At 64.2% G+C, this 55,969-nt stretch carries 58 protein-coding genes (1 of these 58 cut by a window edge); 30 read left to right on the top strand and 28 right to left on the bottom strand.

Features of this window, described 5'->3' with window-relative positions; genetic code table 11:
• Positions 1-573, top strand: the 3' portion of a protein-coding gene (locus tag CH281_RS01320) for a TetR/AcrR family transcriptional regulator (RefSeq protein ID WP_228139367.1). It extends 105 nt beyond the left edge of the window; the window shows 573 of its 678 coding nt (coding positions 106-678); its start codon lies off the left edge, out of view; it ends in the stop codon at positions 571-573.
• A gap of 2 nt (positions 574-575) precedes the next feature.
• On the opposite strand, the gene CH281_RS26710 is transcribed toward CH281_RS01320, so the two are convergent.
• A complete protein-coding gene (locus CH281_RS26710; RefSeq protein ID WP_179274074.1) occupies positions 576-743 on the bottom strand; it encodes a hypothetical protein in 168 nt (55 codons plus the stop codon).
• Positions 744-815: 72 nt separating this feature from the next.
• Between CH281_RS26710 and CH281_RS01315 the strand changes: the two genes are divergently transcribed.
• Together CH281_RS01315 and CH281_RS01310 are read left to right on the top strand one after the other, a co-directional pair.
• Complete coding sequence (locus tag CH281_RS01315; protein ID WP_176456693.1) at positions 816-1,361, top strand: type 1 glutamine amidotransferase domain-containing protein; 546 nt, start codon at positions 816-818, stop codon at positions 1,359-1,361.
• A 16-nt stretch (positions 1,362-1,377) separates the two neighbouring features.
• Positions 1,378-2,367 (top strand): iron-siderophore ABC transporter substrate-binding protein, encoded by a 990-nt coding sequence (locus tag CH281_RS01310; protein ID WP_094692628.1) that lies wholly within the window; start codon positions 1,378-1,380, stop codon positions 2,365-2,367.
• 70 nt (positions 2,368-2,437) lie between these two features.
• Here the strand turns inward: CH281_RS01310 and CH281_RS01305 are convergent, their stop codons facing one another.
• Complete coding sequence (locus tag CH281_RS01305) at positions 2,438-2,899, bottom strand: PPOX class F420-dependent oxidoreductase (protein ID WP_032399593.1); 462 nt, start codon at positions 2,897-2,899, stop codon at positions 2,438-2,440.
• A gap of 32 nt (positions 2,900-2,931) precedes the next feature.
• Between CH281_RS01305 and CH281_RS01300 the strand changes: the two genes are divergently transcribed.
• Positions 2,932-3,789 (top strand): PPK2 family polyphosphate kinase, encoded by an 858-nt coding sequence (locus CH281_RS01300; RefSeq protein ID WP_032365178.1) that lies wholly within the window; start codon positions 2,932-2,934, stop codon positions 3,787-3,789.
• 79 nt (positions 3,790-3,868) lie between these two features.
• Here the strand turns inward: CH281_RS01300 and CH281_RS01295 are convergent, their stop codons facing one another.
• The 4 genes from CH281_RS01295 to aceA all read right to left on the bottom strand — a co-directional run bounded on the left by CH281_RS01295 (position 3,869) and on the right by aceA (position 7,702).
• Entirely contained in the window at positions 3,869-4,909 is a 1,041-nt protein-coding gene (locus CH281_RS01295) for an NAD(P)-dependent alcohol dehydrogenase (protein ID WP_027498401.1), read from the bottom strand.
• Between the two features lie 96 nt (positions 4,910-5,005).
• Positions 5,006-5,287, bottom strand: a complete 282-nt coding sequence (locus tag CH281_RS01290) for a hypothetical protein (RefSeq protein WP_205914000.1) — start codon at positions 5,285-5,287, stop codon at positions 5,006-5,008.
• 85 nt (positions 5,288-5,372) lie between these two features.
• Positions 5,373-6,248 carry a 3-hydroxybutyryl-CoA dehydrogenase gene (locus CH281_RS01285; RefSeq protein ID WP_082519141.1) on the bottom strand — a complete coding sequence of 292 codons (876 nt, stop codon included), beginning with the start codon at positions 6,246-6,248 and terminating at the stop codon, positions 5,373-5,375.
• Between the two features lie 164 nt (positions 6,249-6,412).
• Entirely contained in the window at positions 6,413-7,702 is a 1,290-nt protein-coding gene (aceA, locus tag CH281_RS01280) for an isocitrate lyase (RefSeq protein ID WP_027498404.1), read from the bottom strand.
• A gap of 532 nt (positions 7,703-8,234) precedes the next feature.
• Between aceA and CH281_RS01275 the strand changes: the two genes are divergently transcribed.
• Entirely contained in the window at positions 8,235-9,149 is a 915-nt protein-coding gene (locus tag CH281_RS01275) for a DUF559 domain-containing protein (RefSeq protein ID WP_143544749.1), read from the top strand.
• An 85-nt stretch (positions 9,150-9,234) separates the two neighbouring features.
• Here the strand turns inward: CH281_RS01275 and CH281_RS01270 are convergent, their stop codons facing one another.
• A complete protein-coding gene (locus CH281_RS01270) occupies positions 9,235-9,639 on the bottom strand; it encodes an SPW repeat domain-containing protein (protein ID WP_032381228.1) in 405 nt (134 codons plus the stop codon).
• A 148-nt stretch (positions 9,640-9,787) separates the two neighbouring features.
• Between CH281_RS01270 and ramB the strand changes: the two genes are divergently transcribed.
• A complete protein-coding gene (gene ramB / locus CH281_RS01265) occupies positions 9,788-11,200 on the top strand; it encodes an acetate metabolism transcriptional regulator RamB (RefSeq protein WP_027498407.1) in 1,413 nt (470 codons plus the stop codon).
• Between the two features lie 17 nt (positions 11,201-11,217).
• The gene (locus CH281_RS01260) at positions 11,218-11,991 is read left to right on the top strand and encodes an LLM class flavin-dependent oxidoreductase (RefSeq protein WP_057472712.1); all 774 of its coding nucleotides are present in this window, start codon (positions 11,218-11,220) and stop codon (positions 11,989-11,991) included.
• Between the two features lie 26 nt (positions 11,992-12,017).
• Here CH281_RS01260 and CH281_RS01255 read toward each other — a convergent pair whose 3' ends face one another.
• Positions 12,018-13,013 carry an MBL fold metallo-hydrolase gene (locus CH281_RS01255; protein WP_256983311.1) on the bottom strand — a complete coding sequence of 332 codons (996 nt, stop codon included), beginning with the start codon at positions 13,011-13,013 and terminating at the stop codon, positions 12,018-12,020.
• Positions 13,014-13,022: 9 nt separating this feature from the next.
• A complete protein-coding gene (gene mqo, locus CH281_RS01250) occupies positions 13,023-14,345 on the bottom strand; it encodes a malate dehydrogenase (quinone) (RefSeq protein ID WP_094692624.1) in 1,323 nt (440 codons plus the stop codon).
• Between the two features lie 70 nt (positions 14,346-14,415).
• Between mqo and CH281_RS01245 the strand changes: the two genes are divergently transcribed.
• From CH281_RS01245 to CH281_RS01235, 3 genes are all read left to right on the top strand, one after another.
• Positions 14,416-15,078, top strand: a complete 663-nt coding sequence (locus CH281_RS01245) for a TetR family transcriptional regulator (protein WP_179274073.1) — start codon at positions 14,416-14,418, stop codon at positions 15,076-15,078.
• Positions 15,079-15,173: 95 nt separating this feature from the next.
• Positions 15,174-16,613, top strand: coding sequence for a gamma-aminobutyraldehyde dehydrogenase (locus tag CH281_RS01240; protein ID WP_094652000.1), 1,440 nt, complete (start codon positions 15,174-15,176; stop codon positions 16,611-16,613).
• Positions 16,610-18,547 (top strand): primary-amine oxidase, encoded by a 1,938-nt coding sequence (locus CH281_RS01235; protein WP_032365170.1) that lies wholly within the window; start codon positions 16,610-16,612, stop codon positions 18,545-18,547. Before CH281_RS01240 ends, CH281_RS01235 begins: the two co-directional genes overlap by 4 nt.
• A gap of 128 nt (positions 18,548-18,675) precedes the next feature.
• Here the strand turns inward: CH281_RS01235 and CH281_RS01230 are convergent, their stop codons facing one another.
• The 3 genes from CH281_RS01230 to CH281_RS01220 all read right to left on the bottom strand — a co-directional run bounded on the left by CH281_RS01230 (position 18,676) and on the right by CH281_RS01220 (position 20,058).
• Positions 18,676-19,104, bottom strand: coding sequence for a hypothetical protein (locus CH281_RS01230; RefSeq protein WP_037219569.1), 429 nt, complete (start codon positions 19,102-19,104; stop codon positions 18,676-18,678).
• A 223-nt stretch (positions 19,105-19,327) separates the two neighbouring features.
• A complete protein-coding gene (locus CH281_RS01225) occupies positions 19,328-19,849 on the bottom strand; it encodes a hypothetical protein (RefSeq protein WP_057472710.1) in 522 nt (173 codons plus the stop codon).
• Positions 19,846-20,058, bottom strand: coding sequence for a helix-turn-helix transcriptional regulator (locus CH281_RS01220; protein ID WP_027498412.1), 213 nt, complete (start codon positions 20,056-20,058; stop codon positions 19,846-19,848). Before CH281_RS01220 ends, CH281_RS01225 begins: the two co-directional genes overlap by 4 nt.
• A gap of 181 nt (positions 20,059-20,239) precedes the next feature.
• On the opposite strand from CH281_RS01220, the gene urtA reads away from it, so the two are divergent.
• From urtA to CH281_RS01190, 6 genes are all read left to right on the top strand, one after another.
• A complete protein-coding gene (gene urtA, locus CH281_RS01215; protein ID WP_032369802.1) occupies positions 20,240-21,517 on the top strand; it encodes an urea ABC transporter substrate-binding protein in 1,278 nt (425 codons plus the stop codon).
• A 72-nt stretch (positions 21,518-21,589) separates the two neighbouring features.
• Entirely contained in the window at positions 21,590-22,474 is an 885-nt protein-coding gene (gene urtB, locus CH281_RS01210; protein ID WP_027498414.1) for an urea ABC transporter permease subunit UrtB, read from the top strand.
• The gene (gene urtC / locus CH281_RS01205; RefSeq protein ID WP_027498415.1) at positions 22,471-23,562 is read left to right on the top strand and encodes an urea ABC transporter permease subunit UrtC; all 1,092 of its coding nucleotides are present in this window, start codon (positions 22,471-22,473) and stop codon (positions 23,560-23,562) included. The genes urtB and urtC overlap by 4 nt, the downstream gene beginning before the upstream one ends.
• On the top strand, positions 23,559-24,389 hold the full coding sequence (gene urtD, locus CH281_RS01200) for an urea ABC transporter ATP-binding protein UrtD (protein ID WP_027498416.1): 831 nt from the start codon (positions 23,559-23,561) through the stop codon (positions 24,387-24,389). Before urtC ends, urtD begins: the two co-directional genes overlap by 4 nt.
• A complete protein-coding gene (gene urtE / locus CH281_RS01195) occupies positions 24,382-25,074 on the top strand; it encodes an urea ABC transporter ATP-binding subunit UrtE (protein WP_032373723.1) in 693 nt (230 codons plus the stop codon). The genes urtD and urtE overlap by 8 nt, the downstream gene beginning before the upstream one ends.
• Before the next feature lie 11 nt (positions 25,075-25,085).
• Positions 25,086-25,754 (top strand): GntR family transcriptional regulator, encoded by a 669-nt coding sequence (locus tag CH281_RS01190; protein WP_094692620.1) that lies wholly within the window; start codon positions 25,086-25,088, stop codon positions 25,752-25,754.
• A 4-nt stretch (positions 25,755-25,758) separates the two neighbouring features.
• Here CH281_RS01190 and CH281_RS01185 read toward each other — a convergent pair whose 3' ends face one another.
• Positions 25,759-26,688: an ABC transporter substrate-binding protein gene (locus CH281_RS01185; RefSeq protein WP_094692618.1), complete on the bottom strand. Its 930-nt coding sequence runs from the start codon at positions 26,686-26,688 to the stop codon at positions 25,759-25,761.
• A gap of 108 nt (positions 26,689-26,796) precedes the next feature.
• On the opposite strand from CH281_RS01185, the gene CH281_RS01180 reads away from it, so the two are divergent.
• The 3 genes from CH281_RS01180 to CH281_RS01170 all read left to right on the top strand — a co-directional run bounded on the left by CH281_RS01180 (position 26,797) and on the right by CH281_RS01170 (position 29,285).
• Positions 26,797-27,357, top strand: coding sequence for a carboxymuconolactone decarboxylase family protein (locus CH281_RS01180; RefSeq protein WP_027498420.1), 561 nt, complete (start codon positions 26,797-26,799; stop codon positions 27,355-27,357).
• A complete protein-coding gene (locus CH281_RS01175) occupies positions 27,354-28,118 on the top strand; it encodes a class I SAM-dependent methyltransferase (RefSeq protein ID WP_256983310.1) in 765 nt (254 codons plus the stop codon). The genes CH281_RS01180 and CH281_RS01175 overlap by 4 nt, the downstream gene beginning before the upstream one ends.
• 117 nt (positions 28,119-28,235) lie before the next feature.
• The gene (locus CH281_RS01170) at positions 28,236-29,285 is read left to right on the top strand and encodes a M48 family metallopeptidase (protein ID WP_032365161.1); all 1,050 of its coding nucleotides are present in this window, start codon (positions 28,236-28,238) and stop codon (positions 29,283-29,285) included.
• A gap of 89 nt (positions 29,286-29,374) precedes the next feature.
• Here CH281_RS01170 and lpdA read toward each other — a convergent pair whose 3' ends face one another.
• Positions 29,375-30,790, bottom strand: a complete 1,416-nt coding sequence (lpdA, locus tag CH281_RS01165) for a dihydrolipoyl dehydrogenase (RefSeq protein ID WP_032365160.1) — start codon at positions 30,788-30,790, stop codon at positions 29,375-29,377.
• 114 nt (positions 30,791-30,904) lie between these two features.
• Here lpdA and CH281_RS01160 point away from each other — a divergent pair, with 114 nt between their 5' ends.
• Positions 30,905-32,974 (top strand): prolyl oligopeptidase family serine peptidase, encoded by a 2,070-nt coding sequence (locus CH281_RS01160; protein ID WP_094692616.1) that lies wholly within the window; start codon positions 30,905-30,907, stop codon positions 32,972-32,974.
• A 2-nt stretch (positions 32,975-32,976) separates the two neighbouring features.
• On the opposite strand, the gene CH281_RS01155 is transcribed toward CH281_RS01160, so the two are convergent.
• The 3 genes from CH281_RS01155 to ppk2 form a co-directional block, all read right to left on the bottom strand.
• Positions 32,977-33,993, bottom strand: coding sequence for an alpha/beta hydrolase (locus CH281_RS01155; protein WP_094692614.1), 1,017 nt, complete (start codon positions 33,991-33,993; stop codon positions 32,977-32,979).
• A 127-nt stretch (positions 33,994-34,120) separates the two neighbouring features.
• Positions 34,121-34,954 (bottom strand): alpha/beta hydrolase family protein, encoded by an 834-nt coding sequence (locus tag CH281_RS01150; protein WP_027498426.1) that lies wholly within the window; start codon positions 34,952-34,954, stop codon positions 34,121-34,123.
• A gap of 1,085 nt (positions 34,955-36,039) precedes the next feature.
• Positions 36,040-36,984 carry a polyphosphate kinase 2 gene (gene ppk2 / locus CH281_RS01145; RefSeq protein WP_045840630.1) on the bottom strand — a complete coding sequence of 315 codons (945 nt, stop codon included), beginning with the start codon at positions 36,982-36,984 and terminating at the stop codon, positions 36,040-36,042.
• A gap of 281 nt (positions 36,985-37,265) precedes the next feature.
• Between ppk2 and CH281_RS01140 the strand changes: the two genes are divergently transcribed.
• Positions 37,266-37,472 (top strand): PspC domain-containing protein, encoded by a 207-nt coding sequence (locus tag CH281_RS01140; protein ID WP_027498428.1) that lies wholly within the window; start codon positions 37,266-37,268, stop codon positions 37,470-37,472.
• 80 nt (positions 37,473-37,552) lie between these two features.
• On the opposite strand, the gene CH281_RS26705 is transcribed toward CH281_RS01140, so the two are convergent.
• Positions 37,553-37,708, bottom strand: a complete 156-nt coding sequence (locus CH281_RS26705; protein WP_155288427.1) for a hypothetical protein — start codon at positions 37,706-37,708, stop codon at positions 37,553-37,555.
• Positions 37,709-37,870: 162 nt separating this feature from the next.
• On the bottom strand, positions 37,871-39,283 hold the full coding sequence (locus tag CH281_RS01135) for a glucose-6-phosphate dehydrogenase (RefSeq protein WP_032390714.1): 1,413 nt from the start codon (positions 39,281-39,283) through the stop codon (positions 37,871-37,873).
• Between the two features lie 49 nt (positions 39,284-39,332).
• Here CH281_RS01135 and CH281_RS01130 point away from each other — a divergent pair, with 49 nt between their 5' ends.
• Positions 39,333-39,935 carry a hypothetical protein gene (locus tag CH281_RS01130; protein WP_032365157.1) on the top strand — a complete coding sequence of 201 codons (603 nt, stop codon included), beginning with the start codon at positions 39,333-39,335 and terminating at the stop codon, positions 39,933-39,935.
• A gap of 28 nt (positions 39,936-39,963) precedes the next feature.
• Here the strand turns inward: CH281_RS01130 and CH281_RS01125 are convergent, their stop codons facing one another.
• Positions 39,964-40,536, bottom strand: coding sequence for an isochorismatase family protein (locus tag CH281_RS01125; RefSeq protein ID WP_032365156.1), 573 nt, complete (start codon positions 40,534-40,536; stop codon positions 39,964-39,966).
• 21 nt (positions 40,537-40,557) lie between these two features.
• Here CH281_RS01125 and CH281_RS01120 point away from each other — a divergent pair, with 21 nt between their 5' ends.
• On the top strand, positions 40,558-41,364 hold the full coding sequence (locus tag CH281_RS01120) for an MOSC domain-containing protein (protein ID WP_094692611.1): 807 nt from the start codon (positions 40,558-40,560) through the stop codon (positions 41,362-41,364).
• Here the strand turns inward: CH281_RS01120 and CH281_RS01115 are convergent.
• Genes CH281_RS01115 through aspA form a run of 4 tightly spaced genes read right to left on the bottom strand, consistent with a single transcriptional unit; the run spans position 41,329 to position 45,498 of the window.
• On the bottom strand, positions 41,329-41,649 hold the full coding sequence (locus CH281_RS01115) for a hypothetical protein (RefSeq protein ID WP_057472701.1): 321 nt from the start codon (positions 41,647-41,649) through the stop codon (positions 41,329-41,331). The genes CH281_RS01120 and CH281_RS01115 overlap by 36 nt on opposite strands.
• A gap of 58 nt (positions 41,650-41,707) precedes the next feature.
• Positions 41,708-42,628 (bottom strand): asparaginase, encoded by a 921-nt coding sequence (locus CH281_RS01110; RefSeq protein ID WP_057472700.1) that lies wholly within the window; start codon positions 42,626-42,628, stop codon positions 41,708-41,710.
• Positions 42,621-44,054 carry an amino acid permease gene (locus tag CH281_RS01105; protein ID WP_027498435.1) on the bottom strand — a complete coding sequence of 478 codons (1,434 nt, stop codon included), beginning with the start codon at positions 44,052-44,054 and terminating at the stop codon, positions 42,621-42,623. The genes CH281_RS01110 and CH281_RS01105 overlap by 8 nt, the downstream gene beginning before the upstream one ends.
• A gap of 4 nt (positions 44,055-44,058) precedes the next feature.
• A complete protein-coding gene (aspA, locus tag CH281_RS01100; RefSeq protein ID WP_027498436.1) occupies positions 44,059-45,498 on the bottom strand; it encodes an aspartate ammonia-lyase in 1,440 nt (479 codons plus the stop codon).
• A gap of 102 nt (positions 45,499-45,600) precedes the next feature.
• Between aspA and CH281_RS01095 the strand changes: the two genes are divergently transcribed.
• Positions 45,601-46,305, top strand: a complete 705-nt coding sequence (locus CH281_RS01095; RefSeq protein WP_094692609.1) for a FadR/GntR family transcriptional regulator — start codon at positions 45,601-45,603, stop codon at positions 46,303-46,305.
• A gap of 22 nt (positions 46,306-46,327) precedes the next feature.
• Positions 46,328-47,743 carry an argininosuccinate synthase gene (gene argG / locus CH281_RS01090; protein WP_032369815.1) on the top strand — a complete coding sequence of 472 codons (1,416 nt, stop codon included), beginning with the start codon at positions 46,328-46,330 and terminating at the stop codon, positions 47,741-47,743.
• Positions 47,744-47,811: 68 nt separating this feature from the next.
• Here argG and ligD read toward each other — a convergent pair whose 3' ends face one another.
• Both ligD and CH281_RS01080 read right to left on the bottom strand, forming a co-directional pair.
• The gene (gene ligD / locus CH281_RS01085) at positions 47,812-48,759 is read right to left on the bottom strand and encodes a non-homologous end-joining DNA ligase (RefSeq protein ID WP_094692607.1); all 948 of its coding nucleotides are present in this window, start codon (positions 48,757-48,759) and stop codon (positions 47,812-47,814) included.
• A gap of 72 nt (positions 48,760-48,831) precedes the next feature.
• A complete protein-coding gene (locus CH281_RS01080; RefSeq protein ID WP_051365423.1) occupies positions 48,832-50,298 on the bottom strand; it encodes a helix-turn-helix domain-containing protein in 1,467 nt (488 codons plus the stop codon).
• A gap of 150 nt (positions 50,299-50,448) precedes the next feature.
• On the opposite strand from CH281_RS01080, the gene CH281_RS01075 reads away from it, so the two are divergent.
• The 4 genes from CH281_RS01075 to CH281_RS01060 are packed head-to-tail and all read left to right on the top strand — an operon-like array spanning position 50,449 to position 53,674.
• Positions 50,449-51,492, top strand: a complete 1,044-nt coding sequence (locus CH281_RS01075; protein WP_032365152.1) for an amidohydrolase family protein — start codon at positions 50,449-50,451, stop codon at positions 51,490-51,492.
• Between the two features lies 1 nt (position 51,493).
• On the top strand, positions 51,494-52,273 hold the full coding sequence (locus CH281_RS01070) for an iron-sulfur cluster assembly protein (protein WP_052062957.1): 780 nt from the start codon (positions 51,494-51,496) through the stop codon (positions 52,271-52,273).
• 5 nt (positions 52,274-52,278) lie between these two features.
• Positions 52,279-53,304 carry an NAD(P)-dependent alcohol dehydrogenase gene (locus CH281_RS01065; protein ID WP_027498442.1) on the top strand — a complete coding sequence of 342 codons (1,026 nt, stop codon included), beginning with the start codon at positions 52,279-52,281 and terminating at the stop codon, positions 53,302-53,304.
• A 46-nt stretch (positions 53,305-53,350) separates the two neighbouring features.
• Positions 53,351-53,674: a putative quinol monooxygenase gene (locus CH281_RS01060; protein WP_032365151.1), complete on the top strand. Its 324-nt coding sequence runs from the start codon at positions 53,351-53,353 to the stop codon at positions 53,672-53,674.
• On the opposite strand, the gene CH281_RS01055 is transcribed toward CH281_RS01060, so the two are convergent.
• On the bottom strand, positions 53,671-54,573 hold the full coding sequence (locus CH281_RS01055) for an alpha/beta fold hydrolase (RefSeq protein ID WP_094692605.1): 903 nt from the start codon (positions 54,571-54,573) through the stop codon (positions 53,671-53,673). The genes CH281_RS01060 and CH281_RS01055 overlap by 4 nt on opposite strands.
• A 30-nt stretch (positions 54,574-54,603) precedes the next feature.
• Positions 54,604-55,392, bottom strand: coding sequence for an RsiV family protein (locus tag CH281_RS01050; RefSeq protein WP_094692603.1), 789 nt, complete (start codon positions 55,390-55,392; stop codon positions 54,604-54,606).
• Positions 55,393-55,484: 92 nt separating this feature from the next.
• Between CH281_RS01050 and CH281_RS01045 the strand changes: the two genes are divergently transcribed.
• Positions 55,485-55,838, top strand: coding sequence for a VOC family protein (locus tag CH281_RS01045; RefSeq protein WP_094692601.1), 354 nt, complete (start codon positions 55,485-55,487; stop codon positions 55,836-55,838).
• The last annotated feature ends 131 nt before the right edge of the window (positions 55,839-55,969 follow it).

Below are 55,969 nucleotides of genomic sequence, written 5' to 3'. Positions count from 1 at the left end.
GAGATCGGGATGGACGAGATCGCGTCGGAGATCGGTATCTCGAAGACGGTGCTCTATCGGTATTTCACCGACAAGAACGATCTGACCAGCGCGACGATGTCCCGGTACGTCGAAACCACCCTCGCGCCGCGCATCTACTCCGCGATCTCCCACGAGCTCGACGAGTACGAGCTGACCCGGGTGGTGGTGACCGCCTACGTCGAGACGGTGGCCACCGATCCCGAGGTGTACCTCTACGTGATGGCCAACAACGCCGGCAACAACCGGGACGTGGTGGCCGAGTCCGAGCGCATGATCGCCGAACTCCTCTCCACCGTGTTGGGTGAGCGGCTGCGCCAACGTGAGATGGATTCGGGCGGCTCGGTGCCGTGGGCGTTCGCCATCGTCGGCGCAGTCCAGTTGGCCACGCACTGGTGGATCTCGAACAAGTCCATGTCCGCCGACGACCTGATCGACTACCTCTGCATGATGATGTGGGGCGGCATCCACGGCGTGGCCATGGCCGACGGCTCACCGGCCAAGTTCAAGTCGCAGCCGCATCCTCTGGTGGACGACGAGCCGGGTAAGTCCTAGCGCTAGTCGTATTCGTCGTCGAGCGGAACTTCGGTGCGTTGTTCGATGACGTCCGTGGCGTCGGCCTCGACGGGGAGATCGCCCGCATCCGGCTCGTCCGGTTCGTCCGCGATCGGCAGATTCTGCTCGACGCGATCCTCGGTCGGAGATTCGATCGGTGATTCGCTCATGTGTCCATTCGTACCACTGCCGCGCACACGGTTCTCGTTTGAAAGTCGATCGCGCCGGTAATCCGAACGAGCATGAGCAACGAAACATTGTCCGGACGCCGCATTGCCGTTCTCGCCACCGACGGTGTCGAGCAGGTCGAGTTGGTGCAGCCCCGTGAAGCCGTCGAAAATGCCGGTGGCACAGTCACATTGGTGTCGCTCGATCATGGCGACATCCAAGCCATGAACAGCGACGTGAACGCAGGCGACACGTTCAGTGTCGACAAGATCGCGGGCGAGGTATCGGTCGACGACTTCGACGCATTGATCCTGCCCGGCGGCACCACGAATCCCGATCAATTGCGCGTGGATGCGGACGCAGTGGAGTTCGTGCGTGCGTTCGTTCAGGCGCGCAAACCGGTCGGAGTCATCTGCCACGGCGCGTGGACGTTGGCCGAAGCAGACGTACTGAAAGGCCGCACGCTGACGTCCTACCCGAGCATTCGGACCGACCTTCGTAACGCCGGTGCCACCGTCGTCGACGAGGAAGTGGTCGTGGACGGCAATCTGGTGTCGAGCCGCAACCCCGACGACCTGCCTGCCTTCTGCGCGAAGATCGTGGAGCACTTCCGCGCTTGATAGGTTAGCGTGCCCTATGCGCATTTCTCGATCTCTGGCCCTGCCTGCGGCAGCCGTGGCCCTCGCCCTGACCCTGACCGCGTGCGGATCCGGTAATTCCGACGACGGCGACCCGGCCGATTCGGCTGCTGCGGGCACCGTCGTCACCGACATGTTCGGGGAGGTCGAGGTGCCGGCCGACCCCCAGCGAGTAGTTGCGCTCGGCTGGTCCGACGCCGAAACCGCATTGGCTCTCGGCGTGCAGCCCGTCGGAGCCAGTGACTGGCTCGGCGTCGGCGGCAACGGCCTCGGCCCCTGGGTCACCGAAAAGTACGACACCGACCCGACGATCCTGGCCACCTACGACATCGACGTCGAATCGGTCGCCGCCCTGGCACCGGACCTGATCCTGTGGACCAGGAGCACCAACGACAAGGCCGTGTACGACCAGCTGTCCGACATCGCCCCCACTGTCGCGGCACCTCCGGGAACCGACGTCGCCTACGGCACCACATGGGACGGGCAGACCGAGATCGTCGCCGAGGCGCTCGGAAAAGTCGACGAAGGCAAGAAGCTGATCGACGACACCAAGACCCAATTCGCCGAGACCGTGGCTGCCAACCCGGAATTCGCCGGCAAGTCCGTCGCCGTCGGCACGCTGTACAGCGGCCAGAGCGGGGCCTACGTACGCGGCGACACCCGAGTCGACTTCCTCGAAGCACTCGGACTGACGAACGCCCCGGCCATCCAGGACCTCGCCCAACCCGGGAAGTTCAGCGTCGACCTGTCCGAGGAGAACATCGCGAACCTCGACGCCGACCTGACCGTCATGTTCCCCATCGGCAGCGGACCCGAGGTCATCACCGAGAACCCGCTCATCCAGGGACTGCCATCGGCCCGCGACGGACGCCTCGTCGTGCTCGGTGACACCGACCTGTCCAACGCATTCTCGGCCGCCTCGGTCGCGGGAACCCGATATGCACTGGACAACGCAGTGCCACTGTTCGCAGAACCACTGAAGGCCTAGCTCACACCCGCCCGGGAGGGCTTGCGACACTCTTCCCGGGCGGGCTTGTCACACTCTTCCCGGGGGCTTGTCACACTCTCCCGGGCGGGAAGCCACCCGCGGCGATCGGGCCCCAGGTGTCGATCGTGATGCGGATCAACGACTTTCCCTGCTTCACCATCGCCGCGCGGTACTCGTCCCAGTCCGAGTGCTCGCCGGCGATGCTGCGGAAGTACTCCACCAGAGGCTCGACGGCGTCGGGAAGATCGATGATCTCGGCCGTCCCGTCGACCTGGACGTAGTCGCCGTTCCAGTCGTCGCTGTGTACCAACACGGTGACGGCCGGCGTGCGGCGGATGTTGTGCACCTTGGCGCGCTCGGGGTAGGTGGCGATGACGATGCGGCCTTCCGAGTCCACGCCTGCGGTCACCGGGGAGACCTGCAGACCGTCGTCGCGCTTACGCGTGATCAGGGTGTGGTGGTGCCGCGGAGATACGAATTCGAGCAGTTGCTCACGCGACACAGTCTCGGCTTTTGCGATGGTAGGGGCCATGAATCCCATGGTAGAGAAGTAGTCTTCCGCCTATGGCCGACAAGTCGAAACTGTGGACGCTCTCTCCCGTCGATGTGCTGCGCGCCAGTGCCTCTCCTCGGGTGGAGGACATCGATTTCACCGCCACTCCGGGGTTCGACGGCGCGAAAGCACACGGCAACGACGTCCTCGAGCAGCGCGGTGCGGTCCTTGCGGCGCTCCAGGAAAAGCTCTATGCCCACGGGCGCGCAGGCGGCACCAAGTCGGTTCTGCTCGTGCTGCAGGGCATGGACACTGCGGGCAAGGGCGGCATGGTCAAGCACGTCATCGGGATGGTCGATCCGCAGGGCGTCGACCTCGCGTCGTTCGGGGTGCCGACCCAGGAGGAGAAGCAACACCACTACCTGTGGCGCATCCGCAAAGCTCTTCCGCGCGCAGGCCGAATCGGGGTGTTCGATCGGTCCCATTACGAGGACGTTCTCGTCGTCGCGGTCCACGACCTCGTGCCACGGCAGGTGTGGGAGAAGCGATTCGACGAGATCAACGCCTTCGAGAAGGAGTTGGTCGACGAGGACACGGTCGTCGTCAAGGTGGCCTTGTTCGTCTCGGCCGACGAACAGAAGAAGCGACTGCAGGAACGGCTGGATCGACCCGAGAAGCACTGGAAGTACAACCCGGGCGACGTCACCGAGCGTGGTTTCCTGCCGCAGTACCGGACGGCGTATCAGCGGGTTCTCGATCGCACGGATACCGACCACGCACCGTGGTACGTCGTCCCGTCCGACCGCAAGTGGTACAGCAGACTGGCCGTCACGGAAATTCTCATCGACGCGCTCGAAAAGCTCGATCTCGATTGGCCCGCAGCCGATTTCGATGTCGAACACGAGAAGAAGCGGCTGGCCGAGAGCTGAACCCCCTTCGAAGGCGTCAATGGTCCATCGACCCCCGTCTGGGCAGGTCGATGGACCATTCACGCGTCCAAGGAGACAGTTACAGCGTGGCTGCGTCGATCACGAAGCGGTAGCGCACGTCGGACTTGACGACGCGGTCGTATGCCTCGTTGATCTTCTCGGCCGGGATGACCTCGATCTCGGCACCGATGTGGTGCTCGGCGCAGAAGTCCAGCATTTCCTGGGTCTCGGCGATGCCGCCGACCATGGAACCGGCGAACGAGCGACGGTTGGCCAGCAGGTTGAATGCAGGCACCTCGAGGGGCTTCTCGGGAACACCGAGCTCGACGAGTGTTCCGTTGCGGGCCAGCAGTCCCAGGTACTTGCCCATGGGCAGGTTGGCCGAGACGGTGTTGAGGATCAGGTCGAACTTGCCCTGCAGATCCTTGAGCGCGGTGGTGTCCTTGGTGGCGTAGTACTCGTCGGCACCGTAGGCCTTGCCGTCTGCTTCTTTCGCATCCGTCTGGCTCAGCACGGTGACGTGCGCGCCCATGGCGTGAGCGATCTTGACGCCGATGTGTCCGAGGCCGCCCATTCCGATGATGGCGACCTTCTTGTCGGGGCCGGCTCCCCAGTGCTTGAGGGGCGAGTACAGCGTGATGCCTGCGCACAGCAGCGGCGCTGCGACGTCGAGTTCGACGCCTTCCGGGATTCCGAGGACGAACTTCTCGGTGACGACGATCTGGGTGGAGTAGCCGCCGTTGGTGAACTCACCCTCGTAGGTGGTGGAGTTGTACGTCTGGACGACGCCCTTGGTGCAGTACTGCTCGTCGCCGTCGAGACATGCCTCGCACTTGCCGCAGGAGTCGACGAAGCAGCCGACGCCCACGCGGTCGCCGACCTTGCGGGTGGTCACCTCGGAGCCGACCTCGGCCACGATGCCGGCGATCTCGTGTCCGGGAACGACGGGGTACGTGGTGCCGCCCCACTCGTTTCGGGCGGTGTGGATGTCGGAGTGGCAGATGCCCGCGAACTTGACGTCGATGAGGATGTCGTGCGGTCCGACTGCGCGTCGCTCGATCGTCGCCTTCTCGAGCGGGGCGTCCGGAGCGGTGGCCTGGTAAGCGGTAGCTGAAGTCATATCTACATTGCTACCTACGCATCTGTGTAAGCGCAACACAGCTACCGCTACGACCAGGCTATTCCTGCTTCGAACGAGTCGTTCGCAACAGTAACGTCAGCTGTTCTTGGCGATATTGACGCCGAGCCATCCAACATACGCTGCCAGACCGACCAGTCCGATCTTGCGGGTCTTGGGGTACGCGATCGCCACGCCGACGGCCAGTTCGGTGGCCCCGTTACGACTGATCCAGGTTCGAGTGTCCTTGGGGAACGGAAGCTTGGTGATTCCCTCGAAGGCCTCCGGCACGACGAAATGGGCCGCGCCTGTAGCGGCCAACCCGATTCCGAATGCCTTGGGCACCAGACCGTTCGACTTCTTGGACTTGCTCACTGACATGCTCCCTGGGATCGATGGATTTGCACCGGCAGACCGACAATAGCGCTCGGCAGGCCGCTGCGCGGCGACCCGCCCGAGACGCCCACTACTTTGCTACGCGGCCGTTCTCGTAGCGGTAGAACCCGGCCCCGGTCTTCTTGCCCGTCTGTCCCGCCTCGACCATGCGCAACAACAGCGGCGGTGCCGCGAACAGCGGCTCGTCGAATTCCGAATACATGGAGTCGGCAATGGACTTGACGGTGTCGAGACCTACGAGATCCGCGAGCGCGAGCGGTCCCATCGGGTGCGCCAAACCCAGAACCGTCGCTTTGTCGACGTCTTCCTTGGTGGCGAATCCCGACTCGACCATGCGGATCGCCGAGAGCAGATACGGAACGAGAAGTGCGTTGACGACGAAGCCCGAGCGATCCGCGGATCGCACCACCTGCTTGCCGAGAACATCTCCGGCGAAGGCTTCGGCACGGTCGGCCACCGCATCGGACGTTGTGCTCGTGGTGACCAGCTCGACGAGCGGCAATACCGGAACCGGATTGAAGAAATGAAGTCCGACGACGCGCTGCGGTGCCGTGGTGGCCGACGCGAGCGTCGTGATCGGAATGGACGAGGTGTTGGACGCGAGCACGGCATTCGCGTCGGACACCACCGCGTCGAGTTCTGCGAATATTGCCGACTTGACCTTTTCGTCCTCGAGGACTGCTTCGACGACGAGTTGGCGGTCTGCGAAGTCCCCGAGGTCGCAGGTGAACCGCAACCGGGAGGCGGCGTGTTCTCGTTCGCGCTCGGTGATCTTGCCGCTGCTCACTCCGCGGTCCAGTGATTGCAGGATGCGACTGCGGCCGGCCGTCGCCAGTTCGCGAGTCTGTTCGTAGACCGCCACGTCGACGTGCGCGCGGGCGCAGACCTCTGCGATTCCCGCACCCATCTGTCCGGCTCCGACGATCCCCACCCTCTCGACCGTCACAATGACACTCCTTCGAAATACATTGCGCAACAACAGCTCAAAGCGAGATGGGGGTAACTCTGCTGGGGTACGCCCAAAACCTTCGCAAGACAGAACAGGCGGCCCGCAACGAAAGTTGCGGACCGCCTGACGGGTGCGCTGAAGATCCGGGGAGGCGGGCTAGCTCAGTGGAACTGGCCTTCTTCGGTGGAGCCCTTCAGTGCTGCGGTCGACGTGTTGGGGTCGACGGTGGTGGCGATGCGGTCGAAGTAGCCCGCGCCGACCTCACGCTGGTGCTTGATGGCGGTGAAGCCACGCTCTTCTGCAGCCTTGAACTCGCGCTCCTGCAGATCGACGAACGCGGTCATGCCTTCGCGGGCGTAGCCGTGTGCCAGGTCGAACATGCCGTAGTTGAGCGAGTGGAAGCCTGCGAGGGTGATGAACTGGAACTTGAAGCCCATGGCGCCGAGTTCTTTCTGGAACTTCGCGATGGTGGCGTCGTCCAGGTGTGCCTTCCAGTTGAACGAAGGCGAGCAGTTGTAGGCGAGCAGCTGGTCCGGGAATTCGCTGCGAACCGACTCGGAGAACTTCTTGGCGACCTCGAGGTCCGGGACGCCGGTCTCCATCCAGATGAGGTCTGCGTACGGTGCGTAGGCCTTGGCGCGAGCGATGCAGGGCTCGATGCCGTTCTTGACGCCGAAGAAGCCTTCTGCAGTGCGGGTTCCGTCGAGGAACTCGCGGTCACGCTCGTCGACGTCGGAGGTGATCAGCGTGGCTGCCTCGGCGTCGGTGCGGGCGATGATGACCGAGGGGACGTCGGCGACGTCCGAGGCCAGACGGGCGGAGGTCAGGGTGCGGATGTGCTGCTGGGTGGGGATGAGCACCTTGCCACCGAGGTGGCCGCACTTCTTCTCCGATGCGAGCTGGTCTTCCCAGTGCACGCCGGCAGCACCGGCCACGATCATGGCCTTCTGCAGCTCGTATGCGTTCAGTGCGCCACCGAAGCCTGCTTCGGCGTCGGCCACGATGGGTGCAACCCAGTTCTTGACGGACGTGTCGCCCTCGATCTTGGCGATCTCGTCGGCGCGCAGGAGCGCGTTGTTGATGCGACGGACGACCGACGGAACCGAGTTGGCCGGGTAGAGGCTCTGGTCCGGGTAGGTGTGGCCCGAGAGGTTGGCGTCGCCGGCGACCTGCCAGCCGGAGAGGTAGATCGCCTGGAGGCCGGCGCGAATCTGCTGCACGGCCTGGTTGCCGGTGAGGGCACCGAGCGAGTTGATGTAGTCCTCGTTGTTGACGAGATCCCACAGGATCTCGCTGCCGCGGCGAGCGAGTGTGGCTTCTTCGACCACAGTGCCCTGGAGGTCGGAGACCTGCTGCGCGGTGAAGTTACGGGTGACGCCCTTCCAGCGCGGGTTGGTGTCCCAATCCTGCTGAATCTCGGCGGTGGTCTTCGGGGTGCCGGTGGTCGACATCGGAGCTCCAGTCTCTTCTCTGCTTCTCGGCCTGCCGCGAGACGAATCTTCACATCGTTGCCAGGCCCTTCTGGTGTACTCCAAAACAATGGCACACCCGAAAACAGGCGTCTACCAGTTGTTAGTGCCAATCTTGGCTAGCTTTCCAGAGCCCTTTGCTAAGTCTGCGAATTTTCGGGGCTCGCATACCTCGCTGATCGGGCGGCGTGGTTACTCGTCGGTAGCGACGAATCCCCAGTTGGTGAACGGAATGAACAAAATTCTTTACGGGACGCTTGTACGGTTTGAATCGGGCGTCTGAATCGAGTCAGAAAACAGCCTGGAAGTGATGGACGTCACACTTGCTTCGTCTCACGATGTGGACGCTGCACGAGGTGCTCCTCTCGCGATCTCTCGTTGGAGAATCCCCCGTGCGAGTGCGTCGAGTGGAGCAGGAATTGCACCATCCACAAGCATTCGGCCATGCACAGGCCATTCCATTTCCCCAGGTCGACCGATCAACGCCCCACAACGACGCGCCGATGCTGCAGCTATGACACACCACAACCCCGCGGGTCGTTCCGCAGGCTCCACTCCCACCCCCGCAGGTCATTCCGCAGGCTCCACTCCCGCCCCCGCAGGCTCCACTCCCACCACTTGGAGGGATCTCGTCGACGCAGGGATTCACCCCAGCACCGTCTCGCGTCGCTTCACCCGCGTCCTGCCGACGGTCCACATGCGCGGGGAGCCGTCGACGATGGACCGTTGTCGGGCGATCACGCTGTGGCGACCCGACGCCGTCCTCAGTCATCGATCGGCCGCGTACCTGCGCGGCTGGACCGCCGAACCGACAATGCTCGACGCCACCGTCCCTCGAACTGCGCGGCTGCGACCTCCATCGTGGCTTCGGCTGCACCGCCGCGATATGGACTCCACGCTCGTCGACGAGGTCGCGGCGCTGCCCTGCACCATCTCTGCGCAGACGATGCTCGATTGCCTGGCGCTACTCCCCCGCCCCGATGCCGAGTTGCTGATCGATGAGCGCCTGAAGTTCGGAATGGACCCGGCTTCGTTGCTCTGCCTACTCGACCGATTCCCGGGTCGGCACGGGAACGTCGAGCTGGCTCGTCAGGTGCGGCTCGCGGTATCGAGATTTGCGTCGGAGCCCGAGCGCGCCCTGGGCCGCGCAGTGCATCGACTCGGCCTGCGCCTGGAGATGAACGCTGCAGTCGGTCCGTTCGTGTGTGATTTCGTCGACCGCCGCAGCCGAACGATCATCGAAGTCGACGGTCGCGAATTTCACAGTGCAGCAGCCGTATTCAGCAAGGATCGCCGACGACAGAACGCGCTGGTCCTCGATGGCTGGTTGGTGCTGCGCTACTCGGCGTTCAATGTGCTCACCGCGCCTGACGACGTGGCTGCCGAAATCGCGTCGGTTGTCAGGCGGCGCCGGGCATCGCGGCGATGACTGCACACAATGCTCCACTCGCTGGGCCGCACACGGGATTCATCGCGCCTGTCCCGGGAAGTGGAGCATCAGTTGCAGAGAAGCCTCAGATGCGAACGCCGGTGCGCTCGTTGCTGGAGGCCACTACTCGCGAGGTGACCGGCGCCCGGCGCGACGCAATGACCCCCAGCGCACCCATTGCAGCGATCACGAGTCCGCCGACGATGGCGAACAGGTCCGCGGCCAGCAATCCGGAGGGGAAGACCATCAGCGCGGGCGAGACGGCAAGCAACACACCGAGGCCGACGTGAGTCCAGTGACTCTGCCTGGACGCGGATCCGATGGCCCAGAGCGCCGACGATGCCGCAAGGATGCCGAGCACCAGGATGGCTCCGGTGACTTCTTGGTCGCCCTGGACGGGAAGCCAGACGGTGGAGGCGACCAGAACGGCTCCGGTGACGAAGACGACGACGTCCCTGACGATTTCCGATGTGCGCTGACGATTGGACATGACCGCTCCTCGAGGTGCGTGGTGAATAGCTCGTGTATCGGTATACGCCTTTACTTCGGCTAATGTTCCCGACGGTCACCGAATCGTGACCCAGCAGCTAGTTGCGAACGGTGTTAAGGCAATTCTTCGCAGGCGTAGCCTGGCAACCGTGTCCAAGACTTTCGTCGGCGTTCGCCTTCGGCAGCTCCGCAGCGAACGCAGCATGAGCCAGGTATCTCTGGCGCAGAAGCTCGGTATCTCGGCCAGCTATCTCAACCAGATCGAGCACGACGTACGCCCGTTGACGGTTCCGGTACTGCTGCGGATCTCGGAGGTCTTCGGCGTCGACACCTCGTTCTTCTCCTCGGAGGACGACACCAGGTTGGTTGCCGAGTTGCGCGAAGTCGCACTCGATCAGGACATGGGCATCGATGCCGATCCGCACGAGATCGCGCAGATGGTCAGCTCGCACCCACAGCTGGCTCGGGCAATGGTCAATATGCATCGCCGATACCGCAATACGACGGCTCAGCTGTTGGCAGCGACCGAGGAACGATTCTCCGACGGCAGCGGCAGCGGCTCCATCAGCAAGCCGCACGAAGAGGTGCGCGACTACTTCTATCAACGACAGAACTATCTGCACGAATTGGATACCGCCGCAGAGGCATTGACATCGCGGATCCGGTTCCATCGCGCCGACGTGGGCGGTGAGATCGCGAAGCGGTTGCGCACGGTGCACGACGTGCAGATCGTCAATCGCATCGACCTCGGTGAGAACGTGCTGCATCGGTTCGACCCGCAGACGCGGGTGTTGGAGATTTCTCCTCACCTCTCCGGCGGGCAGAAGGTGTTCAAGTTCGCCGCCGAGCTCGCGTATCTCGAATGCGGTGATCTGTTGAACAAGATGGCCGACGAGGGAAACTTCACGAGCGAGGCGTCGAAGAAATTGGCGGTGCTCGGGTTCGCCAACTATTTCGCGGCCGCGACGGTGTTGCCGTATCACCAGTTCCACGATGTCGCCGAGGATTTCCGATACGACATCGAGCGGCTGTCGGCCTTCTTCTCGGTGAGTTACGAGACCATCTGCCACCGACTCTCCACGCTGCAGCGCCCCGAGATGCGCGGTGTGCCGTTCTCGTTCGTCCGGGTCGATCGCGCCGGCAACATGTCTAAACGACAGTCCGCCACCGGCTTTCACTTCTCCTCCAGCGGCGGCACGTGCCCGCTGTGGAACGTGTACGAGACGTTCGCGTATCCCGGCAAGATCATGACGCAGATCGCCGAGATGCCCGACGGCCGCAATTATTTGTGGATCGCACGTACGGTGGAACGCCGCGCCGCTCGATACGGGCAGCCCGGCAAGACTTTTGCCATCGGCCTCGGTTGCGAACTGCGCCATGCCGGACGGCTCGTCTATGCCGATGGACTGGACGTGCAGGGCTCGGCGGTCGCAACTCCGATCGGAGCGGGTTGCCGGGTCTGCGAACGCTCGAACTGCCCGCAGCGTGCGTTTCCGCCGCTCGGCAAGGATCTCGACATAGACGAGCACCGAAGCTCGGTGTCCCCGTACCTCGTTCGCTGAGTAGAAAGAGAATTCCCATGACCCGAATCGGCGTTGTACTCCGGCCCGAGATCGCCCCGGAGGCGCTGGTCGACGCGGCTCGCGCAGCCGATGCCGCGGGCGTCGACGAGATCTGGCTGTGGGAAGACTGCTTCTTCTCCGGCGGGCTGTCCACTGCTGCACTGATTCTCGCGAGCACCGATCGCGTGAACGTCGGCATCGGGGTGTTGCCCACTCCGATGCGGAACGTGGCGTCGACGGCCATGGAGATCGCGACCGTCGCTCGGGTCCATCCGGGCCGGCTCCGCGTGGGACTCGGCCACGGCGTCCAGTCGTGGATGGGCCAGATCGGCGCACGAGTGCAGTCTCCGCTGACGTTGCTCGACGAGCAGATGACAGCCCTCACCGCTCTCCTCGCGGGCGAGAGCGTCACCACGCAGGGTCGGTACGTCTCGCTCGACAATGTGCAGCTCGATTGGCCTCCGCTGCAGGCACCTCCACTGCTCGTCGGGGCCACGGGCCCGAAAACCCTTGCTCTGAGCGGCCGCAGGAGTGTCGGCACCATTCTCACGAGCGAGACGGACCCGGATCAGCTGCGGACTGCCGTCGGGCATATCGCCGCGGGGCCGGGTCACGACATCGTCGTCTATGTCGCCGTCGGATCCGATTCCGATGCCGCCATGAGCAATCTGCAGCGCTGGATCGATGCGGGCGCGACCACTGTTGTACTCGAACCGTCTGCACAACAACCGGATCCGACCCCACTGTTCGCGCACGCCGCGTCCTTGACGACGGAGTTAGGAGCCCAGTAACCAGCAGCCTCACCGAAAGGCTGACACTAGCGCTCCCGCAGATACCGTCCCGCGTCGGCGAACGCGCGTGCTCGACGCGTCAGCGTGGGTGGCGCAGCGGGTTCGCCTCGCCACAGGCGGTAGAGCGTGCTCATGCTGAGGATGAGTCGCTCGGGCGAATCCCAGTGCGCGTAATGGCCGAATTCGGGTGATTTGAGCAGGTTCAGGGCGGCCTCGGTGGAGCCGAGGCCCGCGTCGAAGCACGCTCGTCCGGCCTCGGCCACCCAGGTCCAGTAGCTGCGCACGGCGCGTATTTCGTCGGTGCCGCACAGGGGTCCGTGGCCGGGGACGTACACGTCGGCGTCGAGTTCGAGGAGGTGGTCGAGGGCGTCGATCCAGTTCTGCAGCGGGCCGTGCCAGAGCACCGGGGTGGCGTCGATGAAGAGCAGGTCGCCCGCGAACACGACCCCCACGTCCGAGAGGTGCGCGATGACATCGCCTTCGGTGTGCGCCGGACCGAGGTAGCGCAGGTGCACCGATCGTCCTGCGACATCGATGGTTTCGGTGGTTTCGAAGGTGTGATCAGGCAGGCGGGGCAGCGCCGACGGAAACAGCGCATCGCCGCGAACACGGTTCATGTAGGAGCCCATGGCACCGATCGGTCCCGGCACCCAGCCGACTGCCTTGCCGAAGGACGCGAATGCGGATACTCCCTTCGGCGGGGTCTCCTCCTTCATCGCGTGCAGCGACGCCGCACTGGCGGTGATCCGTGCGGAGGCGGGCACGCTGTCGTTTCCCCACCAGTGATCACCGTCCGAATGCGTGTTGAGGACCTCGGTGATCGGTGCGGCGGCAACCAACTCGGCGGTGTCGGCGGCAACCCTGTCGGCCCAGTTCACGTCCCAGACGGTGTCGATCAGCATCGACGCCGAGCCGGGTGCCACGACGAGCCCGGTGTTGGTCTGACCCCAACTGCCCGGTGGACGCATGAAGGCCCAGGTGTCGTCGGCGATCTGCTGGTATCCCACCTCGGTGTTTCGCACTGCCACAGGCTATCCGCTGAGCATCTCTTGCAGTCGACCATTCCACTGGCGCTCCGGAAAACATCGACCCAATACTTCCAGCATGATGGGAACAGCGGTGGAGGCGCCGGGCGATGCGCCGAGCACGGCGGCGATGGAGCCGTCCTGCGACGCGATCACCTCCGTGCCGAAACGCAATTGCCCGTTCACGACGATCTGGGCGCGCTGTCCGGCGGGGACCACGGACCAGTCCGACGGATCGGCATTCGGTACGAATTGGCGCAACGCAGCGATCTTCTTGGCTCGGGTGGCCGTCAATTCCGACAGCAGCAGACCTATCAACGGCGTGTTGTTGCCTGCCATCGACAGGAGTGACCCGATGTTGTGCCGGTCGATCGACGCCGGGAAGTCGAGCCACGATCCATGTTTCAGAAACCGAGGATTCGCGCCGGCGTACGGCCCGAAGAGTATGGACCGCCGCCCGTCGACGATGCGGGTGTCGAGATGGGGCACCGACATCGGAGGCGCTCCGATGGGCGGAGTTCCGTAGACCTTCGCGTCGTGTCTGTCGACCACCTCGGGCCGATCACAACGCAAGAACTGCCCGCTGATTGGTAGTAGTCCGTAACCGCGGGCCTCTGGAATCCCTGCTGTGCGCAACAGCTTCAGAGCCCACCCACCGGCACCGACAAACACGAAGCGCGCGCGCTCGATCGATCGGCCACCGCGCACTCGCAGGGACCAGGATCCGTCCCGTTCCTGACTCATCCCGGTCACCTCCCGCCCGGTCTCCACGCGCGCACCACGTCCACTCATGTCCCCCAGCAACTGCCGCGTCAGTGCACCGAAGTCGACGTCGGTTCCGGTCGCATCTCGGGTGGCGGCCCAGTCGCCTGTTCGTCCCGCCGACACGAGCGGTGCCCACTCGTCCAGTACCGCAGCATCTTCGGTGTACTCCATGGCTCGAAACAGCGGATGCGCGGTCAACGCTCGATGCCTGGCCTGCAGCGATCGAACGTTCTCCGCCCCCTGCACCAGGGTCATGTGCGGCACCGAACGTACGAAGCTGGTGTCGGCCAGCGTCGACCAGAAGCGTCGCGTCACGGCGAACTGCTCGGCGATCGCGACGGCCCGGTCGATATCGACGGAGCCGTCGACTCTCTCCGTCGTGTAGTTGGTTTCGCACAGGCCGGCGTGGCCGGTCCCGGCATTGTTCCACCCGTCGGAGGCTTCCATCGCTACCTCGGGCAATCGTTCGAGGACCCGAATCGACCAGGTCGGCTCCACACGTTGCAGCAGCGTGCCGAGCGTCGCGCTCATCACCCCACCGCCGACGAGGATGACGTCATCCATCGTGCACCCCTCTCTCGTACTAAGTACAAGTCACGCTAACACCGACTCGTACGCCTGTATAGTTCTGCCGGTGCCTCGCTTGACCAGGACTGCCGTCGTCGACGCCGCGCTCGAAGTCGCGTACCGACGCGGACTCGACTCGCTCACCATCCGCAAGATCGCCACCGAACTCGGTGTCTCTCCCATGGCGATCTACTGGCATGTGAAGAACAAGGACGAACTGCTCGACGCCATGGGCGACCGCGTCTGCCAGGATCTCGAAATCACCGTCGATCCCACGGCAACGTGGTGGGAACAACTGCGCACCGTGCTCGAGGACTTCATGCGAGCCTTGCGCGCACATCCCGGAGCAGCGACCATCGTCGTTCCACGAATGCTGTTCTCCCCCAACAGCAGAGCGGCAATGGAGCTCAGCCTGAAAGTTCTCGGTGAGGCCGGCTTCTCCCTGTCCGACGCCACCCAGCTGGCCCGTCACGGCGTTCGAGTCGCCATTTCGTTGATCACGGAGCCGCTGTTCACGGGTGTCGAAGTCGAGCCGGAGCGGCGGGCACACGTCGAACACGAGGTGGCGGAAACGATGGACTCCCTCCATCCCGACGAGTTTCCCAATATCCTCGCCGCAGCCTCGTACCTGAGCGACGTCAGCGCGCGGACGGCGTTCGAGAAGCTCGGGCTGGACACCTACATCGCCGGTGTCAGGGCGCTGGCCGAGGAGACTGACGTTTCGTCCTGATTACTCGCATCGTCGTGTACATCTTGTCGGGTGGCAAAGTCTCGTCCGTGGGTGCAGGCTTTGCAGAACCGAAATAGTCGACGCTAGGGGTTGTGATGACGGTGCCTGTCCTGCAGAACTACATCGACGGGGCATTCGTGACGCCCTCGGGTACCGAGATGCTCGATGTCGTCAGTCCGGTGGACGAGTCGGTGGTCGCTCGAGCCCCGATTTCCGATGCTGCCGATGTCGATGCCGCAATGTCGGCTGCCGCCAAAGCTTTCGAGACCTGGGGCAAGACGACTCCGAGTGAGCGGCAGAAAGTACTGCTGAAGCTCGCCGATGCCATCGAGGCCCACAGCGACGAGATCGTCGAGGCGCAGAGTCGTAACACCGGTCAGCCGAAGGCCACCATCGCCGCCGAGGAAGTCACCGTCGGAGCAGATCAGATTCGGTTCTTCGCCGGGGCTGCACGGATGCTCGAAGGCAAGTCGGCCGGCGAGTACATGGACGGGTTCACCTCGTACGTACGCCGCGAGCCGATCGGCGTCGTGGGGCAGGTGACTCCATGGAACTACCCGTTCATGATGGCGATCTGGAAGATCGGGCCTGCCCTCGCGGCCGGCAACACCGTCGTTCTCAAGCCGAGCGACACCACCCCCGAGAGCACCCTGGTGCTGGCAAAATTGTCGAAGGGCATCGTCCCCGACGGCGTGCTGAACATCGTGCTCGGCAACGGCGGCACCGGCGCAGCCATCGTCGAACACAAGACGCCCGGCCTGGTCTCGATCACCGGTTCGGTGCGGGCAGGCATCGCCGTCGCCGTCGCCGCTGCCAAGCAGCTCAAGCGCGCGCACCTCGAACTGGGCGGCAAGGCACCGGCCATCGTGTTCGACGACGTCGACATCACCAAGGCCGCCGACGGCATCGCCGAGGCCGCGTTCTTCAACGCCGGCCAGGACTGCACGGCGGTCACTCGCGTGTTGGTACACGAGTCGGTACACGACTCGCTCGTCGACGCACTCGTCGCCAAGGCGAAGACACTGAAGGTCGGATTGCCCGACGACCCCGACACCTTCCTCGGCCCGCTGAACAACGTCAACCACTTCGGTCAGGTCAGCTCCAAGGTCGACGGTATCGGCGCACACGCCACCATCGTCACCGGCGGAAAGCGCATCGGCGACAAGGGATTCTTCTACGAGCCCACGATCATCACGGGCGTGCAGCAATCCGATCCCATCGTGCAGGAGGAGACGTTCGGCCCGGTGCTGACGGTGCAGAAGTTCTCCGACGAGGCAGAGGCGATCGAACTTGCCAACGACGTCGACTTCGGTCTCGCGTCGAGCGTCTGGACGTCCGATCATGCTCGCACGCTTCGCATTTCGGCGGCTCTGGACTTCGGCGCCGTCTGGGTCAACTGCCACATCCCGTTGGTGGCCGAGATGCCGCACGGCGGCTTCAAGTACTCCGGTTACGGCAAGGACCTCTCGGCCTACGGCGTGGACGATTACACCCGCATCAAGCACGTGATGAGCTCGACGGAGACCATCGCATGACACTCCATCCCCTGGACCCACTCTCGAGCGACGAGTTCTCTACCGTCGCCGAGGTTCTGGGCCGGGAACACGGTGTCGGCGACGGGTGGCGATTCGCCTCGATCGAGATGATCGAACCGTCCAAGTCCGAGGTCGCCGCGTTCGATGCGGACGGTACCGTCCCCGCCCGTCGCGCAGTCTCGGTGGTGTTGAACCGCGCCGAGAACAGCACGTTCAAGGCCGTGGTGTCACTGGACAACAGGAGCACCGAATCCTGGACCCACATCCCGGACGTGCAGCCCAACTTCACCGTCGACGAGTGGGAAGAGGCCGACGCGGCGCTGCGTGCACACCCCGATGTGATTGCCGCGCTTGCCGATCGCGGGATCACCGATCTCGATCTGGTGTTCATGGACACCTGGACGTACGGCGAGGCGGTGACGCCCGAGAAGTACAAGGGTCGACGCCTGGGCTGGTCCGACACGTGGGTCAAAGCCGCAGAGGGTGCCAATCCGTACGCGGGGCCGGTGGGCGGCTTCCACTGCGTCATCGACGCCAACACGATGGAACTGCTCGAAATCGAGGACACCTACCGCGTCGAGCGGCCGGAGATCATGGGCGAGTATGTACCCCGCCATATTCCGGAGCGCATCCGCAACGCCAGCAGCCGTCCGCCGCTGAAGCCACTCGAGATCACCCAGCCGGACGGCCCGTCGTTCGAGCTGGACGGCAACAAGCTGACGTGGCAGAACTGGTCGCTGCGTGTGGGGTTCAACTACCGCGAGGGCATGACGCTGCACGCGGTCACCTACGACGACAACGGGAACACGCGATCCGTCGCGAACCGAATGTCGTTCGCGGAGATGGTCGTTCCGTATCGTGACCACACCGAGGACCACTATCGGCGCACCGCATTCGACATCGGCGAGTGGGGCCTGGGCTTCATGACCACCTCGCTCGAGCTCGGCTGCGATTGCCTCGGTGAGATCCGGTACCTCGATGCCGTGCTGCACAACAGCAAAGGCGAGCCGTACACGATCACCAACGCGATCTGCATCCACGAGGAAGACAACGCGGTGCTGTGGAAGCACGTCGATCACGACGCCGGGGCAGAGGTGCGTCGGATGCGCCGTCTCACCGTCAGCTTCCACGCCACCGTCGCCAACTACGAGTATCTCGTCTACTGGCGCTTCTATCAGGACGGCAACATCGAGTGCGAGGTGCGCGCCACCGGCATCATGGTCGTCACCCACTTCGAGGAGGGCGGCACCCATCCGTCGGGCACGCTGATCGACAATCGCACGTATGCGCCGTACCACCAGCACTTCCTGGTCGCCCGGCTCGATCTGGACATCGACGGCACCGAGAACACCGTCTATTCCAGCCAGACCCAGATGGTTCCGATGGGTCCCGACAATCCGTACGGTCTGGCCCTGACGCAAGTGAACACCCCGCTCACCACCGAGTCCGAGGGCAAGCAGGACTACGACTGGAACACGCAGAAGGCGTGGAAGGTGGTCAACGACAACGTCACCAACGGTCTCGGCACCCGGCCCGCGTACAAGTTGGTGCCCGGCTCGGCGATTCCGGCGATGTTCGACCCGGCCTCGCCGATCTTCCAGCGTTCCCAGGTGATCGGTCACACCGTGTGGGTCACGCCCAATTCACCCGACGAGCGTTGGCCCAGTGGCGAGTTCGTCAATCAGAGTGGCGTCGACCATGGCCTCCCCGAGTGGACCGAGAAAAACCGTTCGATCGAGAACACCGATGTGGTGGTCTGGTACACCTTCGGCATCCATCACATCACCAGGCCCGAGGACTGGCCGGTGATGCCGTCCGACACCGTCTCGTTCTGGCTCAAGCCTTTCGGCTTCTTCGACCGCAACCCCTCGCTCGACGTCGCACCATCGGAGCCGAAGCACTGCCACACCGATCCCGGCAGCACCTGTCACTGACTGGCGCGACCTGACGGCAGCGAGGACCGACAACGAAGCGAAGCGGCGCGTAGCTCACCTGAGCTACGCGCCGCTTCGCTGTGTTGAAATGACCGGGCCTTGCGTCCCGCCTAGGAGCTGTGTCCGGCCTACGAACTACGTCGGACCTCGAACTGCTCGCCGACGACAGCAGTCTGCGATTCGGTGACGCAATCCAGGCGTCCGTCCAGACGCAGCGAGACGTTGTACTCACCCGGCTTGAGCGCGAACGTGGTGATGGAGATGCTTGTCGCGTTGTCTTCCACGACGACGCGTGGGCTCAGCGACAGCATGCCGTTGTGCAGGACCTCGCATACCTGACCCGGAAAAACGTTGTCCACATCGACGGTGATGGTTCTGGGGCCGCCCAGAACCTCGATCGTGGGAGTGCTCGACCCTACGAGTCTGAGGTAGCTCTTTTCTCTGCGCACGGTCTCGACTTCCCTGTTTGCATGCTCCACCGGAGGGTGGACGCCCGACACGGTCTCGTTGGTACTTCGTGGCGCGACGGAGGACGGATTGGTATTACACGTCGTCATCGCCGTCCACCCGAGCCTCCCTTTACATCGAACGTGCATCCGTCCGCGTTACCGAAACCGCCGCCGAACAGCACCCCTACAGCCGCAACACCGGGAAATCGCGATGTCATCGGTCAGAACATACCCTCCGGCCTGCAAATCTGCGAAACGGAGACGGTCCAACCGAAGCCTTTACGCATCCTTGCACCCTGTAACAGATCGTGCGACACATTCGAGACCCAATTCATTCGTCCGTATCGAAAGCCCGCTGCTCGGCCAGCTCCGCAGCATGCTCGGCCTTTCGCTGCCGGAGCTGATGCATCTTCACACCCACGACTACGGCAGCCAGGCCCACGGGTGCACCTATTGCGGCTCCGATCGCGACAGACCCGAGGTCACCGCCACCGTAATGAGCAAGCAGACGAATCATTGCGCCGCCGCCGGTGAGAAAAAGCAGCACGCCCGCCAATGCGATTCGAGCGCGCCGGAGTTCCTGCGAGGTGTACATGTCGATCCCCCGCGCGCGGGCGTATGCCAACACCACGTTCGCGACGGCCGTCAGAGCCACGAAGATTCCCAATGCCACCCAGGCCCCGGTGACACCCGCCGCGAAGGGCAGTACAGCGCCGGCGATCATTCCGATCCACAGCAGGGACTGAAATCCGACGGCCGAGGCCTCGTTCCAGATGTCGCGTTGCAATTCGTCGGCGTAGAAGTCGTCGTCCAGGTCTCCCACGAAGCGGGCAGCTTTGGTGAATGCGCTCATGTTCGTTTCCCTTCGTCGTCGCCGAACAGTGTTTCGACTGTCGTGTCGAGTGCTCGGGCCAGTCGCAGTGCCAGGTACACGCTCGGTGCGTAGTCGCCGCCCTCGACGGAGACGATGCTCTGCCGGCTGACTCCGCAGATGGTGCCGAGTTCGGCCTGCGTGATGCGTGCCTGTTTGCGATGCGCGCGAACGTTGTTGGATCCGGGCATGACAAAAAGTCAACTCTGCTTGTCATGAAATGTCAAGCAGTCTTGTCATTCGCTCGCCTTTACCTACTCGTAACGCGAGAAACAGACTCGTCACCGCAGAAAATACCAACGCAATAAGTTGCCTTTACTGTTCGCAATCGCGAATACATCTCCGTATACACACTTTCCGAAAGGGCCGTAGATGCCTGCTGTCTCGAAGCGCATGTCCGTCAAGCGCGTCATGGTCGTTCCCGCAGCACTGGCTGCATTGAGCCTGGTTGCCACTGCCTGCGGTAGCAAGGCGAGCGACACCACCACCGCCGAGGGCGGTGGAGGCTCGTCCACCTCGTGTGTGGACACCTCCGGTGACACCATCAAGGTCGGCTCGCTCAACTCCCTGTCCGGCACGATGGCGATCAGCGAAGTGACAGTGCGTGATTCGATCGCACTGGCCGTCGAGCAGATCAACGCGGCCGGTGGCGTCAACGGAAAGCAGATCGAGGTCGTCGCAGAGGACGGCGCATCCGAGCCGACCGTGTTCGCCGAGAAGGCCGAGAAACTCATCAGCAGCGACTGTGTCGCAGCAGTTTTCGGTGGCTGGACGTCATCGTCGCGCAAGGCGATGCTGCCGGTGTTCGAGGACAACGACGCTCTCCTCTACTACCCCGTGCAGTACGAGGGCCTCGAGGCGTCGAAGAACATCTTCTACACCGGAGCCACCACCAACCAGCAGATCATCCCGGCCCTGGACTACCTGAAGGAGAAGGGCGTCAAGTCCCTCTACCTGGTGGGCAGCGACTACGTGTTCCCGCAGACCGCCAATCGCGAGATCAAGGCGTATGCGGCCGCCAACGGTATCGAGATCAAGGGCGAGGACTACACCCCGCTCGGTTCGACGGACTTCTCCACCATCGTCAACAAGGTCCGCTCCGCCGACGCCGATGCCGTGTTCAACACGCTCAACGGTGATTCCAACGTCGCATTCTTCCGTGAATACACCAACGCCGGCCTCAAAGCTGCTGACATGCCGGTCATCTCGGTGTCCATCGCCGAGGAAGAGGTGGCGGGCATCGGAGCCGCGAACATCGCGGGCCAGCTGACTGCCTGGAACTACTACCAGACCGTCGACAGCCCGGAGAACACCAAGTTCGTCGCCGACTACAAGGCGAAGTACGGTGCCGACAAGCCCACCTCGGACCCCATGGAAGCCGCGTACACCTCGGTATACCTGTGGAAGAACACCGTCGAGAAGGCAAATTCGTTCGCGGTGGCCGACATTCAGGCCGCAGCCGACGGTGTCAGCTTCGCCGCTCCCGAGGGCGAGGTCGTCATCGACGGCGACAACCACCACATCTCCAAAACTGCCCGCATCGGCGAGATCCGGCCCGACGGCTTGATCTACACGGTGTGGGAGTCCCCCGAGGCCATCGCTCCCGACCCGTTCCTCGAGACCTACGACTGGGCCTCCGACCTCAACTGACCACCACCCATGTGAGTGGAACTTCGTAGCCTGCTACGAGAATCCACTCACATGCTCCGAAGGAGCTCCCCCATGGACGTCGTGATCGGACAGTTGTTCACCGGCCTGTCGATCGGATCCATTCTCTTGCTCGCCGCCCTCGGGCTCTCACTGACGTTCGGTCAGATGGGCGTCATCAACATGGCACACGGCGAGTTCATCATGGCCGGCTCGTACACGGCTTACGTAGTGCAGCAGATCGTCTCGACCGGCGGCGCATCACTGTTCATCTCGCTCATCGTCGGCTTCCTCGTCGGCGGCGCAATGGGTGTGCTGCTCGAGGTGACGCTGATCCAGCGCATGTACCACCGTCCACTGGACACCCTGCTCGTCACGTTCGGCGTCGGGCTCATCCTGCAGCAGCTCGCTCGCGACATCTTCGGTGCCCCGGCGGTCAACGTCGTCTCGCCGGAATGGCTGAGCGGCGGCGTCGACATCCTCGGTGCCGTGGTGCCCAAGACCCGAATCTTCATTCTCGTGCTAGCGGTCGTCGCCGTTGTCGCACTGTCGATCGCGCTGAAGAAGACCGCAATGGGTCGACGCATCCGCGCGGTGGTGCAGAACCGCGATCTCGCGGAAACCTCGGGCATCTCGAGCCGCCGGACCGACATCTCGACGTTCTTCCTCGGCTCCGGTTTGGCGGGTGTCGCGGGCGTGGCACTGACTCTGATCGGATCCACGAGTTCGACTGTGGGACAGAGTTATCTGATCGACGCCTTCCTGGTGGTCGTCGTCGGTGGACTCGGCCAGATCAAGGGCGCGGTGATCGCCGCCTTCGCCCTCGGGATTCTCAACTCGTTCATCGAATACAGCACGACGGCCTCGATCGCGAAGGTCATCGTCTTCGTCCTCATCGTGATCTTCCTGCAGGCCCGCCCGCAGGGCTTGTTCGCCGTCAAGACAAGGAGCCTGGTATGAGCGAGTTCATCGCCAAGCGCGGCGCTCTGCTGGGTTTCGCGCTCGCCGCAATCCTGTTGTTCGCTGTGGCGCCCGCTGTCCTCAGCGACTTCCGGTTGAATCTGCTGGGCAAGTTCATCTGCTACGCAATCGTGGCTGTCGGTATCGGATTGGCTTGGGGCCGAGGCGGAATGCTCACCCTCGGCCAGGGTGTCTTCTTCGGCATCGGTGCCTACATCATGGCCATGCATCTGAAGATCTCCGACGCCGATCTGCGCGGCGACGCGGTACCGGACTTCATGTCCATCGCCGGTATCCGTGAATTGCCCTCGTACTGGCTGCCGTTCACCTCGCCCATCACGACGATCCTGGGCATCCTGTTCGTGCCGGCGCTGGTGGCGTTGGTGCTCGGCCTAGGCGTGTTCAAGCGTCGCGTCAAGGGCGCGTACTTCGCGATCCTCAGTCAGGCACTGGCCGCCGCCTTCGCGATCCTGCTCATCGGACAGCAGACCACCGGTGGATCCAACGGGCTCAACAGGTTCCGCACGTTCTTCGGGTTCAACCTCAACGACCCGGCCAACAAGCAGATGCTGTTCTTCATCGCTGCCGGCGTACTGCTCGTCGTCGTCGCCATCACCCGCCAGCTGATGTACTCGCGCTACGGCGAACTACTGGTCGCCGTCCGCGATCAGGAAGAGCGAGTGCGCTTCCTCGGCTACGACCCGGCGAACGTCAAGATCGTCGCGTACGTCGCCGCAGCGTTCTTCGCCGGTCTCGCCGGTGCGCTGTTCGTCCCGATCGTCGGCATCATCTCCCCCAACGACGTCGGCATCGTTCCGTCCATCGCGTTTCTCATCGGCGTCGCCATCGGCGGCCGCACCACCCTGCTCGGCCCGGTTCTCGGCGCGCTCGGAGTCGCGTGGGCGCAGACCACGCTGTCCGAGCAGTTCCCGTCCGGTTGGACGTATGCGCAAGGTCTGCTGTTCGTCGTGGTCGTCGGATTCTTCCCCGCCGGCATCGCCGGACTCTTCGCACTGCGCAAGCGAAAGAAAGAGCCCGAATCGGTCCCCGAGGCCAGCGCGGAACCAGAGAAAGAGCTCGCACGATGATCCATGTCGAAGGCCCGCAGCCCACGTTCGGCGGCAACGCCGGCATGTCCAGTCAGTACCTCGAAGTCCGCGATCTGACAGTCAGTTTCGACGGCTTCAAGGCCAACACCAACGTCGATCTGACGCTGATGCAGGGCGATCTTCGCTTCCTCATCGGCCCGAACGGAGCCGGCAAGACCACGCTGATCGACGCCATCACCGGTCTCGTTCCGGCCACCGGCTCGGTCACCAAGTCCGGAGTGGAACTGCTGGGCAAGAAGGTGCATCAGATCGCGCGCCTCGGCATCGGCCGAACCTTCCAGACCGCCAGCATCTTCGAGAATCTGACGGTGCTGCAGAACCTGGACATCGCCGCCGGATCCGGACGATCGGTGCTGACGATGCTGCGCCGTCGGGCATCGGTTCTGCCCCAGATCGAGGAGGCCCTCGAGACGATCGGTCTGACGGCCCAGAGAGACAAGGCCGCAGGAATTCTCGCGCACGGCCAGAAGCAGTGGCTCGAGATCGGAATGTTGTTGGTGCAGAACGCCGATGTGCTTCTGCTCGACGAGCCGGTCGCCGGCATGAGCCACGAGGAACGTGAGGAGACGGGCCAGCTGCTGCAACGCATCGGCGGTGAACGGACCGTGGTGGTGGTCGAGCACGACATGGACTTCATGCGGATGTTCGCGACCTCGGTGACAGTGCTGGCGGCCGGACGCGTTCTGGCCGAGGGCACCGTGGCCGAGGTGCAGGCCGATCCGAAGGTTCAGCAGGTCTACCTCGGCACCGCCGCGGCGGGCGAGGAACTCGAGCACATCGCAGAAGAGGGAGCCGATCATGCTTGAACTGGTCGACGTCAGAACAGGTTACGGCCGCAGCGAGGTCGTTCACGGTGCGTCGCTGACGGTTCCGGCCGACGGTGTCGCGGCGGTGATGGGCCACAACGGTGCGGGCAAGACGACGCTGCTGCGCGCGGCGGTCGGGCTGTTGAAAGTGAACTCTGGCAAGGTCATGTTCGACGGTGAGGACGTCAGTGCGTTGCGGCCCAGCGCCCGCGTCGCCCGGGGTCTGGCGTACGTGCCACAGGGCCAGCAGTCGTTCGGTCAGTTGACGACAGCGGAGAACCTGCAGGTGGTGGCCGACGGGCGCAAGCGCGGCAAGGCACTGATCGACGAGGCACTCGACCTCTTTCCGGCGCTGAAGGAATTGCTGAATCGCAGAGCCGGCCTGCTGTCCGGCGGCCAGCGCCAACAGCTCGCCATCGCAAGAGCCTTGATCACCGAACCGCGGATGCTGATTCTCGACGAGCCGACCGAGGGCATTCAGCCGTCGGTCGTCGCCGAGATCGAGCGCACCGTCATCGAGCTCACCCGCCGCGGCGGTCTCGGAGTTCTGTTGGTGGAGCAGCACATTGGCTTCGCATTGGAATCTGCCCAGAAGTACTACATTCTCGAGGCCGGCCGGATCACGTCCACCGGTGTGGGCGGATCCGATTCCGAGGCCGACGTGCGCGCAGCCATGGCGATCTGACCGGGCGTATCGTGCCGCGCAAGGACCTTCGCGAGAAGGTCTATTCGTCACTGCGCCGGGATCTGATCTCCGGTGCGATCGGCTCCACGGAACGGCTCGGCGAGGAGCGTCTCGCCGAGCTGTACGGCGTCTCGCGCACTCCTGTGCGGGAGGCGCTGGCACGTCTGCAAGCCGACGGTCTGGTCGTGCGCGACGAGGCCGGTCTGCATCCCTATCGTCCCCGGCTCGGCGATCTACCGGATCTGTACGAACTGCGGTCGACTCTCGAGTCCCGCGGAATCACTCGCTCGACGCCGCAGTCCTTCGATCGGGCTGCCTTGTCGGCGTTGGCGGCGACGTGGGCCGGGTTGCGTGCGCACCCACCGGAGACCACCGACGACATGGTCGCCATGGACGAGCAGTTCCATGTCGCGTTGTCGGCCGCGTCGGGCAATGCGGCTCTGACCGAGGCCCTGTGCGCCGTCAACGCCAAGGTGCGGCCCGTGCGCATTCTCGGTGGTCTCGACGCCTCGGCCGTGGTCTCGGCGATCGATGAACATCTCGCGATCGTCGAGCGCCTACTGGCCGGGCAGCTGGACACGGCGCTGGATATGCTTGTTGCACATATCGATTCGTCCCGCGACCGAGTGGTCGAGCGCGCCCGTCAGGCCGCGGCACTGGCCGGCGCGGTCCGAATCTGACGCGTCAGTTGGCATCCGACAAGATTCGGTCGATGTCGTCGAGCACGGTTTGTCCGCCCATGGGCCCGACGCCGGTGATCCAGTACGACAGGTCCACCGCATGCGGATTGGGCAGTGTCGCAGCGTTAGCGGTGATCGACGCCGGGATGGCGGCGGGGTCCGACGGGTTGTCGGCGGTGACGACGATCAGGTCCGCTGCCGCCTGAGCCGCGAGCTCGGGCGAGAGGTCGACCGAGATCTCGTCGGCCCATTCCGGCCGCGGCGGGGTGGTGAATCCGGCGCATTCGAGCGTGCTTCCGGCGAACGACGACGGCCCGTACAGGGTCAGCTCACCACTTCGCGGCCTGATCAGTTGCGCTGTTTTCCCGGCGGTGTCGTGCTTTTCGGCGATCTGGGCGCACCGGTCGTCGTATGCGGTGAGCAGTTCCTCGGCCTTCGCCTCCTTGCCGAGAACGCGCCCGACGAATCGGACACTGTCGCGCCACGGATCGGACTGGGAGGCGATGAACACCGTCGGCGCGATGGCGGAGAGTTGGTCGTAGTACTGCGCGTGCCGAGTCTCCGTCCCGAGAATGAGGTCGGGTTGCGCGGCAGCAATGTCCTCGATGGTCGGTTCGGCCACCGTGCCGACGGTCGCGATGTCGGCCGCTTCCGTACCGAGATAGGGCGGCACACCGGCGGTTTCGCTGAGCACCGCCGTGCCGACGGGCACGATGCCGAGCGCGACCGTGGTGTCGAGTTCCACCGGTTCCAGGGTGACGACCCGTAGAGGATTGTCGGGAACGTCGATCGAGCCTCGAACGGTCTCGACCGTTCGAGTCGCTTCGCCGGCGGACCCGTCGGCGGTATCGGCCGACGAGCATGCCGTCGCTCCTGCCGCCACCGCGAGCGCGGTGATGGCCAACGCTGTCAGACCGAGCTTGAACTGCACCACTTCGAGGGACCTCCGGGTAGAACAATGCGAGACACAAAAGAGGTTAGCCTACCCTGCAAGGCGTTGCGAACCGCGTCCCCGGACGGCGGAGCTACCAGTCGGTAGGATGTGATCGTGACCACTCCTCGCATTCCGTCCGGTACCGCCCGCACTCTCGGCCCCGTCAACTGGGTCATCTGCAAGGTCATCGCCAAAGGCGCGGGAGTACCCAACCCCCACCTGTTCACCACTCTCGGTCGAACCGGTGGCCTGTACCGGGCGTGGCTGTTCTACAGCGGCCATCTGATGCCGGGCGGAAAGATCTCCCGCAAGGAATCGGAAATGGTGATTCTCCGGGTGGCGCACCTGCGCGAATCGGCATACGAGATGGACCACCACATCCGCCTGGGCCGTCGAGCCGGCATCGACCGAGACCTGCTCGAGCTGATCATGACCGGCCCGCACGCCCCTGGGCTGTCGACTCGCTACCGCACCATCCTCACTGCCGTCGACGAGCTGATCGAGACCAAGACGCTCACCGACGCCACGTGGTCCGAACTGGCGACCCAGTTCGACGAACGTCGCCTCATCGAATTCGTCTTACTGGTCACCCAATACGACGGGCTGGCAACCACATTGGGCACCCTCCGCGTCGAACGCGACTACGGCGACCGGCCACCACGACGATGAAAGAGACACCCGAGACTGCACTGCGCCGCGCTCTGGCGATGATCGAACCGGAGTCGGTGCGCACGAGCGCCCGGATCGACGGCGGCTACGTCGAACTCATGGGCGACGCCAAAGCCCCCAATCCCACGATGGCCAGCCGAGCGATGAACAACCGCGGTGTCGCGGCGATCTACGAGAACATGTGGCGCCCGTTCGGAGTATCGATGATGGGCATCGGCGGGCTGCCCATGTCCGCCGAACGCGCCAAGGCCGTCGCCGATCTGCGGCTACGCGGGCCGCAGCGAGTCCTGGACGTCGCCTGCGGCCCCGGCAACTTCACCAGGTTCCTGTCGGAGCAGCTGACCGAGGACGGTATCGCCGTCGGCTTCGATATCTCCGAGGCCATGATCGCTCGCGCAGTGCGCGACAATCGGGGGCCGCGTGCGGCGTACGTTCGCGGCGATGCGGCCGAACTCCCGTACGCCGACGCGACATTCGACGCCGTATGCTGTTATGCCGCACTGTATCTCGTGCCACATCCACTGCAGGTGGTCGACGAGCTCATCCGCGTCCTGCGACCGGGTGGACGCATCGCCATCATGACCAGCTGTCAACTGGGCCTGGCACCGCTGCGTACCGTCGTCGGCCTGGGATCTGCCGCCGTCGGGGTACGCATGTTCCCGAAGGGGCAGTTCACCGAGATGTTCGCCGCTGCGGGCATGACCGACATCGAGCAGGACATCCGCGGTCTCGCCCAATTCGTCAGTGCCACCAAGAATTAGCGCTACCGACCCTGCTGTACCCCCGGCAATGCGAGACCTGACCGTGGTCAAGAACGAACCGGAAGGGCTTTTTACTGATACTTTGGCAAACAGACCGATCAGACTGGGAGCCACACAGTGACACACGCACCGGACCGTACTCGTATCGAGTTTCCCGATATCTCTTCTCGCACTTGGGAACACCCTTCGGACCGAGCAGCCTTGGTCACTCTTCGCACCCTCAAGGGCTTCGACACGGTGCTGCGAACGCTGTCCGGACTGCTGCGCGAGAGACAGCACCGCCTGATGTACTTGGCCACCGCGGTGCGCGTCGACGAACGCCAGTTCAAGGATCTGAACGATCTTCGAGCCGATTGTGTGCAGATTCTCGGCGCGGAGGAAACTCCGGAGCTGTTCGTGGTTCAGTCGCCGATGGTCAACGCGTTCACCATCGGGATGGATCGACCGTTCATCGTCCTGACCACCGGCATGCTCGACATCATGACCTACGAGGAACAGCGATTCGTGGTCGGCCACGAACTGGGCCACGCCCTGTCCGGCCACGCGGTGTACCGCACCGTTCTCATGCACCTGATGCGCCTCGCCGGCACGGTCGGCTGGGTTCCGGTGGGCGGCTGGGCCTTGCGCGCGGTCATCGCGGGGCTGATGGAATGGCAGCGCAAATCCGAATTATCCGGCGACAGAGCAGGTTTGCTGTGCGGACAGGATGTGCACACCGCGATCAGCGTGCAGCTCAAGTTGGCGGGCGGCGCACGTATCAGCGAAATCGACGTCGACGCCTTCCTCGCTCAGGCCGCCGAGTACGAGGCCAGTGGAGATCTGCGCGACGGCGTGCTCAAGCTGCTCAATCTCGAACTCCTCTCGCACCCGTTCTCGGTGCTGCGAGCTGCGGAACTGAAGAAGTGGGTCGACACCGGCGAGTACGCGGCGGTCCTTCGTGGCGACTACCCACGCCGGTCCACCGACCACGAGGCCAAGGTGTCGGAGGAGTTCCGTAACGCGGCCCGCACGTACAAGAACAACTTCGACACGTCGGAGGACCCGCTGATCAAGACGGTCCGCGACATCGGCAGCGGCTTCACCGGTGCCGTCGACGCCGTCGGCAACGGAATCGGCGACGTGGCGTCGGACATCAAGGGCAGGTTCGATCACTGGCGAAAGTCCTAGCACCCGACAGCAGTCCTAGCACCCGACAACGAAGCGAACGGCGGCGACCACCGAGGTGGTCGCCGCCGTTCGTCGTTCTACAGCAGAGATCAGAAGTTGATCATGTGGCCTGCGAGGCCGTGGATCGCTTCCTGCAGTGCCTCCGACAGCGTCGGGTGCGTGTGGACGTTGCGGGCCAGCTCGTTGACCGTCAGGTCCCACTTCTGGGCCAGGGTCAGCTCCGGCAGCAGCTCCGAGACGTCGGGGCCGATGAGGTGGCCACCGAGCAGCTCACCGTGCTCGGTGTCGGCGATGAGTTTGACGAAGCCCGTTGCGTCGCCGAGGCCGTGTGCCTTGCCGTTGGCGGCGAACGGGAAGTTCGCGACCTTGATGTCGGATCCACGAGCCTGCGCTTCTTCGCGGGCCTGGTCCTCGGTGAGACCGAAGCTGGCGACCTGCGGCTGGCAGAACGTGGCGCGCGGCATCATGCGGTAGTCGTCGATCGGCAATGTCTCTGCGCCGCCGATGGTTTCGGCAGCCACCACGGCCTGCGCCTCCGCCACGTGGGCGAGCTGGAGCTTGGCGGTGACATCGCCGATGGCGTAGATGTGCGGGACGTTGGTCTGCATCGTGTTCGTGATGCCGATGGCACCGCGATCGGTGAGCTCGACACCGGTCTTCTCGAGACCGAAGCCCTCGACGCGAGGAGCGAATCCGACGGACTGCATCACTTTGTCGACGGTGAAGGTCTCGCTCTCACCGGACTTGTTGTGCTTGATCTCGACGGTGACCTTGGAGCCGTCGTCGTCGATGCTCTGCACACCTGCGCCGGTGATGACCTTGACGCCGAGCTTCTTGTACTGCTTCTCGATCTCCTTCGAGACGTCCTTGTCCTCGTTGGGGAGCGCGCGATCGAGGAACTCGACGATGGTGACGTCGACTCCGTAGTTCTTCAGGACGTACCCGAATTCCATACCGATGGCACCTGCGCCGACGATGAGGATCGAGCCCGGCAGATCCTTGGTCATGATCTGCTCTTCGTACGTGACGACGTTCTTGCTGAGCTCGGTTCCCGGGAGCAGCTTGGTGGTGCTGCCGGTCGCGATGATCGCGTTGTCGAACGTGATCGTCTCGGTGCCGCCCTTGGACAGTTCGACCTCGATGGTGTTGGCATCGGTGAACGTGCCCTGGCCGTCGTACTCGGGGATCTTGTTCTTCTTCATCAAGAAGTGGATGCCCTTGACGCGTCCGTCCGCGACCTTGCGGCTGCGGTCGAATGCTGCGCCGAAGTCGAAGGATGCTTCACCCGAGATACCGAACAGCTTGGCCTCCTTGGTGAAGAGGTGCGCCAGCTCGGCGTTACGGAGAAGCGCCTTCGAGGGGATGCAGCCCACGTTCAGGCACACACCGCCCCAATACTTCTTCTCGATGATGGCAGTGCTGAGTCCGAGTTGTGCCGCGCGGATAGCAGCGACGTACCCACCGGGACCGGCTCCGAGGACAACGACGTCATAGTGTGAGGTCACGAGTCCCCAGCGTAGTCGTGCCCTCCGACACTGTCTCGACCTGGTCTTCGTTACCAGCCGGTAGCCTCGCACGCGTCCTGCACCCGACCGCACGTGTGCTGCTAGAACTGTGCCATGGCTTTCTCGGACGACCCGTACCTCTGGCTCGAAGACGTCACCGGCGACGACGCACTCGCGTGGGTACGCGAGAAGAACGAGGTGACGATCCAGGCGCTGGCAGGCGAGCGTTTCGACGCCACCGTGGCGGGTGTACGCGAGATTCTCGACACCGATGCGCGGATCCCGTACGCACGCAGGCGCGGGCAGTTCCTCTACAACTTCTGGCGCGACGCCGAGCACATCCGCGGGGTGTGGCGGCGCACCACGATGGACGAGTACCGCACGGACGAACCCGCATGGGACGTCCTGCTCGATCTCGATGCCCTGGCCGCCGACGAGGGCGAGAACTGGGTGTGGGGCGGCGCTCAGGTACTGCGCCCCGACCAGCTGCGCGCTCTGGTGACGCTGTCCCGAGGCGGTGCCGACGCGACGGTGGTACGCGAGTTCGATCTCGACTCCCGCACGTTCCGCGCTGCGGAGGACGGCGGTTTCACGCTGCCCGAGGCCAAGACCGACATCGGCTGGATCGACGCCGACACCGTGTTCGTCGGCACCGATTTCGGACCGGGGTCCCTGACCGAATCCGGCTATCCGCGGATCACCAAGAGATGGCACCGAGGCACCCCGCTCGCCGACGCGGAGACCGTCTACGAGGGCGAATCCCAGGACATCTCGATCTCCGCGTGGCACGACCGCACGCCGGGATTCGAGCGCGACTTCGTGCAGCGGTCCACCGACTTCTACAACTCCGAGACCTACGTGCTCGACGGTACGGCGGTGACCCGCATTCCGACGCCGACGGACGCATCGACGTCGGTCCACGAGAACTGGCTGCTGGTTCGGACGATGACCGAGTGGACCTACGACGGTGTCACCCATCCGGCGGGCGCTCTGCTCGCGGCCGACTTCGACGAATTCATGAGCGGCACAGCATCTCTGACGGTTCTGTTCACTCCCGACGAGCACACATCCCTGCATCAGTACGCCTGGACCGAGAATCATCTGCTGCTGGTGACGCTGCAGGATGTCCGCACTCGTCTGCATGTGCTCACCCCTCGTGCGCGTTTTGCGTACCTGGAGGGGCGCAAAACGCGCACGACGGAGTGGGATACGACCACCGTCGACGGGTTGTCGGAGTTGGCGTCGACCGAGATCATCGGTACGGACGCCGAGGAGAACGGGGACGAGTTCTTCCTCGGCTCCTCGGGTTACCTCACCCCGGCGACGCTGCTGGTCGGCACGGTCGGCGGCGCGCTGGAGGTACTGAAGCAGGCTCCCGCTTTCTTCGACGCGGACGGCATGACGGTGGAGCAGTTCTTCGCGGAGTCGGACGACGGCACTGCGATCCCCTACTTCGTCGTCCGACGCGGCGACGCAGGCCCCGGCCCGACACTGCTGTACGGCTACGGCGGCTTCGAGATCTCGATGACGCCCGGCTACAGCGGAGCAATGGGTCGAACGTGGCTCGAACGCGGCGGCACCTACGTCGTTGCCAACATCCGCGGCGGCGGCGAGTACGGACCGTCCTGGCACACCCAGGTATTGCGAGCGGGCCGGCATCTGGTCCACGAGGACTTCGCCGCGGTCGCCCGCGACCTGGTGGCCCGAGGGATCACCACCGCCGATCGCTTGGCCGCCCAGGGCGGCAGCAACGGTGGCCTGCTGATGGGCATCATGGAAACGAAGTACCCGGAACTGTTCGGGGCGTTGGTATGTCAGGTCCCGCTACTGGACATGAAGCGGTACCACCTGTTGCTCGCGGGAGCGTCCTGGGTGGCCGAGTACGGGAACCCCGACGACCCCGCCGAATGGGAGTTCATCTCGCAGTACTCCCCGTACCAGAACGTCGTGGCCGCGTCCGAGCGGAAGTACCCACCGATACTCATCGCCACGTCCACCCGAGACGATCGAGTCCATCCCGGTCACGCCCGCAAGATGGCTGCGCGGCTGGCCGAGCTCGGTCAGGACGTGAGCTACTACGAGAACATCGAGGGCGGCCACGGCGGGGCGTCGGACAATGCGCAGCTGGCTTTCAAGACCGCACTGACGTACGAGTTCCTGTGGCGGCACCTCGAGAGCCGGTGATGTCAGTCGGCCAGAGCCTGCTCGAACATCGGCCAGGAATTGTGGAGATCGTCCTGCCAGTATCCCCAGGAGTGCGTCCCGCGTTCCCGTAGCTCGAAATGGGCTGGGATGTCCAGCTTTTCGAGCGCGCTCTTCAGTCGACGGGTGCAGTCGCCGGTGGCGACCTCGATGGCACCGCCCACCACCATCTGGTTCAGCAGCACGAAACCGGGGCCGTTGGGGTTGGTTCCGTCGAAGGTGTCCGATGCCCCCGCCAGGCCACTGCCGTTGGAGATGTACAGCGCGGTGCCGCGCAGCTTGTCGGCGTTGACGACAGCGTCGTTGTGCACCCAGTCGGGGTCGCCGTCCGGGCCCCACATGTTCTTCACGTCGGTTCCGAGCGCCATCGATACGACGGTCTTGACGTACGCGCGGCCCAACGGATCGGTGGTCGAGGCGCAGCCGCTGTAGGAGCCGACCGCCCGGAAGAGACCGGGGTTGTGTGCCGCCAGATTGAGCACCGACGTCGCAGCCATCGAGATTCCGGCAATGACGTTGCGGCCGTTGGTCTTCAGCAGTTGGTCGACGAGTGGAGGCAGTTCACGGGTCAGGAAGGTCTCCCACTTGTTGCGGCCGAGCACGCGATCGTCTCGCTGCCAGTCCGTGTAGTAGGAATTGGCCCCGCCGACGGGTGTGACCACATTGACGTTCTTGTCCGCGAAGAACGACACGACATCGGTCTGGGTGTACCAGTCCATACCGTCCACCCCACCGCCCGCGCCGTTGAGCAGATACACGGTGGGGCTCGGCTTCGCACGGTCCGGCGAGCGGAGAATCTTCAGCGGGATGGTCCGCTCCATCGCGGCCGAATGCACGAACGCCGTCATGGCGACGGCGTCGGTCTCCTCCGTTCGCACCACGTACGACGTCGACGCGTCGGGCGCGGCGAGGGCCGTGCCCTGCGCGGCCGACGCAGCGATACACGCGGCCACGAGCACAGCCCTACCGATCCGACGAGCTGTAGCCCCCAGGCCGTTCATACACGTGCTCGCTATCTTCGGCAGAACAGAAGTTGAGTCACTAGCGTTGTACACCAGAACGGGCGCGGAGTTGGAACTTATCGCATGAATTAGTCCAAACGACCGTATCGTTCGGCACGGGGTTGTGTCAGCGGTGCATCCACCGCTCGACCAGGTCGGCCACCGCGGTGGGATTGCGGATCCACCCGTTGTGGCCCAGCGGCTCGTCGATGTGTTCGGTGGTGATGTCGGCGTTGGCAAGCTTGGCCGTCAGATTCTCCATCGAACCCTTGGGTGCCAGATCGTCGCCCTCGATGGTCACTGCCAGCACCGGTAGGGTCAGCCGGCCCATCCGTTCCTCGTAGTCGATGTCGGCACCGGCCGGCTCGATCGAGCCCGTTCGGGCGAACCTCGACCAGTCGTCGATCAACACTCGTGATTGACGGCCGAATCCGCCGACCCCGATGCGGTCCCCCGGCCAGAATCCGGCGATGTTGCTGGTGATCGCCATCGCCGCCGCGCCGAAGTAGAGCGGGACCCCGCGAGTGGTGCCGAAACCGCGGTGGTACGGCGACCCGGATGCCACCAGGATCAAGCCACCGAGCCTGCCTCGAATTCGGGCGGCGTACATCGCGCCCAGTTGTCCGCCCATACTGTGGCCCAGCAGATACGGGGTTGCGGCGGGGAACTGCTCGCGTACCACCTCGAAGATCGCCGGAAAGTCGACCGAAACCAGTTCCTGATATCCGTACCTGCTCGACGAACTCGGCTTCGGCTTACTGTCCCCCTGGCCCCGAAGATCGCCGATCGCAGCATGGAATCCGCGGGCGACGAGCGCTTCGGCGAACAGCCGGTAGTAGCCCCCGGGGATGCCGAGACCCGGGAGAACGACGATGACGGGCGCATCGTCTCGGCCCTCACTCGGAAACAGCGTCACCGGCACCGTCGAACCGTCGGGCATCTGAATCGGAACCGTCTGCATCGGCCCACCCTATGACGGGTGCGACCGCACCTTCCCCAGGGCACTACCTCACAGGATGATCGGGTGGTAGCTACCGGTCGACCAGCTGAACCAGAACAGTTGACTGTTGATGAATCCGACTATGGCTTCGAGCATGGCACCACCTCTACTACCGTCGATACCGAGCGCATCGAGGATGAGGTTCAGATCTACCCGGTCGGCGGCGGATCATCGACCGCTGGAGGATATTTCGGTCGACCGAATGACACTTCGAAACCACGAAAACCGGGCCCGACGGTAGTCGGGCCCGGCTTCGGGGTCGCGCTTCAGCTGGGGAGCGTGCCGGGGATGTTGACGACCGAACCTGTTCCTTCGGAGCTGCCGACAGCGAGCAACTGCAGCAACAGCGAGAGAAATTCCATCAAAACTCCTTCGAGAGAGGGGGATTCGCCGCCGACGCGGCGTCGCGAGCCTTACTGTTCATCGATTCGGCTCCGGTCTGCCGTCCTGGCCGAGGCCTACGGCGCGGAGCCGGGATGTCAGTCGGAGGAAGAACTGATACCCGAGAAGAGCTGGATGAAGATTGCCAAGAGGTCACCGAGTTCAGCGGACATGCGACAGGCTCCTTGTTGTTCGAGGGATGTGCAGATCGAACGTGACGGTCGTCACTCGATTACCTCTGCATGAAGATTTCTACCCGAACGGATAACGTTTCGTACACGCATTGGCATCGAAAAGTCAGAAATCTTGGTGAGCTGTCACAAAACGGTCACGGAGACGAAAAGTCGCGGCCGCCCCCGACAGCGACCGCGACTCGTGGACCGACGAATTACGCGGCGCTACCCGACGTCAGCACGCCGACGATCTGCTCGACGATCGCGTCGACGATGCCGTCGTAGACTCCGGTTGCAATGTCGGTGATGAACTGCGCAGCTGAACCCATGAGAACTCCTGATGCTCGTCTCTTCGTACAGCCGTAGGTAATACGGCCTACCACTTTCCTACCGCAACCATCGGCGCGGTGCACAACGCGGCACGAATTCGCCGCTCGGATACCGAAGCGACGCAGGACGTCCACCGAGCAGACCCCGGTATGTAGCTCAGAATTATTCTCCGAGCACGTCTTTCGCGCGACCGACGAGCAACGGGTCTGTTTCGCCCACGATCTCGGAGTCCTTGTTGGCGTAGTCGAACTTGTTGAGCACGAACCGCATCGCGTTGATCCGCGCGCGCTTCTTGTCGTTGCTCTTCACCACGGTCCACGGTGCTACGTCGGTATCGGTGGCGCGGAAGTTCTCTTCCTTCGCAGCGGTGTACGCATCCCACTTGTCCAGTGACGCAAGATCCATCGGCGACAGTTTCCACTGCCGTACCGGATCCACCTGCCGGATCGCGAAGCGAGTGCGCTGCTCGTGCTGCGACACCGAGAACCAGAACTTGGTCAAGCTGATGCCCTCGTCCACCAACATCTGCTCGAACAGCGGTGCCTGCCGAACGAACTGTGCATGCTGCTCCTCGGTGCAGAACCCCATCACCCGTTCGACACCGGCACGGTTGTACCAAGACCTGTCGAACATCACAATTTCGCCGGCCGCAGGCAGATGCCCGATGTACCGCTGGAAATACCACTCCGTCGACTCCCGCACCGACGGCTTCTCCAACGCGACGACGCGTGCGCCGCGGGGATTGAGGTGCTCCATGAACCGCTTGATCGTGCCGCCCTTACCGGCGGCGTCGCGACCCTCGAAGATGATGACGTGGCGTCGTCCGGTGTCCTTGGACCACATCTGCAGCTTGAGCAGTTCGATTTGCAGCAGCCGCTTTTCGAGTTCGTACTCCGCGCGGGTCATACGCTCGTCGTAGGGGTAGTTCTCCCGCCACGTGTCGACGACGTGACCGCCCGGGACCGTCAGCAGCACCGGGTCGTCGTCATCGGAGTCGTCGACGACGAACCCCGAAGTATCGGCAAGATCCACGGCGGTCGTGATGTCCCGCACGTCGCTGAGATTCTTGCGTGCAGCCACGCCGTTGCGGAGATCGAAGTCGGTCATGCGCCGAAAGTTAGTGCTCATCGGTGACCGGTCCATGGCGATTCGGTGAACACCGAGCGCAACCGGACGCATCGGACACGCTTCCGGTCTGCAAGGGGGACGGACCGGAAGCGACCGACACATCCGACCGTAATCCTCGCGCCGACAACAGGTCGAGTGTCTGCGTCGTAAAAGTCACCGAACTTGTTCGGCGACCCCTTTCTCGATCGTTCGATTCTCCGGGTCGATATGGGTGAAAGCCCCGATGTGCCCACAGGCGTCGGCGACGCAGACTTCTCACCATGACATTCGAGAGCAATTCCCCCAGAGAATTCACCCTGTCCAACTCGCAGAAGATGATCGGAGGCGTCTGCGGCGGTATAGCCGACTACTTCGGTTGGGACGTCAACCTCGTTCGCGTCGCCACCGTCGCCGGTGCAGTGCTGAGCGGTGGCACAGTCGTGCTGATCTACCTGGCGGCCCTGATGCTGATGCCGCGCCGCCCGTGAGCTCCCGCCACCGCGGAAAGGCCCCGCATCCTCGCCGGTGGAGGAACGGGGCCTTGCCGTCGGACTTCGCGGAATGGGGCCTAGCTGGAGCCGAAGCTACCGGTGCTTCCGCCGAGCAGTCCGTCGAGAAGTTCACCGAGACCATCGGTGAGGCCACCGGTGATGGGTCCGGTGATGCCACCGTCTTCGCCGCCGCCGAGGATGGGCAGGAGGCCGGTGAGGAGATCGAGGAGCATGGGTAAGCCTTTCGAAAGACACGTCGTGGCCCGAGCCGGAGGGTGACCAGGCCACAGGAACATAACGTTCCAGACGCGATCCATTCCATCGTTTCGGACAAAAAGGACCCACCGGCTGTTTCGGGGCTCGAAAGCCGACCCGGTTCTTCACCGTTCCGGTGATCAGTCCTCGGTTTTCCCGGTGATCAACCAACCGCAGGGCGCAGCCAGCTCGTCGGCTTCCGTCGGTCCCATCGAGCCCGGCGCATAGTTCTTCACCGCGGGCGGATCGTTCAACAGCGGTGCCGCCACCTCCCACACGTGGGCCAAGCCGTCGGGTCTGGTGAACAGCGATCGGTCCCCGTTCAGTACATCGAGGATCAGACGGGAGTACGGGCTCAACGGCTCCGCGTCGGGCACCGATTTCAGCGGCAACGACAGATGTCCGACGGACAGGTCGAAATCCGGTCCCGGTTCCTTGACCGTCATGGCGATATCGATGCTGCCGTCACCGGACAGGTCGAACGAGAGCACCGCGCCGTCTTCGGGCAGCGTCGACAGTGGACTGTCGGCGGGCTTGCGGAACACCAGCGATACCCGCTGCGCTCCGGCACCGAGCATCTTGCCGGTACGAAGCAGGAACGGCACCCCACGCCAGCGATCGGTATCCACCCACAGCTTCGCGGCCACGAACGTGTCGACCGTCGAATCCTCGGCAACGCCGTCGACGTCGCGGTAGCCGTCGTACTGCCCCAGAACCACCTCGTCGGTGTCGAGTGGACGGAACTGCCCGATCACCGTTTCGCGAGCCGACTGCAGATCCTCGGCCTTCAACGATGCAGGGGGTTCCATGGCCACCTCGGCGGCCACCTGGAACAGATGGGTCACCAGCATGTCCAGAACGGCACCGGTCTCGTCGTAGAACTCGGCGCGGTCGTCGATGTCGAGTGTCTCGGGCACGTCGATCTGCACATGCTCCACGTGCTCGGAGTTCCAGATGCCGCTGATCATGCCGTTGGCGAACCGCAACACGTGCAGGTTCTGCGTTGCTTCCTTACCGAGGAAATGGTCGATGCGATAGACCTGTTCCTCCTTCACGACCTCGTGCACGGCCTTGTCGAGTTCCTCGAAGTTGTGCTGCGAGGTGCCGAAGGGCTTCTCGTACACCACTCGGGAACCCTCGGCGAGATCGTGTGCACCGAGGGCCTTCGTGTAATCGACGAACGTGCTCGGCGGCAGCGCGATGTAGTGCACCAGCTGTGCGTCGTCACCGATCTCTTTCCTGGCGTCGGCGACGACGTCAGGGAGCTTGCCGGGATCGTCGACGGTGAAGCCGTTGCCCGCGAAACGGATTCGCTTCGAGAACGCCGACCAATCGTCGTCGGCCACGTTCTCGGCGAACTCGTCGAGCACATCTTTCACGTGGTCGCGGAACTCGTCGTCGGACGAATCCTTGCGACCGTTGCCGATCAGGATCCATTTCTCCGGCAGCAGGCCTTCGACGTGGAGTTGGTAGAACGACGGCAGAACCATTCGCTTCGCGAGGTCTCCGGTCGCGCCGAACAGGACGAATACAGTGGGTTGCGAGGACGCCATGACCTCCACTATGCACCGCATAGTGCTACCTAGGTGAGAGTGCACGAAGATGACCAGATCACGGTTTCACGGAGAGATCTACGGGGTAGGTACGACGTCGGGAGTGCGCATCGTCGTCGGACACTGGACGCGCTCGCCCCTCGGCGAATTCACCGATGTGATGGTCCAATTCGCGGACGGTCGACGCCTACTCGTGGCCCCGAACGAGGCGGTACGTGAATTCGTCACGGCGACATACTCGTTCGATTCCACCGAGCTGGTACCGGTCACCTTCTCCGAACAGCCCGACGGGTGGCGGTCCGTCGTCGCCGGGAATCTGTCGGTACGCATCCGAGTGGCCGGACCGACGGTTCTCGGCCGCGCCCTGAGCCTCGTCCCCGACGCCGTGTCCACCGCACCGTGGTTCTGCACGATCAGCGACCCCATCGCCCGAGTGATACTGCGCGGAGTGCGAACTCGCGGCAGCGCCGGCGGAGGTCGGCGCGAATACTACGGAGCCAGGCACCAGCACCGCGTCGTCGACGTCGTCGCATCCTGGCAAGGAGAGGACCTCGGCTCGCTGACGCCCGTCACTCCCCCGGTGACGTTCGGTTTCGGCAGCACCCCCGCGGCACCGTCGGTCACGTCCATCACCACCACGATCGACTCGTAGACCACTGCAGTTTCACACCACTTCTGTTTCACACCACTGCTGCTCCGACTTCGCGCAGTTCGTCGAGAGCCGCTGCGGAAGTCTCGGGAGCGACCCCGGCCACCAGATCGGTGAGAACCCGAACGTCCAGGTGCTGCGCCACTGCATCTTTCGCCGACGCAAGCACGCAGTAATCGGTGGCGAGACCGACGATGTCGACGGCCGTCACCTCGTTGGCGGTCAGGATCTCGGACAGGGATGTTCCGTCCTCGGTGACGCCTTCGAACGCCGAGTACGACGGTCTGCCCTGCCCCTTGTAGACATGCACGTCGACGCTGCCGGTTCGGTAATCCGGGTGATATTCCGCGCCGACCGTTCCCGCGACGCAGTGCACGGGCCACGTGGTGACGAAATCCGGGGCAGCGTCGGTGGCGAAATGTCCACCGTTGTCGCTGTCGCCGTCGTGCCAGTCGCGTGAGGACACCACGAGGTCGTAGTCGTCGCCGCTCCGGGCGAGGTACGCGCTGATCCTGCGCGCCACCTCCCCACCGCCGACCACGGCCAGAGCACCACCCTCGGTGAAATCGTTCTGAACATCGACTACCAACAGAGCACGAGTCATGTGTCCCAGTATCCTCGAAGGGTGCGCGTGTCGTCTCTGGTGACCTATCCCGTCAAAGGATGTGCCGGTACGGCACTGGACTCGGCCCGGGTGAGCGCAGCCGGTCTCGAACACGACCGAGCGTTCATGATCGTCGACGCGGACGGCTCGTTCCGCAGCCAACGCACCGATCCCGTGCTGGCCGTCGTTCGATGCTCGGTGGAAAACGGCTCACTGACACTGCGCCACGAGAGCGCAGGAAGCGTCACCGCCGTCGTCGATCGTGATTCCGCGGGCCGCGAGGTCACGATGTTCGGCACGCCGCTGCGGGGCATCGACCAGGGCGACGACATCGCCGCCTGGCTCACCGACGTCATCGGCGAGCCCTCCCGCCTCGTCGCCGCGCCCCGCGATCACGGCCGCGTCACCGACGGAATCCGTCCCGGCTCGGCCCATTTCGCCGACAGCGCCGCCGTCCACATCCTCTCGACCGCCACGCTGGCCGGTCTGAACTGCCGCCTCGACGCCCCGCTCCCGATCGACCGATTTCGGCCCAACATCGTCGTCGACGGCTCGCAGGACGCTCATGTCGAGGACGAAGTGCGCGACATCTCGATCGGCGACGCACGATTGACGTACACGAAGCTGGCGATCCGCTGCGCCGTCACCACGGTGGAGCAGAGCACCGGTGTTCGCACCGGACCCGAACCTCTGCGCACTCTCGGCACCTACCGCCGGGCCCGGCAGAAGGGTGTCGCCTTCGGTTCGAAGTTCTCGGTGATCGAGGAAGGAACCATCTCGGTCGGGGACGAACTACGCGTCGAGACCTGGGGCGAGTCGGAGCTGTAACTCGAACGGCATGTGGTTCGCCCACCCGTTTCGAGCTCGCAGCCGAAGATGCTGTTCTGCACCGAGTTCGACGCGTCGCCGCCCGGTGCCGAGTGCGGACGTCGTGCCGCGGTACCGAATGAATGCGGCGAGCTCGTGGCCACCCGGTGCCAGCTCGTAGGTCGACGGTTCCGACCACGACTGGCGATGCTCCACGCCGTCGATCGTCACGAACGGCCGCGCCAGCGTGCGCACCAAGGACGCGTTCACCCAATGTGGAGCGAACTCGATCTCGATCGTGCTCACGTCACGCCTCCCTGGTGCGCTGAGTGTCCACTATTCGGCTCCGTAGGCGGGATCCCGCCTACGAGAAGCAATTGTGGACAACTACGTCAGTGGCTCCAGTGGCGACCAGCGCCGCCAACTGGATGCGCGCCTGCCCGGCCCGGAGTTCGCGGGAGAACACCGCACCGGCGTCGAGCAGATCGTGGCCGCCGCCTCCGCCGCCGTACGTCGGTGAGGTCTCGCCGAACGGCACCCGCGTCGTGACGACCACGTGCAGCCCAGCGGCAACGGCCTCTTTCACCGCGTGCACCACCAGAGCGTTGGTGTTACCCGAGCCCAACGCCTCGAGCACGATGCCCGACGCCCCGGCTTCGCGACAGGCATCGATCTGCACCCCGTCCGCGCCCGGGTACAGGGCCACGACGTCCACGCGCACTCCCGCGACGGGCTGCCACCGCAGCGGGTCCGGCCTCGGCACTGCTGCCGACCGAAAGGCGTCGAGTTCGGAAGTGTGCTTCTTGATCGCCCCGCGGGCCGGCAGTACTCGTCCGCCGAACGCGATCAGCACTCCCTGCTCGGACCGCGCCGCCGTCACCGCGGCGGCGATGTTGCCGGGGCCGTCCGGGTCCGGATGATCGGCGGTGCGTTGGGCCCCGGTGAACACCACCGAACGCGCGTCGTCGTGGAACAGGTCGACGTACAACGCCGACTCCTCCATGGTGTCGGTGCCGTGCAACACCACCACTCCGGCGCAGCCGTCCTCGTCCAACGCGTCGACCACGGCAGTGCGAATGGCGTCGAGATCGGCGAGGTCCAGGGCGGAGCTGTCCTTCGACATCACCTCGCGCACCACCACGCCGTCCATGTCGACGCCCACGCCTGCGACCGGCCGAGAAACCCCGTGCTCGTCGCGACTGCTGGCGATCGTCCCACCGGTGGTCAACAACGCGACGAACTCTGCACTGTCGGGTCGTTCCGGCAGGCTCCACTCCTCAGTCATTACGGGCGGCTACCTCTCGAATTCTGTTGCGACACATGTACCATCCGGCGATCAGCATCGGCGCGATGAGCAGGATGGACGCGACGGTCCATGTACCGACGGGTTTGTCGAAGGCCATCAGTACCAGTACACACGCCAGAAAGCCTAGCGTTGCGTAGCCGGTGTACGGGGCACCGAACAACCGGAACGCAGGCCGGGTGACCGCGCCGGTCTTGGACAGAGACCAGAACTTGAGCTGGCACGCCACGATGACGGCCCACGCGCTGATGATGCCGAGCGCAGCGAGGTTCAGCACGATCTCGAACGCCTGCGCCGGGACGACTGCGTTGAGGACGACCCCGAGCAGCGTCACCACCGACGTCAATGCGATGCCGCCGTACGGAACTCCCTGCTTGTTCATGCGGGCCGCGAATTTCGGTGCTGAACCGGCGACCGCCATCGAATGCAGGATGCGACCGGTGGAGTACAGCCCGGCGTTGAGAGACGACAGCGCCGCGGTGAGCACGACGAGGTTCATGATCGCGTCGGCACCCTCGACGTCGATCGCTCCGAAGAACGTGACGAACGGGCTCTCCCCGGCCTGATACGCGGTGTACGGCAGCAACAGCGAGAGCAGCAGCACCGAGCCGACGTAGAAGACGACGATGCGGACGATGACGGTGTTGATCGCCTTGGGGATGACCTTCTCGGGGTTCTGCGTCTCCCCGGCGGCGGTACCGACCAATTCGATGGAGGCATAGGCGAATACGACGCCCTGGATCACGACGATCGCCGGAAGCAGTCCGTTGGGGATGAGACCGCCGTTGTCGGTGAGGACGCTCAGACCCGGAGCCTGACCGTCGATGGGGGTACCGAAGATGACGTAGTAGGTGCCGATCGCGAGGAACGTCACCAGGGCCACGACCTTGATCAGCGCGAACCAGAATTCGAGCTCACCGAACACCTTGACCGACACCAGGTTCAGACCGAGAACCAACACCAGGCCGGCCAGCGCGAACACCCATTGATCCACGTTGCCCAGTGGTGCCCAGTACTTCTTGAAGAAGTTCATGTACAGCGCCACTGCCGTCACGTCCACGACGGCCGTCATCGCCCAGTTCATCCAGTACAACCACCCGGCCGCGAACGCGACCTTCTCACCGAAGAACTCGCGGGAGTACGAGACGAACGATCCGGACGACGGGCGGTGCATCACCAACTCACCCAGCGCGCGCAGGATCAGGAATGCGAAAAATCCGCACAGTGCGTAGACCAGAACCAACGCGGGCCCGGCGTCACGCAGTCTTCCACCGGCACCCATGAACAGGCCGGTGCCGATCGCGCCGCCGATGGCGATCATCTGAATCTGGCGCGGAGCCAGCTCTTTTCGATACCCCAGCTCCTCCTCGCGGAAGGCCTGCTTCTGGATCGGGTTCTCGGTGCTCATCGCATTACCTCGTCGACGTCTCGGGAGCAACGGAATGCTCGGTGGGAGCCACCCGCAGGTTCGCGAGATGCTCGGGGCTCAGCAATCGATCCAGCTCTTCTCGCGCCAGCAGGCCCTTCTCGAGCACCAGGTCGACGACATTGCGGCCGGTGACCAGCGCTTCCTGCGCAATGGCCGTCGACTCCACGTACCCGAGGTACGGGCTGAGCGCGGTGACCAGACCGATCGAGTTCTCCACCCGCTCACGCAGCAGATCGACGTTCGCGGTGATGCCGTCGACGCACCGATGCGCGACGGTCCGGCAGGCCGCACTCAGATGCGCCATACCGTCGGACAGGGATTTGACGATGATCGGCTCGAAAGCGTTGAGCTGCAACTGCCCTGCCTCGGCGGCCATCGTGATGGTGACGTCGTGACCGATCACCTCGTAGGCAACCTGATTGAGAACCTCGGGAATGACGGGGTTGACCTTGCCGGGCATGATCGACGAACCCGCCTGCATCGGAGGCAGATTGATCTCGTTGAAGCCCGCGCGCGGCCCGGAGGACAGCAGCCGAAGGTCGTTGCAGATCTTCGACAGTTTCACTGCGACGCGCTTGAGCACACCCGACAGGTGCACGAACTGACCGACGTCCTGCGTTGCCTCGATGAGGTCCGTTGCGGTGACCAACGGCAGGCCGGTGATGGTGCGCAGGTGCGCGACGGCCGATTCGGTGTATCCGGCAGGAGCATTGAGCCCGGTGCCGATGGCCGTGGCCCCGAGGTTGATCTCGTGCACCAGCAGCGCGGCTTCCTCGAGCCGTGAGCAGTCCTCGTCGATCATGATCGCGTAGGTGCCGAACTCCTGACCGAGTGTCATCGGCACCGCGTCCTGCAGCTGGGTGCGGCCCATCTTGACGACGGTGGCGAACTCGCTTGCTTTGCGGGAGAACGAATCTCGCAGGACCTTCATCGATGCGATCAGCTCGTGCACCGCGAAGATGGTCGCGATGTTCACCGACGTCGGATACACGTCGTTGGTGGACTGCGAGGCGTTCACATGCTCGTTGGGGTGCAGCATCGAGTAGTCACCGTGCGCGTGGCCGAGGATTTCCAGGGCACGATTGGCGATGACCTCGTTGGCGTTCATGTTGGTCGACGTACCCGCGCCGCCCTGAATGACGTCGACGACGAACTGCTCGTGCCACTGGCCGTCGAGAATTTCCTGGCACGCGGCCCGGATCGCTTCCCCGCGGGTGGCGTCGAGTATTCCGAGGTCCTGATTGGCCGCCGCGGCCGCCCACTTCACGGCTGCGAGCCCGCGGACGAGGTGGGCGTTGGTGGAGATCGGCCGCCCCGTGATGGGAAAGTTCTCCAGCGCGCGCAGGGTATGGATTCCCCAGTAGACGGTCATCGGAATCTCGCGTTCGCCGAGAAGGTCTTTCTCGATGCGGGTATCGGCCACGGTGGGTGCTCTCCTTCAGAGGGTGTCCAGCTGTCCGGCTGTCTGACAGGTAGAGTGTGGCGTAGAACACCTCGTCGGTCAACCCCGGGATAGGATCACTGCATGAACCTGTCGGACAGCTGGGCAGTCAGTGCGCCTACCAATGCCCGCATGAGCGCCGCCGAGGCAGTCTTCGCCGACCTGCGTGCCGCGATCTCGTCGGGAAAGCTCCCCGTCGGGCAGAAGCTCCCGTCCGAGGCGGCGCTGGCCGCGAGGCACAGCGTCAGTCGTTCCGTCATCCGCGAGGCGCTGCGCTCGTGCCACGCGCTCGGTCTGACCGAGACCAAGACGGGCCTCGGCACCTTCGTCGTCCGTGATCGAGTGGGTAGCGACCTCGACATCGGCAATTACGAGGCCCGTGAACTCATGGAGGCCCGACCCCACGTCGAGGTACCCGCAGCCGGGTGGGCGGCCGAACGACGTACCGACGACGAGTTGGCGGTGCTCTCCGGCCTCGCCGACGAGATGCGTTCCGAGGACGACCACGAGGCCTGGGTCCTGTTGGACGCGCAGTTCCACACCGCGATCGCGCGGGCCAGCAGGAACCGCGTGTTCGAGTCGATCGTCGTCGACATCCGAGATGCCTTGACGCGGCAGTCCGAAACGTTGAACCTCGTCGCGCACCGGCAGCAGCAGTCCAACGTCGAGCACGACGCCATCGTCGCCGGTATCCGATCCGGCGATTACGACGCAGCAGCCCGCGCCATGACCGCCCACCTCGATGCCGTCCGTGGTGCAGTGGAGTCGCTCGCCGATCGGCCCAGCTGACCGTACGACTAAGCTGCGGGCCGTGACGAAGGTATTGAACTCTCTCCCGGTCGGTGAACGAATCGGCATTGCATTCTCCGGTGGTCTCGACACCTCGGTGGCCGTGGCGTGGATGCGCGAGCACGGCGCGATCCCGTTTGCCTACACCGCCGACATCGGCCAGTACGACGAGCCGGATCTGTCCGACGTACCCGCCCGCGGCCTTGCGTACGGCGCCGAGCAGGCCCGGCTGATCGACTGCCGCGAACCGCTGGTCGAGGAAGGCCTCGCGGCACTGACCTGCGGCGCGTTCCACATCCGATCGTCGCTGCAGACGTACTTCAACACCACTCCCCTCGGCCGCGCGGTGACCGGCACGCTGCTGGTGCGCGCGATGCAGGAGGACGGCGTCTCGATCTGGGGCGACGGCTCGACGTACAAGGGCAACGACATCGAGCGGTTCTACCGCTACGGCCTGCTCGCCAACCCCGAGTTGCGCATCTACAAGCCGTGGCTCGACGAGGCATTCGTCGCCGAGCTCGGCGGCAGGCACGAGATGTCGCAGTGGCTCACCCAGCGCACCCTCCCCTACCGTGACTCGGCCGAGAAGGCGTACTCCACCGACGCCAACATCTGGGGTGCCACCCATGAGGCGAAGCGTCTCGAATACCTCGACACATCCCTCGAGATCGTCTCGCCCATCATGGGTGTCCGCTTCTGGGACCCCGAGGTCGAGATCGCAGCCGAGGACGTCACAGTCGACTTCGAGCGTGGCCGTCCCGTTCGGATCAACGGCAAGTCCTTCGACAGTGCCGTCGACCTGGTGATGGAAGCCAACGCCATCGGCGGACGCCACGGGCTCGGCATGTCCGACCAGATCGAGAACCGGATCATCGAGGCCAAGAGTCGCGGCATCTACGAGGCCCCGGGCATGGCACTGCTGCACATCACGTACGAGCGGCTCGTCAACGCCGTCCACAACGAGGACACCATCGCCTCGTACCACAACGAGGGCCGCCGCCTCGGACGCCTGCTCTACGAGGGCCGCTGGTTCGATCCGCAGGCACTCATGCTGCGCGAGGGCCTGCAGCGCTGGGTCGGCAACGTCGTGACCGGCAGCGTGACGGTTCGCCTGCGCCGCGGTCAGGACTTCACCATCGTGGACACCCAGGGCAGCAACTTCAGCTACCACCCCGAGAAACTGTCGATGGAACGCAGCCAGGGGCAGGCCTTCTTCCCCGGCGACCGCATCGGCCAGTTGACCATGCGCAACCTCGACATCGCAGATTCGCGCAGCAAACTCGAGCAGTACGCCGCTCAGGATCAGCTGACCGCCTGGGGCGACCTGATCGGCGAACTCGCCCCCGGTGGAGCCGACGCCATCGCCGCCAGCAGCGCCGACAACTCGGTGGACTCCGCAGCCCTCGACCACGCCGCAATCGAGTCCGGCACCGACTGACTTCTGGCTGCCGAACTCGAAGTTATGGACGGATTTCTGCCGATTTCCGTCCATAACTTCGAGTTCGGCTACTCCTCGGGCTCCGTCAGGCCCTGATGCTCGTCGCGTTCCGCCCATTCGAGTAGCTCGTCGATTGCGAACACCGCGTCGTCGATACCCGCATGTAGGTCGCCCAGTTCGGCGTATCTGGCCGGTACGGTGAAAATCGTGAACTCGCGTGGATCGACGTCAGGTACCTCGGCCCACGAAATGGGTGTCGACACAGTCGCCCTCGGGTTTCCCCGCACCGAATACGCGCTGGCGATCGTATGGTCGCGGGCATTCTGGTTGTAATCGACGAACAACTTCGACGGGTCGCGATCCTTGCGCCACCACGTCGTCGTCACGTCCTCGGGTGCGCGGCGCTCCACCTCCCGCGCGAATGCCAGTGCAGCCCTTCGCAAGTCCTTGAAGCCGTGCGCGGGGTCGATGCGAACGTAGATGTGCAGACCGTGACCGCCCGAGGTCTTGGGCCAGCCGACTGCGCCGAGGTCACCGAGCACGTCCTGCACGACACCGGCGACGCGTTGGACCCGATCGAAGGGGCAGTCGGGCATCGGATCGAGGTCGATGCGCCATTCGTCGGGCATCTCGACGTCGGCGCGGCGCGAGTTCCACGGATGGAACTCCACCGTCGACATCTGCACCGCCCACGCCACGTGCGCCAATTCGGTCACGCACAGCTCGTCCGCGGTGCGGTTGTAGCGGGGGAACGTCACCTCGACGGTCTCCAACCACGGCGGGGCTCCGTGCGGCACCCGCTTCTGGTGCACTTTTTCACCGGCGAGGCCCTTGGGGAAGCGATGCATCATGCACGGCCGCTCCCGCAACGCGCGGACGATGCCGTCGCCGACGCTCAGGTAGTAGTTCACCAGGTCCAGCTTCGTGGCACCGCTCTCGGGGAAATACACCCGATCGGGGTTGGAAATGCGCACCGTGCGCGTGCCCACCTCGAGTTCTATTGCCGGAGATGCCATACCAGCGACACTAGATGTACCCGCGGCCGCGCGCGCTCGGAAGTCGGAGATTTTCTCGCAGGTCCACCGGAGCTACGTGTGGGAACGCAGCGTGATGCCGTAGCGGTCTCGCTTGCGGTAGATCGTGGCTCGACTCATTCCCAGTTCCTCGCCCGCCTGATTCATCGTGATGCCGGGCCGGCTGAGTACTCGAATCATCTCGTCGCGCTCGAACGTCTCGATTCGTGTCAGACGTTGGGTGGTCCGCGAAAGCACCTCGGGCGGCAGGTGATTGACGCCGACGACGTCGGCGCGGACCGCCGCCTCGTGCATCACCGTCGCCAACTCGGTGACGTTCCCCGGCCACGAATATCCGACGAGGGCTCGTTCGGCGTCTCCGGTCAGGCTGACCTCGCGTCCACGCGCCCGCAATGCCAGATGCCGAGCGAGCGGAGCGATGTCCTCGGGCCGATCGCGCAGCGGCGGGACCTCGACGACCGAACGCACCAATTGCGCCAGGGCAGCGGGAACAGCGTCGTAATCGGAGGCCGTCAGGGTGACGGGCACGCCGTCACCGACACGAGAGATCAGTTCCGCCAACGCGTCTGCCCCTCGCGCCGGAAGCCGGTCCACGTCGCGGACGATGACTGCGGTGTCGGGTTTGGGCAGCTCGGGCGTCCACAGATCCAGCCAGGCGTCGACGTCGCGCGCCGCCGGAACTCCGGCACTCAGAATTCGACCCCGTGGGCGGATGGTACGCAGCGCTCGGGCCAGAATCGTGGCACGTCCGGTTCCCGGTTCTCCCACCAGCAGGACCGAATCATGTTGGCTGAGAGCTGTTTCGGAGGACGCGAGAGCCTGATTCCACCGCGTCGACAGCGTCGGGACGCTGCCCGCACCCGGCCGACCCGACGACGCTTCGACGCGGAAGACCGTCCCACGTGGTGCCGGACGCGCGTGCTGTCCCTGCGCTCGCGCGAGCATCATCGCCGCGGTGTTCCCTGCCGCCGACTGAGCAAGGGCCAGCAGCAGATCCGTCGACGACTCCGACCACGTGGTGAGGTTGACGCAGCCCTCCACGGTGCCCGTCATCGGGTTCAGCACCGGTGCCGCGGCGCAGGTGTATCCGGTGAGCGAGAGCGAGTAATGCTCGGAGGCGCGCACCACTGCCGGAATTCGATCGGCGAGCGCGAGGGCGAGGCCGTTGGTGCCCGCCTGGTTCTCGCCGTACGAGAAGCCGGGGGCCAGATGCACACGGTCGAGCGCTGCCAACAGCTCACGGTCCGCGCTCACTCGATCGAGCACCAGACCGTCGGCGTCGGTCAACATCATCGACACCGGCTCGTTCGCCAACGTGTCGCGCAGTCCGTCGAGCACCTCACGCCCACATCGGTAGAACAGTGATTCGCCGTCGTAGGTGCCCGAAAATGCTGGTACGACGTCTTCGAGTGGCACTCCGAATTCCTGGCTTCGGTGCCACGATGCGAGCAACCGATGCGACACGGCAGCGAGGGGCTCCGAGTGCAAGCGGGCTCGTACGAGACCCTCGGGATCTGCCATGTGATTCAGGTTACATTCGCTGGTCGCCATGGATCCGAAACCAGCGTCTCGAATTGAGACATCGCGCTACTTCGTCGAGCCTTCGCCGCGCCTACCGTCATCCACAGATCGCTTGTGACAGACGTCACGCACAGTCTCTGGAGGTCAGCCATGTACAGCAAGAACGGCGAGAACTACTTCATCGTGGACGCCCACGTCGCGCTCTGGGATGCGCGGCAGGAGAACCAACGCAACATCCACGGCAAGCAGTTCATCGACTGCTTCTACGACTACCACCGCAATCTCTCCCCCGAGAGCGAGCTGTGGAGTTACGAGGAGTACCTCTACCAGGGCGGCGATCGGTTGATGCGCGACCTGTTCGAGATCGGATACGTCGACCACGCCATCTTCCAGCCCGCTCACCTGGGCGAGTTCTACCACCGCGGGTTCGGCCAGACCGACGAGGCATCGGCGCTCGCTGCAGCTCACCCGGACAAGCTGACCTACAACCATCACTTCGACCCACGCAACGGCGAACGTGGCCTGGACCAGCTGCGTGCGGACGCAGAACGCTTCGGGCTCAAGGGCGTCAAGCTCTACACCGCCGACTGGCACGGCGATTCTCGCGGCTACAAGCTCGACGACGACTGGACCCGGCGTTACCTCGAGGTGTGCCGCGAGGTCGGCATCAAGAACATCCACGTGCACAAGGGACCCACCATCCGTCCGCTCGATCGCGATGCGTTCGACGTCGCAGACGTCGACCACGTGGCCACCGACTTCACCGATCTGAACTTCGTCGTCGAACACTGCGGACTGCCGCGCCTGGAGGACTTCTGCTGGATCGCCACCCAGGAGCCCAACGTGTACGCCGGCCTCGCGGTGGCCATCCCGTTCATGCACACGCGGCCGAAGTACTTCGGTCAGATCATGGGCGAACTGCTCTACTGGCTCGGCGAGGACCGCATCTTCTTCTCCTCGGACTACGCGCTGTGGACGCCCAAGTGGTTGGTCGAAGGGTTCGTCGACTTCCAGATCCACGAGTCCCTCGACGAATACGCACCGATCACGCTCGAACAGAAGAAGAAGGTGCTCGGACTGAACGCCGCCAAGCTCTACGACATCCCGGTGCCGGCCGAACTGCAGTTGCCCGACGCGAACGAGACCGAGACCGGACCGCGTCAGCCCGAGCGCGCCGACCTTGCGGCGGTGTGACGTGACGACTGCTGTGACCACCAGGAAGGACGAGGCGTACACCGCGCTCGGCGTCGTCCTGGATCCCGAATTGGACGAGCCCATCACCGATCTCGGGTTCGTCCGGTCGCTCGAGGTCGACGAGGGCACTGTGCACGTTCATCTTCGACTGCCGACGTCGTTCTGTTCGCCGAATTTCGCGTATCTGATGGCGGGAGACTCCAAGGACGTGTTGACGGCGTTGCCGTGGACCGAGCACGTTCTCGTCGAACTGGACGATCACCACGACTCGGACAAGATCAATGCCGGCCTCGCCGCCGACGCGGGATATCGGGGCACCTTCGGGCACGAGGCCGAAGAGGACCTCGACGAACTACGAGCGACGTTCCGCCGCAAGGCGTACGTGGCGGCGATGGAACGGTCGCTCATGGCGTGGTTGCGCGCCAATCCCGACTCGACCGAGAACGACCTGGCCGCAGTGGTTCTCGCAGACCTACCGGATGATCGCACCTCGACCGCGCTGCTTCGCCGACGCGAGGCTCTCGGCCTGCGGACCGATCCGGCGGCACCGGCATTGGTCGATCATGCGGGTCGTCCACACACCGGCGACCTGACGATGGTGATGCGCCGCGCCCGCGCCACCCGCGTTTCGATCGACGGTAATGCGCACTTCTGCCGCGGATTGCTGCAGACCCGCTACCCCGGCGCAGAGGAACAGCAAGTCCCTCGCGAAGAGGGCGCGTTCGTTCCTCTCACCACTCTCACTGTCCCCCTCCGCACTACACAGGAGCATGTTTCATGAGTTCGATGCGCGCCGTCCAGGTCGTCGGATATCACAAGAATCTGGAGATGACCGAGGTTCCGATTCCGGAAGTACAGGGTCCACTCGACGTCATCGTCAGGATCGGCGGTGCCGGCGTGTGCCGTACCGATCTGCACATCCTCGAGGGCCAGTGGGCCGAGAAGTCGGGCGTCACACTGCCTTACACGATCGGCCACGAGAACGCCGGGTGGGTCCACGCCGTCGGCTCGGCCGTCACCAACGTCCGCGAGGGCGACAAGGTGATTCTGCATCCACTCGTCACGTGCGGGTTGTGCCGGGCGTGCCGCTCGGGCGACGACGTCCACTGCGAGACGAGCGATTTCCCGGGTATCGACACCAACGGTGGATACGCCGACTATCTGCGGACCAATGCGCGAACCGTCGTCAAGATCGATGATTCACTCGAACCGTCCGCAGTCGCCGCACTTGCCGATGCCGGCCTGACGGCGTATCACGCGGCCGCGAAGGCGGCCCGGCGTCTGACTCCCCGCGACAAGTGCGTCGTCATCGGAGCAGGCGGCCTCGGCCACATCGGCATTCAGGTACTCGAGGCACTGTCGCCCGCCGAGCTGATCGTCATCGACCGCAATGCCGACGCCGTCAAACTGGCGCTCACCTTGGGGGCCGATCATGCGGTGGTCGCCGACGGCAGTCAGGTCGATCAGGTCATGGAACTCACCGGCGGCTTCGGAGCCGAGGTGGTACTCGACTTCGTCGGCGAGAACGGTTCCACCGCAGAGGGATTGGCCATGACGAGGCGGGCCGGTGACTATCACGTCATCGGGTACGGAGAGAACGTCGACGTGCCGACCATCGACCTGGTGTCGGCGGAGAAGAACATCGTCGGCAATCTCGTCGGGTCCTACAACGACCTGTGCGATCTGATGTCACTCGCCGCCCGCGGTGCCGTCAACCTGCACACGCAGACGTACGCACTGGACGACTTCCAGAGCGCCATCGACGACCTCGACAACGGACGAGTTCGCGGCCGCGCGATTCTCGTACCCTGAAATCGGGTAGTACCCACCAGCACCATTCCAACTACGAGGAGCAACGTTGATCTTCATCACCGCCAAGTTCAAGGTCAAGCCCGAGCACGCCGACAACTGGCCCGAGATCTCACGCGACTTCACCGAAGCCTGCCAGGCCGAGGAAGGATGCCTCTGGTACTTCTGGTCCCGCACCCTGGACGACCCCACCGAGTACGTCCTCGTGGAGGCGTTCAAGGACCCGGATGCCGGTGCCGCCCATGTGAATTCGGATCACTTCAAGCAGGCCCAGAAGGATCTTCCGCCGTACCTGGTGGAGACGCCGAAGATCATCAGCCAGGAAGTCGACGGCACCGATTGGAACGAACTGGGCGAACTCGCGGTCGACTAGTTCCTTTCGCGATCCCGGATCACCTGACCGAGGGTCATGACGGCGTCGGCGAATTGCCCGGGCAACTCCTGGGGCGGGTTGTGGCCGCACTCGACCTGACGAACATCGATCAGGTCGGTGAAGTGCGCCGCGTGGTCCGGGCGGCCGTACAGCGAGGCGACGGTGTCCTCGGTCGGATCGATCACGACCGTGGGCACCGTGATCGCCGGTTGCCGTGTCAGCAACTCCTGCGTCGCGGCGTAAGCGACGTCGCCCGCCTCGATTCCGTATCGGTGCCGATAGGAATGCACGGACACATCCACGAAATCGGGGTTGTCGAACGAGGGCGCGGTGGCCGCGAATTCGGAGTCGCCGAACCTCCAAGTCGGCGACCAATCCGTCCACAGTGTCTGCGCGATCTCGGTGCGGTAGGCCGCGAGCCCGGCCCGGCCGCGCTCGGAGTGCAGGTAGTACTGATACCAATACCGCTTCTCGAGGTGCGGCAGCACGGGCGTGGACACCGCCGCCTCGATGTCCTGCACGAGGTACCCGGACACGCTCACCAGACCGGACACCAATTCCGGCCACAGCGCGGCGACGACGCACGCCGCTCGGCCACCCCAGTCGTAGCCGGCGACGATGGGGTCGTTCAGCTCCAGGGCCAGGATCAGCTCGCGGAGGTCGTGGCCGATCGCAGCCTGTTCACCCGAGCGCATCGTGCCGGCGTCGACGAAGCGAGTCGGTCCGAAGCCGCGCAGGTAGGGCACCACCACGTCGTAGCCGGACTGAGCGAGCAGCCTGGCGACGTCGTCGTAACTGCGCGGGTCGTACGGAAACCCGTGCATCAGCACCACCGATCGGCCCGACGGATCACCGACGCGGTCGTACGCAACCTCCAGCACCCCTGCGCGAATCATCATGGGTCCATGCTCGCATTGCCGGGCTGAGGGTCAGCTGCTCAGCACGTCTTCCATGCCGGGAGCGAGGACATCCGACAGGTCGGTCCAGGGGATCGTGATCGTGACGAGGCCGATGCCGTAGGCCCCCACCTGGTAGTCACCGAAGTGAATGTTCATACCTTCCGGCGATGCCGTCCAGTTCCCGAAGTTGGCCACCGTCGGTTCGATGCCCGAGCGCTCGAAGCTGCCGCCCGCGCGGGTGGACGGGAGAATTGCCGCTGCTCGATCGGACAGTCGAGACAGGCCGGCATCGAGGTCGGTGAAGGCATCACCGAGAGTGATCGGCTGCGCGGTGTCGACGTCGATCGTCACGGTCGCAAGCAGTGAATTACCGTGCGCTCCGGGCGGCACGGCGATCCAACTCGTGATCTGTTCGGCACTGATCACGCGTCGACCGACGTGGGTCTGCCCCTTCGAATAGCCGTCGCTGAGAGCGAAGTCGTTCCCGTAGTCGCGGTCGATCTGGTCCTGCAACGCCGCGCGCATCGACTCGTTGAATTCGGCTGTCACGGCCGGATTGCCTCCGCTCAGCTGTGGAATCGCGACGTCGTAGGTCGCACGCGCTGTCGATCCGGCAATGCGCGTACTGCCGACGACGTACGGCTCGGCGGCACTCGAGGTAGTGGTTGGCGTTGTAGTCGTCGGCGCGGCTCGATCGATGGTGGCGGTGACATCGGTTGTGGTCGGTGCAGACACGGGCGTGGCAGTTCCGGAGGTGGAGCAGCCTGCGAGGGCCGCTGCCAGAGCGAGTGCGACCGTCATCGAGCGGATTCGCGTCATGCCCCACACTAACCACCGAACAGCCGGCAACTCCGCTGCTAGCGTCGAACCTCCCGGGTCTCCGACCGGCCCACGTTCGGAAAGGGAGTTCGATGAAAACTACGAGCATCATCACCAACCTGCGGGTTCCGGACGTCGACGAGGCCAAATCGTTCTACACCGAGTTCCTCGGTCTGAAATCCGAGGAGTTCGATATGGGGTGGGTCGCGCGGCTGTCGTCACCCGATCGCCCGGTGAGCGTTCAGCTGGTGACGAGCGACCGGAGCGCACCCGAGGATTCGGTGATGTCGGTGCACACCGACGATGTCGATGGCGCGTACGCCGAAGCGCAGAAACTGGGCTACGAGATCGTGCACCCATTGACGACCGAGCCGTGGGGTGTGCGCCGCTTCTTCGTTCGCGCTCCCGACCGCAATGTCGTCAACATCGCGTATCACCGGGACTGACTACAGCACACGAAAAAGCCCGACCCCCTCGAGGCGGATTCTAGGGGTCCTCGCAACACCTGATGGTCAGATGCCTGTCAGTAGATCACGTAAACGCTCGGCTGGAGTTTTCCAGCCGAGCGTTTTGCGTG

This window comes from Rhodococcus sp. 06-221-2 (genome assembly GCF_002258365.1).
Classification (GTDB): Bacteria; Actinomycetota; Actinomycetes; order Mycobacteriales; family Mycobacteriaceae; genus Rhodococcoides; species Rhodococcoides fascians.
The sequence above is the reverse complement of the archived record's forward strand: the minus strand, read 5'-3'. Positions and strand labels throughout refer to the sequence as shown.

Bases quoted from the DNA above. Each gene is read 5' to 3' on its own strand.
- CH281_RS26710 (WP_179274074.1), bottom strand. From the start codon at position 743: ATGAGCGAATCACCGATCGAATCTCCGACCGAGGATCGCGTCGAGCAG.
- CH281_RS01315 (WP_176456693.1), top strand. From the start codon at position 816: ATGAGCAACGAAACATTGTCCGGACGCCGCATTGCCGTTCTCGCCACC.
- CH281_RS01310 (WP_094692628.1), top strand. From the start codon at position 1,378: ATGCGCATTTCTCGATCTCTGGCCCTGCCTGCGGCAGCCGTGGCCCTC.
- CH281_RS01305 (WP_032399593.1), bottom strand. From the start codon at position 2,899: ATGGCCCCTACCATCGCAAAAGCCGAGACTGTGTCGCGTGAGCAACTG.
- CH281_RS01300 (WP_032365178.1), top strand. From the start codon at position 2,932: ATGGCCGACAAGTCGAAACTGTGGACGCTCTCTCCCGTCGATGTGCTG.
- CH281_RS01295 (WP_027498401.1), bottom strand. From the start codon at position 4,909: ATGACTTCAGCTACCGCTTACCAGGCCACCGCTCCGGACGCCCCGCTC.
- CH281_RS01290 (WP_205914000.1), bottom strand. From the start codon at position 5,287: ATGTCAGTGAGCAAGTCCAAGAAGTCGAACGGTCTGGTGCCCAAGGCA.
- aceA (WP_027498404.1), bottom strand. From the start codon at position 7,702: ATGTCGACCACCGGCACCCCGAAGACCACCGCCGAGATTCAGCAGGAT.
- CH281_RS01275 (WP_143544749.1), top strand. From the start codon at position 8,235: ATGACACACCACAACCCCGCGGGTCGTTCCGCAGGCTCCACTCCCACC.
- CH281_RS01270 (WP_032381228.1), bottom strand. From the start codon at position 9,639: ATGTCCAATCGTCAGCGCACATCGGAAATCGTCAGGGACGTCGTCGTC.
- CH281_RS01260 (WP_057472712.1), top strand. From the start codon at position 11,218: ATGACCCGAATCGGCGTTGTACTCCGGCCCGAGATCGCCCCGGAGGCG.
- mqo (WP_094692624.1), bottom strand. From the start codon at position 14,345: ATGGATGACGTCATCCTCGTCGGCGGTGGGGTGATGAGCGCGACGCTC.
- CH281_RS01240 (WP_094652000.1), top strand. From the start codon at position 15,174: ATGACGGTGCCTGTCCTGCAGAACTACATCGACGGGGCATTCGTGACG.
- CH281_RS01235 (WP_032365170.1), top strand. From the start codon at position 16,610: ATGACACTCCATCCCCTGGACCCACTCTCGAGCGACGAGTTCTCTACC.
- CH281_RS01230 (WP_037219569.1), bottom strand. From the start codon at position 19,104: ATGACGACGTGTAATACCAATCCGTCCTCCGTCGCGCCACGAAGTACC.
- CH281_RS01225 (WP_057472710.1), bottom strand. From the start codon at position 19,849: ATGAGCGCATTCACCAAAGCTGCCCGCTTCGTGGGAGACCTGGACGAC.
- CH281_RS01220 (WP_027498412.1), bottom strand. From the start codon at position 20,058: ATGCCCGGATCCAACAACGTTCGCGCGCATCGCAAACAGGCACGCATC.
- urtA (WP_032369802.1), top strand. From the start codon at position 20,240: ATGCCTGCTGTCTCGAAGCGCATGTCCGTCAAGCGCGTCATGGTCGTT.
- urtB (WP_027498414.1), top strand. From the start codon at position 21,590: ATGGACGTCGTGATCGGACAGTTGTTCACCGGCCTGTCGATCGGATCC.
- urtC (WP_027498415.1), top strand. From the start codon at position 22,471: ATGAGCGAGTTCATCGCCAAGCGCGGCGCTCTGCTGGGTTTCGCGCTC.
- urtD (WP_027498416.1), top strand. From the start codon at position 23,559: ATGATCCATGTCGAAGGCCCGCAGCCCACGTTCGGCGGCAACGCCGGC.
- urtE (WP_032373723.1), top strand. From the start codon at position 24,382: ATGCTTGAACTGGTCGACGTCAGAACAGGTTACGGCCGCAGCGAGGTC.
- CH281_RS01175 (WP_256983310.1), top strand. From the start codon at position 27,354: ATGAAAGAGACACCCGAGACTGCACTGCGCCGCGCTCTGGCGATGATC.
- CH281_RS01160 (WP_094692616.1), top strand. From the start codon at position 30,905: ATGGCTTTCTCGGACGACCCGTACCTCTGGCTCGAAGACGTCACCGGC.
- CH281_RS01155 (WP_094692614.1), bottom strand. From the start codon at position 33,993: ATGAACGGCCTGGGGGCTACAGCTCGTCGGATCGGTAGGGCTGTGCTC.
- CH281_RS01150 (WP_027498426.1), bottom strand. From the start codon at position 34,954: ATGCAGACGGTTCCGATTCAGATGCCCGACGGTTCGACGGTGCCGGTG.
- ppk2 (WP_045840630.1), bottom strand. From the start codon at position 36,984: ATGACCGACTTCGATCTCCGCAACGGCGTGGCTGCACGCAAGAATCTC.
- CH281_RS01140 (WP_027498428.1), top strand. From the start codon at position 37,266: ATGACATTCGAGAGCAATTCCCCCAGAGAATTCACCCTGTCCAACTCG.
- CH281_RS26705 (WP_155288427.1), bottom strand. From the start codon at position 37,708: ATGCTCCTCGATCTCCTCACCGGCCTCCTGCCCATCCTCGGCGGCGGC.
- CH281_RS01135 (WP_032390714.1), bottom strand. From the start codon at position 39,283: ATGGCGTCCTCGCAACCCACTGTATTCGTCCTGTTCGGCGCGACCGGA.
- CH281_RS01130 (WP_032365157.1), top strand. From the start codon at position 39,333: ATGACCAGATCACGGTTTCACGGAGAGATCTACGGGGTAGGTACGACG.
- CH281_RS01125 (WP_032365156.1), bottom strand. From the start codon at position 40,536: ATGACTCGTGCTCTGTTGGTAGTCGATGTTCAGAACGATTTCACCGAG.
- CH281_RS01110 (WP_057472700.1), bottom strand. From the start codon at position 42,628: ATGACTGAGGAGTGGAGCCTGCCGGAACGACCCGACAGTGCAGAGTTC.
- CH281_RS01105 (WP_027498435.1), bottom strand. From the start codon at position 44,054: ATGAGCACCGAGAACCCGATCCAGAAGCAGGCCTTCCGCGAGGAGGAG.
- CH281_RS01095 (WP_094692609.1), top strand. From the start codon at position 45,601: ATGAACCTGTCGGACAGCTGGGCAGTCAGTGCGCCTACCAATGCCCGC.
- ligD (WP_094692607.1), bottom strand. From the start codon at position 48,759: ATGGCATCTCCGGCAATAGAACTCGAGGTGGGCACGCGCACGGTGCGC.
- CH281_RS01080 (WP_051365423.1), bottom strand. From the start codon at position 50,298: ATGGCAGATCCCGAGGGTCTCGTACGAGCCCGCTTGCACTCGGAGCCC.
- CH281_RS01075 (WP_032365152.1), top strand. From the start codon at position 50,449: ATGTACAGCAAGAACGGCGAGAACTACTTCATCGTGGACGCCCACGTC.
- CH281_RS01065 (WP_027498442.1), top strand. From the start codon at position 52,279: ATGCGCGCCGTCCAGGTCGTCGGATATCACAAGAATCTGGAGATGACC.
- CH281_RS01055 (WP_094692605.1), bottom strand. From the start codon at position 54,573: ATGATGATTCGCGCAGGGGTGCTGGAGGTTGCGTACGACCGCGTCGGT.
- CH281_RS01050 (WP_094692603.1), bottom strand. From the start codon at position 55,392: ATGACGCGAATCCGCTCGATGACGGTCGCACTCGCTCTGGCAGCGGCC.
- CH281_RS01045 (WP_094692601.1), top strand. From the start codon at position 55,485: ATGAAAACTACGAGCATCATCACCAACCTGCGGGTTCCGGACGTCGAC.